50 protein-coding genes and 1 tRNA gene (2 of these 51 only partly in view) are annotated in these 56,856 nt (G+C 66.1%); 22 read left to right on the top strand and 29 right to left on the bottom strand.

The annotated features are described in order from the left end of the window. From ACFFJ6_RS08330 to aceK, 4 genes are all read right to left on the bottom strand, one after another. Positions 1–430: the start of a S10 family peptidase gene (locus tag ACFFJ6_RS08330; protein WP_378386381.1), read on the bottom strand. Its footprint begins 1,112 nt before the window's first position; only the first 430 of its 1,542 coding nucleotides appear in the window; the start codon lies at positions 428–430; the stop codon falls past the left edge of the window. A gap of 304 nt (positions 431–734) precedes the next feature. Then, positions 735–1,685, bottom strand: a complete 951-nt coding sequence (gene bchO, locus ACFFJ6_RS08325; RefSeq protein ID WP_378386379.1) for an alpha/beta fold hydrolase BchO — start codon at positions 1,683–1,685, stop codon at positions 735–737. 723 nt (positions 1,686–2,408) lie between these two features. After that, positions 2,409–3,155, bottom strand: coding sequence for a sulfate transporter family protein (locus tag ACFFJ6_RS08320; RefSeq protein WP_378386377.1), 747 nt, complete (start codon positions 3,153–3,155; stop codon positions 2,409–2,411). A gap of 328 nt (positions 3,156–3,483) precedes the next feature. Then, positions 3,484–5,304 carry a bifunctional isocitrate dehydrogenase kinase/phosphatase gene (gene aceK / locus ACFFJ6_RS08315; RefSeq protein ID WP_378386375.1) on the bottom strand — a complete coding sequence of 607 codons (1,821 nt, stop codon included), beginning with the start codon at positions 5,302–5,304 and terminating at the stop codon, positions 3,484–3,486. 318 nt (positions 5,305–5,622) lie between these two features. On the opposite strand from aceK, the gene ACFFJ6_RS08310 reads away from it, so the two are divergent. Beyond that, entirely contained in the window at positions 5,623–7,479 is a 1,857-nt protein-coding gene (locus tag ACFFJ6_RS08310) for a phospholipase D-like domain-containing protein (RefSeq protein ID WP_378386373.1), read from the top strand. A 227-nt stretch (positions 7,480–7,706) separates the two neighbouring features. Further along, entirely contained in the window at positions 7,707–7,985 is a 279-nt protein-coding gene (locus tag ACFFJ6_RS08305; RefSeq protein WP_378386371.1) for a DUF2442 domain-containing protein, read from the top strand. Positions 7,986–8,292: 307 nt separating this feature from the next. Here ACFFJ6_RS08305 and lepA read toward each other — a convergent pair whose 3' ends face one another. Continuing rightward, the gene (lepA, locus tag ACFFJ6_RS08300) at positions 8,293–10,104 is read right to left on the bottom strand and encodes a translation elongation factor 4 (RefSeq protein WP_378386368.1); all 1,812 of its coding nucleotides are present in this window, start codon (positions 10,102–10,104) and stop codon (positions 8,293–8,295) included. Between the two features lie 143 nt (positions 10,105–10,247). Between lepA and ACFFJ6_RS08295 the strand changes: the two genes are divergently transcribed. After that, positions 10,248–11,780 (top strand): glycosyltransferase family 39 protein, encoded by a 1,533-nt coding sequence (locus tag ACFFJ6_RS08295; protein WP_378386366.1) that lies wholly within the window; start codon positions 10,248–10,250, stop codon positions 11,778–11,780. Positions 11,781–11,921: 141 nt separating this feature from the next. Here ACFFJ6_RS08295 and ACFFJ6_RS08290 read toward each other — a convergent pair whose 3' ends face one another. The 5 genes from ACFFJ6_RS08290 to ACFFJ6_RS08270 all read right to left on the bottom strand — a co-directional run bounded on the left by ACFFJ6_RS08290 (position 11,922) and on the right by ACFFJ6_RS08270 (position 15,952). Then, a complete protein-coding gene (locus ACFFJ6_RS08290) occupies positions 11,922–12,248 on the bottom strand; it encodes an HPr family phosphocarrier protein (RefSeq protein WP_378386364.1) in 327 nt (108 codons plus the stop codon). Beyond that, a complete protein-coding gene (locus ACFFJ6_RS08285; RefSeq protein ID WP_011439367.1) occupies positions 12,245–12,646 on the bottom strand; it encodes a PTS sugar transporter subunit IIA in 402 nt (133 codons plus the stop codon). The genes ACFFJ6_RS08290 and ACFFJ6_RS08285 overlap by 4 nt, the downstream gene beginning before the upstream one ends. Positions 12,647–12,777: 131 nt before the next feature. Further along, positions 12,778–13,302: an HPr kinase/phosphorylase gene (locus tag ACFFJ6_RS08280; protein ID WP_378386361.1), complete on the bottom strand. Its 525-nt coding sequence runs from the start codon at positions 13,300–13,302 to the stop codon at positions 12,778–12,780. Next, complete coding sequence (locus ACFFJ6_RS08275; protein ID WP_378386359.1) at positions 13,299–15,098, bottom strand: sensor histidine kinase; 1,800 nt, start codon at positions 15,096–15,098, stop codon at positions 13,299–13,301. The genes ACFFJ6_RS08280 and ACFFJ6_RS08275 overlap by 4 nt, the downstream gene beginning before the upstream one ends. A gap of 152 nt (positions 15,099–15,250) precedes the next feature. After that, on the bottom strand, positions 15,251–15,952 hold the full coding sequence (locus tag ACFFJ6_RS08270; protein WP_054160910.1) for a response regulator transcription factor: 702 nt from the start codon (positions 15,950–15,952) through the stop codon (positions 15,251–15,253). A gap of 212 nt (positions 15,953–16,164) precedes the next feature. On the opposite strand from ACFFJ6_RS08270, the gene ACFFJ6_RS08265 reads away from it, so the two are divergent. The 3 genes from ACFFJ6_RS08265 (at position 16,165) to ACFFJ6_RS08255 (ending at position 19,327) form a co-directional block, all read left to right on the top strand. Beyond that, the gene (locus ACFFJ6_RS08265; RefSeq protein WP_378386356.1) at positions 16,165–16,899 is read left to right on the top strand and encodes a HugZ family pyridoxamine 5'-phosphate oxidase; all 735 of its coding nucleotides are present in this window, start codon (positions 16,165–16,167) and stop codon (positions 16,897–16,899) included. A 186-nt stretch (positions 16,900–17,085) separates the two neighbouring features. Then, positions 17,086–18,699, top strand: a complete 1,614-nt coding sequence (locus ACFFJ6_RS08260) for a phosphoenolpyruvate carboxykinase (RefSeq protein ID WP_378386354.1) — start codon at positions 17,086–17,088, stop codon at positions 18,697–18,699. A gap of 265 nt (positions 18,700–18,964) precedes the next feature. Further along, positions 18,965–19,327, top strand: a complete 363-nt coding sequence (locus ACFFJ6_RS08255; RefSeq protein ID WP_378386352.1) for a hypothetical protein — start codon at positions 18,965–18,967, stop codon at positions 19,325–19,327. Positions 19,328–19,666: 339 nt separating this feature from the next. Here ACFFJ6_RS08255 and rpoH read toward each other — a convergent pair whose 3' ends face one another. Both rpoH and ACFFJ6_RS08245 read right to left on the bottom strand, forming a co-directional pair. Continuing rightward, complete coding sequence (gene rpoH / locus ACFFJ6_RS08250; protein ID WP_054160903.1) at positions 19,667–20,566, bottom strand: RNA polymerase sigma factor RpoH; 900 nt, start codon at positions 20,564–20,566, stop codon at positions 19,667–19,669. Positions 20,567–20,786: 220 nt separating this feature from the next. Next, positions 20,787–21,761 carry an RluA family pseudouridine synthase gene (locus tag ACFFJ6_RS08245; protein ID WP_378387035.1) on the bottom strand — a complete coding sequence of 325 codons (975 nt, stop codon included), beginning with the start codon at positions 21,759–21,761 and terminating at the stop codon, positions 20,787–20,789. A gap of 71 nt (positions 21,762–21,832) precedes the next feature. Here ACFFJ6_RS08245 and ACFFJ6_RS08240 point away from each other — a divergent pair, with 71 nt between their 5' ends. The 3 genes from ACFFJ6_RS08240 to ACFFJ6_RS08230 all read left to right on the top strand — a co-directional run bounded on the left by ACFFJ6_RS08240 (position 21,833) and on the right by ACFFJ6_RS08230 (position 23,665). After that, positions 21,833–22,168 (top strand): hypothetical protein, encoded by a 336-nt coding sequence (locus ACFFJ6_RS08240; protein WP_378386349.1) that lies wholly within the window; start codon positions 21,833–21,835, stop codon positions 22,166–22,168. 346 nt (positions 22,169–22,514) lie between these two features. Further along, positions 22,515–22,589, top strand: a tRNA-Glu gene (locus ACFFJ6_RS08235). Between the two features lie 176 nt (positions 22,590–22,765). Then, the gene (locus ACFFJ6_RS08230; protein ID WP_378386347.1) at positions 22,766–23,665 is read left to right on the top strand and encodes an LAPAL motif-containing putative phage structural protein; all 900 of its coding nucleotides are present in this window, start codon (positions 22,766–22,768) and stop codon (positions 23,663–23,665) included. On the opposite strand, the gene ACFFJ6_RS08225 is transcribed toward ACFFJ6_RS08230, so the two are convergent. After that, the gene (locus ACFFJ6_RS08225) at positions 23,660–26,212 is read right to left on the bottom strand and encodes a sensor domain-containing protein (RefSeq protein WP_378386345.1); all 2,553 of its coding nucleotides are present in this window, start codon (positions 26,210–26,212) and stop codon (positions 23,660–23,662) included. The two genes, ACFFJ6_RS08230 and ACFFJ6_RS08225, sit on opposite strands and share 6 nt — an antisense overlap. 424 nt (positions 26,213–26,636) lie before the next feature. Next, on the bottom strand, positions 26,637–27,836 hold the full coding sequence (gene megL, locus ACFFJ6_RS08220; RefSeq protein ID WP_378386343.1) for a methionine gamma-lyase: 1,200 nt from the start codon (positions 27,834–27,836) through the stop codon (positions 26,637–26,639). Between the two features lie 110 nt (positions 27,837–27,946). On the opposite strand from megL, the gene ACFFJ6_RS08215 reads away from it, so the two are divergent. Continuing rightward, positions 27,947–28,429, top strand: a complete 483-nt coding sequence (locus ACFFJ6_RS08215) for an Lrp/AsnC family transcriptional regulator (RefSeq protein ID WP_378386341.1) — start codon at positions 27,947–27,949, stop codon at positions 28,427–28,429. On the opposite strand, the gene trxC is transcribed toward ACFFJ6_RS08215, so the two are convergent. Further along, a complete protein-coding gene (trxC, locus tag ACFFJ6_RS08210) occupies positions 28,430–28,867 on the bottom strand; it encodes a thioredoxin TrxC (protein ID WP_378386339.1) in 438 nt (145 codons plus the stop codon). It abuts the gene before it with no gap. A gap of 91 nt (positions 28,868–28,958) precedes the next feature. Further along, positions 28,959–29,180 (bottom strand): ChaB family protein, encoded by a 222-nt coding sequence (locus tag ACFFJ6_RS08205; RefSeq protein ID WP_378386337.1) that lies wholly within the window; start codon positions 29,178–29,180, stop codon positions 28,959–28,961. Between the two features lie 236 nt (positions 29,181–29,416). On the opposite strand from ACFFJ6_RS08205, the gene ACFFJ6_RS08200 reads away from it, so the two are divergent. The 6 genes from ACFFJ6_RS08200 to glgA all read left to right on the top strand — a co-directional run bounded on the left by ACFFJ6_RS08200 (position 29,417) and on the right by glgA (position 37,897). Further along, entirely contained in the window at positions 29,417–30,148 is a 732-nt protein-coding gene (locus ACFFJ6_RS08200; RefSeq protein ID WP_378386334.1) for a protein-L-isoaspartate(D-aspartate) O-methyltransferase, read from the top strand. 136 nt (positions 30,149–30,284) lie between these two features. After that, entirely contained in the window at positions 30,285–31,109 is an 825-nt protein-coding gene (locus ACFFJ6_RS08195) for a universal stress protein (protein ID WP_378386332.1), read from the top strand. 404 nt (positions 31,110–31,513) lie between these two features. After that, positions 31,514–32,452, top strand: a complete 939-nt coding sequence (locus ACFFJ6_RS08190; RefSeq protein ID WP_378386330.1) for a 1-phosphofructokinase family hexose kinase — start codon at positions 31,514–31,516, stop codon at positions 32,450–32,452. 124 nt (positions 32,453–32,576) lie between these two features. Next, entirely contained in the window at positions 32,577–34,892 is a 2,316-nt protein-coding gene (locus ACFFJ6_RS08185; RefSeq protein ID WP_378386328.1) for an FdhF/YdeP family oxidoreductase, read from the top strand. 297 nt (positions 34,893–35,189) lie between these two features. Then, positions 35,190–36,452: a glucose-1-phosphate adenylyltransferase gene (glgC, locus tag ACFFJ6_RS08180; protein ID WP_378386325.1), complete on the top strand. Its 1,263-nt coding sequence runs from the start codon at positions 35,190–35,192 to the stop codon at positions 36,450–36,452. Further along, positions 36,449–37,897, top strand: coding sequence for a glycogen synthase GlgA (glgA, locus tag ACFFJ6_RS08175; protein ID WP_378386323.1), 1,449 nt, complete (start codon positions 36,449–36,451; stop codon positions 37,895–37,897). The genes glgC and glgA overlap by 4 nt, the downstream gene beginning before the upstream one ends. A gap of 313 nt (positions 37,898–38,210) precedes the next feature. Here glgA and cysK read toward each other — a convergent pair whose 3' ends face one another. Next, positions 38,211–39,206, bottom strand: a complete 996-nt coding sequence (gene cysK / locus ACFFJ6_RS08170; protein WP_378386321.1) for a cysteine synthase A — start codon at positions 39,204–39,206, stop codon at positions 38,211–38,213. Between the two features lie 285 nt (positions 39,207–39,491). On the opposite strand from cysK, the gene ACFFJ6_RS08165 reads away from it, so the two are divergent. Then, on the top strand, positions 39,492–40,049 hold the full coding sequence (locus ACFFJ6_RS08165) for an HNH endonuclease (RefSeq protein WP_054163507.1): 558 nt from the start codon (positions 39,492–39,494) through the stop codon (positions 40,047–40,049). A gap of 73 nt (positions 40,050–40,122) precedes the next feature. On the opposite strand, the gene ACFFJ6_RS08160 is transcribed toward ACFFJ6_RS08165, so the two are convergent. From ACFFJ6_RS08160 to ACFFJ6_RS08120, 9 genes are all read right to left on the bottom strand, one after another. Continuing rightward, positions 40,123–41,031 (bottom strand): flagellin, encoded by a 909-nt coding sequence (locus ACFFJ6_RS08160; RefSeq protein WP_378386318.1) that lies wholly within the window; start codon positions 41,029–41,031, stop codon positions 40,123–40,125. Between the two features lie 10 nt (positions 41,032–41,041). Continuing rightward, complete coding sequence (gene flgK / locus ACFFJ6_RS08155) at positions 41,042–42,808, bottom strand: flagellar hook-associated protein FlgK (protein ID WP_378386316.1); 1,767 nt, start codon at positions 42,806–42,808, stop codon at positions 41,042–41,044. Positions 42,809–42,830: 22 nt separating this feature from the next. Continuing rightward, positions 42,831–43,310 carry a flagellar protein FlgN gene (locus ACFFJ6_RS08150; protein WP_378386314.1) on the bottom strand — a complete coding sequence of 160 codons (480 nt, stop codon included), beginning with the start codon at positions 43,308–43,310 and terminating at the stop codon, positions 42,831–42,833. A 6-nt stretch (positions 43,311–43,316) separates the two neighbouring features. After that, positions 43,317–43,580, bottom strand: a complete 264-nt coding sequence (locus ACFFJ6_RS08145; RefSeq protein WP_378386312.1) for a hypothetical protein — start codon at positions 43,578–43,580, stop codon at positions 43,317–43,319. After that, positions 43,577–44,842 (bottom strand): flagellar hook protein FlgE, encoded by a 1,266-nt coding sequence (flgE, locus tag ACFFJ6_RS08140; RefSeq protein ID WP_378386310.1) that lies wholly within the window; start codon positions 44,840–44,842, stop codon positions 43,577–43,579. Before flgE ends, ACFFJ6_RS08145 begins: the two co-directional genes overlap by 4 nt. Before the next feature lie 19 nt (positions 44,843–44,861). Then, positions 44,862–45,527, bottom strand: coding sequence for a flagellar hook assembly protein FlgD (locus ACFFJ6_RS08135; RefSeq protein WP_378386307.1), 666 nt, complete (start codon positions 45,525–45,527; stop codon positions 44,862–44,864). A 193-nt stretch (positions 45,528–45,720) separates the two neighbouring features. Continuing rightward, positions 45,721–46,230, bottom strand: a complete 510-nt coding sequence (locus tag ACFFJ6_RS08130) for a hypothetical protein (RefSeq protein ID WP_378386305.1) — start codon at positions 46,228–46,230, stop codon at positions 45,721–45,723. Between the two features lie 12 nt (positions 46,231–46,242). Beyond that, positions 46,243–47,592, bottom strand: a complete 1,350-nt coding sequence (locus tag ACFFJ6_RS08125; RefSeq protein ID WP_378386303.1) for a hypothetical protein — start codon at positions 47,590–47,592, stop codon at positions 46,243–46,245. 37 nt (positions 47,593–47,629) lie between these two features. Beyond that, complete coding sequence (locus ACFFJ6_RS08120; RefSeq protein WP_378386301.1) at positions 47,630–49,933, bottom strand: hypothetical protein; 2,304 nt, start codon at positions 49,931–49,933, stop codon at positions 47,630–47,632. A gap of 669 nt (positions 49,934–50,602) precedes the next feature. Here ACFFJ6_RS08120 and ACFFJ6_RS08115 point away from each other — a divergent pair. From ACFFJ6_RS08115 to ACFFJ6_RS08095, 5 genes are all read left to right on the top strand, one after another. Then, the gene (locus ACFFJ6_RS08115; RefSeq protein ID WP_378386299.1) at positions 50,603–51,298 is read left to right on the top strand and encodes an RNA polymerase sigma factor; all 696 of its coding nucleotides are present in this window, start codon (positions 50,603–50,605) and stop codon (positions 51,296–51,298) included. Between the two features lie 137 nt (positions 51,299–51,435). Then, on the top strand, positions 51,436–52,260 hold the full coding sequence (locus ACFFJ6_RS08110) for a flagellin (RefSeq protein ID WP_378386297.1): 825 nt from the start codon (positions 51,436–51,438) through the stop codon (positions 52,258–52,260). A 61-nt stretch (positions 52,261–52,321) separates the two neighbouring features. Then, the gene (gene fliD / locus ACFFJ6_RS08105) at positions 52,322–54,040 is read left to right on the top strand and encodes a flagellar filament capping protein FliD (protein ID WP_378386295.1); all 1,719 of its coding nucleotides are present in this window, start codon (positions 52,322–52,324) and stop codon (positions 54,038–54,040) included. Further along, complete coding sequence (locus ACFFJ6_RS08100) at positions 54,040–54,459, top strand: flagellar export chaperone FliS (protein ID WP_378386293.1); 420 nt, start codon at positions 54,040–54,042, stop codon at positions 54,457–54,459. The genes fliD and ACFFJ6_RS08100 overlap by 1 nt, the downstream gene beginning before the upstream one ends. A 184-nt stretch (positions 54,460–54,643) precedes the next feature. Then, positions 54,644–54,940: a hypothetical protein gene (locus tag ACFFJ6_RS08095; protein WP_378386291.1), complete on the top strand. Its 297-nt coding sequence runs from the start codon at positions 54,644–54,646 to the stop codon at positions 54,938–54,940. A gap of 58 nt (positions 54,941–54,998) precedes the next feature. On the opposite strand, the gene ACFFJ6_RS08090 is transcribed toward ACFFJ6_RS08095, so the two are convergent. The 3 genes in view from ACFFJ6_RS08090 to ACFFJ6_RS08080 are tightly spaced (at most 51 nt apart) and all read right to left on the bottom strand, a layout consistent with a single transcriptional unit that may run on beyond the window. Next, positions 54,999–55,517 (bottom strand): ureidoglycolate lyase, encoded by a 519-nt coding sequence (locus ACFFJ6_RS08090; RefSeq protein ID WP_378386288.1) that lies wholly within the window; start codon positions 55,515–55,517, stop codon positions 54,999–55,001. Continuing rightward, positions 55,514–56,353, bottom strand: a complete 840-nt coding sequence (locus tag ACFFJ6_RS08085) for a bifunctional allantoicase/(S)-ureidoglycine aminohydrolase (protein WP_378386286.1) — start codon at positions 56,351–56,353, stop codon at positions 55,514–55,516. Before ACFFJ6_RS08085 ends, ACFFJ6_RS08090 begins: the two co-directional genes overlap by 4 nt. A 51-nt stretch (positions 56,354–56,404) precedes the next feature. Continuing rightward, positions 56,405–56,856 carry the end of a dicarboxylate/amino acid:cation symporter gene (locus tag ACFFJ6_RS08080; protein WP_378386284.1) on the bottom strand. 856 nt of this gene lie beyond the right edge of the window, so the window shows 452 of its 1,308 coding nt (coding positions 857–1,308); its start codon lies beyond the right edge, outside the window; it ends in the stop codon at positions 56,405–56,407.

Here is a 56,856-nt window from a genome sequence, read left to right as displayed (position 1 = left end):
CCGCCAGCGGCAGCCGCCATGGGCCTGCGGCGCCGAGCTGCAGCCACGCGGAAGACGCGCCCGGGCCGCCGTTGAACAGGAACGTCACCGGCCGCGTCCGCGCGTCGGTGTTGTCCAGCTGATAGGCCGTCGTGGCGATGTCGGCCTGCGGCTCGTTCTTGTCGTTGAACAGCCGGATGGTGCCGGCGGTGGCGGTGAAGGAGAGGCTGCGGCCGGGCAGCGCCAGCGTGTGCTTGGTGATGGAGTCGGGCGGCAGCCGATGCTGATCGGGCTCCGACGCCGCGGCCTTGCCGGGCGACGCGCCGGACTTGCTGTGCGCGGCTGCCGGTTGCGACGACGCGGCATCCTGCGCATGCAGCGGCGCGAGCGTCGTTGTGGCCACAAGCATCGCCAGCAGCGCGACGCGGCAGGACCCGAGCGACATCACCATGTGGTCTCCTTGAGCACGCCGGCCGCGCGATGCGGACCCGGCGGATGTTTTCAAGGAGCAATGCCGCGCAACTGCGTCGGTTTAGCGACGATGCGGACTGCCATTGCGTCGGACGTCTTGCGCGGGCTTGACCCGCGCATCCATCGCACGTTGGCGATGTCTGTTTGCGAAGAGAATGGAGTGCCGGGTCGAGCCCGGCATGACGGGGGCGAGACAGCGGCCGCTCCTCACACCGGGCGATGACGACTTCGTTGCGGCGAGGGCATTGGTGCCTTTGCGTGGACGCCTGATCACGTCCTTCTGGTTACTCCGCCGCCGCGAGCATCCGGGGCAGCAGGCCGACCTCGCGTGCCAGTTCGGTCATCAGGCCGGCGACGTCGTGCGGGCGCTCCTCGTGGGCGAGGTGGCCGAGGCCCTGCATCACCTCGACGCGCGCGCCCGGCACCATGGCCTGCACCCGCGTCGAATCGCGGCTGGCGATGGTTTTGTCGTTGCTGCCGGCGATCAGCAGCAGGCGCGGGGCGAGTTGCGGCAGCTTTGCCGCCAGCTCGTCGAGGCGCCAGCTCGCCATCATCCGGATCGCCGCGGCGACATGGCCCGAATTGCCGACGAGGCGGCGATAGTAATCGACGCCGGCGGGCTCGAGCGTCGAGCCGGTGTCGGCGATCATCCGCTCGACCATGCCGGGATTGCGGGCGAAGCGCGCGACCAGGCGCGGCACCAGCGCGCTGGTCGCCAGCATGCGGGCCAGCGGCAGCATGTAGCGGCTCGCGGCACCGCCGATCGGCATCAGCGCGGCGTTGAGCCCGACCAGCGCGGCCGGCGTGATGCTGCCGTCGAAGCACATCCGTGCCGCCACCGCGGCGCCGGCCGAATGGCCCGCCACCATCATGGGGCGATGTCCGAGCCCGCGCAGCAGCGCGGCGAGATCCTGCGCCATCGCGGCCATCGACATTCGCGACGCGTGCGGCGTGGCGGTGAAGCCGTGGCCCGGCAGGTCCGGCGCCACCACGGTGAAGTGCTCGGCCAGCAGCGGCGCCAGCATGCGCCACGAATGCGTCGCCGCGCCGGTGCCGTGGATCAGCAGAACCACCGGGCCGCGGCCCATCTGCTGCACGTGCCAGCGCAGGCCGCCGGCGTGCACGAAGGAGCTCGCCGCGCGATGCGGCCAGTCGCGCCCCTCTTCGGTCCAGTTCGGCTTGGCGAGCGACGCGGCGAAGGACTGCGGTTGATTATCGTTGAGGGCGCGTCGCATGATCGTTCTCGTTGGTTGCGCCCATGGCAACATCGCCGGGCCGAACTGTCAAATGCGTAGCGTTCGCAGGGTTCCGTCTCGGTCTGCGATTCTCGTGTAGTTGGTACTTGATTACTGTAGTGGCGAATCGGGCTGCGCTGGCCGTGCGGGTTGCGCGTGCAGCGTGGTCGTCCTTGGCGCGCCGGCTTGACACTTGGCGTCAGACGGCCGCGACACTTCGGCGCCGACACCCGGCAGTGCTGACCGGCGACGTTGACGAAAACTGTCCGCGCGCCGTGACAAGCGTGAAATCGTCAGTGAAAAGGCCGATTTCGCGTTTGAGTCCCGCAAATGCGGTCCAATATCAATCGCAACGAGCGCCTGCTGCGAACTCATCGGCCATCGGCTTCGGTGGTCACTCACGCGATTCGCGAGGCGCTCGGCTCGAACGGAGAGCGTTGCGATGAAGATGTCCCATTTCGCCAGCTTCGTGCTGATGATCGTCGGCGGTGCCGCGCAGGAAGTCGCCCACGCGGTGAAGCGCCGCTTCGGTGGCGAGACGCCGGCTAAGTAAGCGCGGCCGCAGTAATCCACGAAGCGTCATGCGCGGGCTTGATCCGCGCATCCATCGCGCGCGGAGCGCGCTCATTGTAAGGTCGTTGCGAAGGGGATGGATGGCCGGGTCAAGCCCGGCCATGACGGCCTTTGTGGGGAGGCGTGCTTTGCGCGGATCGCCGGCGGCGATCAGCCCATCGTCACCCGCCGCCGATCCGGCGCGATCAGTTCGGGGCGGGAGCCGGACAGGCGCTTGTGCAGGTGGACCATGAAGGCCATGCCGAACAGCGGCGTCGCCAGATTGACGATCGGGATCGACACGAAGGCCGCAATGATCAGCCCGCCGATGAACACCGTGGTGGCGTTGTCGCGCCGCATCGCTTTCGCCTCGGCGGCGGGCCGGAAGCGCATTGCGGCGAGCTCGAAATATTCGCGGCCGAGCAGCCACGCCGTGGCGAGGAAGAACACGATCACGCCGGCGCCAGCGACGAACAGGAATGGCAGCGCGACCAGATAGACCAGGATGGTCAGCAGCGCGGTCTTGATGGTTTCGATCGCCGCGACGCCGACCGGCAGCGCGACGCCGGGCTCCTCGTTCGGATAGTATGCGCGCTCGACATGCTCGGCGGCTTCGTCGACGAAGATGCCGGCCACCAGCGACGTCACCGCCGGCATCAGCACCACCGCGCCGACCACGATGCCGAGCCCGGCCGCGATCGACACCACCCAGGACAGGATATGCAGCGGCGTCTGAAAGCCGCCGAGCGCCGCTTCGGCCCACAGCTCGCTGGAACTGGCGAGCCAGCTCAGCACCCGCTGCAGCCCGATCGCCGCCACGGCGATCAGCGCCAGCGCGAAGCCGATCGAGCGCCACAGAATGGAGCGCATCGGCGGCGACAGAATCTGGGTCAGCGCCTTGATGGCGGCGTCGAGCATGGGCTGCGGTCCTCGTCCGAAACAGAGCCTCGAACAGGTAGAGGCGGCGGGAGGGTTCGGCAAGGGCGGGGATGGCCGACGCATTGCCAGGCCATGGTTCGCTTACCGCACCCGCCACACACTCTGCCTCATCCTGAGGAGCCGCGCGCAGCGCGGCGTCTCGAAGGATGGGCCGCGCACGCCCTAGTGCGCGCGTTGCCCTGCAGCTCATCCTTCGAGACGCCCGGCGTCGCCGGGCTCCTCAGGATGAGGGCTGGTCGGTTTGGCCGGGTCCCGCTCGATGGAGCGCCGACGCGGGAGCCAAGAAACAAGACCGGGAGCTTGACCTTTACGCCCGCAGCCGCCGCTTCGCCGGGTAGTTCATTACGCGCGGGACCTTGCCGGCGCGCAGGGCCTGCTGCATCGTTTGCCAATATTCGGCCTGCATCAGCTCCGGATGCGCGTCGCGGAAGGCGCGGCGCAGCGCGGGGTCGTCGATGCGGAGGCCTTCGAGCATGTCGGACGGGCGGAACAGCACGCCGTCTTCGAATGTTCCGCGCGGCGCGTCGGCGCTGCGGATCTTGACGTCGGTCAACGGCTCGACGGCGTCGTAATCGAACAGATAGACCTTGCGGATGCGGCTGACGCCGTAATTGCGGCCGTCGAGGTCCTTGTTGAAGATGTCGGCGGCGGCGTTGTTCTTGATGCAGTCGCCGAGATTGACCACCGCGGCGCGGGCGTCGTCGGGTTTCGCGGTGCCGAGATAAAGTGGCAGCGGAGTCAGCTTGATCTGCACGATCAGATGCCGGAACACCAGCGCGCCGCGCTCCATCGTCACCGTGCCGATGCCGGCCTCGAGCAGCTCGTCGAGCAGATCGGGCGCGAACATGGTGCGGTCGAGCTTGACGTTGGAATAGATGATGTTGTCGAGCATCGAGCCGGCGCGGTCGATCTCGTGCACCAGATTGTATTTGCGCAGCACCGCGTCGAGGCCGTCGAAGTAATCGAACTTGTAGTCGTCGGTCGGATGGTCGCGGATGATCTTCAGCACATAGGCCGAGGACGGCATGGTGAAGGCGATCGCCACCGTGCCCTTGAAGCCCGGCGCGGTGGCGAGACGCTCCTTGCTGCGCTGATGCTCGGCGAGGATCTCGGTCATCACCGCGACCTTGCCGAGGTGATGGAAGCCGATGCACGAATATTGCGTGCCGAGCGGCCGCTTCGGCATCAGCTCGTACAGCAGCCGCGCCAGCTCGTGATAATGCGGGTTGGTGGCGTGATAGTTGGCGAGCGTCGACGAGAACGCGAATTGCAGCTCGTCACTGTCCGTCAGCACGGCGTCGACCACGAGGCCGTCGTCCTCGTTGAGCAGCGCGATCAGCAGCGGGATGCTGCGCATCGGCATGTCGCCACGGTCGCGCAGCTTGATGCGCCCGATCAGGCACGCGCCGCGATTGCGGAAAAAGCCGGACTGCGCGATCTCGATCCGCGTCGGCTCGCCGTCGCGCGGGCCGAGCGGTTCGAGCGCGGCCTCGATCGCCGCGGCGGCCAGCGCGGCGTCGCCGTCGAGATCGCGCCACGGCGCCTCCAGCCCGGCGCCGGCGAGGATCTCGCGGATCACCGCCGGGCGGATCGGCAGCGTCGTCACGGTGGCGTCGAGGATCGCGGCGGAAGACGCGGGCGGCCGCGCCGCCGGGCCGGAATCGTAGGACACCGGCCGCCATTCGTCGTCGACCAGCTTGCGCCGCAGCGAATGCCAGAACGCGAACGCAAAGTCGGCCTCGTAGCGGCCCGCGATCGCCGCCAGCAGCTCGGCCTCGGCGCGGGCCCAAAGCTGCTCGTCCTTGACCAGCTCGGGCATGCCGGCCTTCAGCGGCGGCACGAGCTGGTCGATGCAGGTAGTGTAGAGCCCGATGCGGGCCTTCGACAGCCGCACCGTGAGGGTCCAGTCGCGCGCCTCGAACGCCGCCTTGGCGAGCGACGGAATCCGCCGGGAGACCGCGTAGTAATTGTCGAACGCCGACAGCACCACCCGCGCCAGGATGCGCGCCTGATCGTCCGGATCGTCGCTGCGCACCAGCGCGTCGAGCAGGTCGACATCCGGCTCGGCGATCCGGGTGGCGGCCTCGAGGTCGGACGGAGCGAAGGGCAGCGTGGTGGATGTCGTCATGGGCGTGGTCCCGGCCCGCGCGATCGGTCTGCGGCGGGCGTCGTGATCGATCCCGTCAGGATGCGGCGGGCCGCGCCGGCCCGGCGTGATCTGCCGCAAACATCGGCGACGTAACTGCGCGGCAATTCGGCGCGGCCCACAGGCTGCGGCGCCGTAGCGTTGTGCGAATTTGGTCAGTTGCACGGCCGCGGCGCAGCAGAATCGTCACCGCGTTTTGCTACCATGCCACCTCCCGCGCCGATTGCGGGCTCGCGGCGGCGTGCAATAATGCGCCGATTGGCAGATTGATAGTTTCAGATCATTTTCAGGGAGGCCGAGATGGCCAAGGTCGTAACGACGAAGGGCAGCCTGACGCTGATTGCCTATCGGGGCGATGCCAAGACGCTGCTGGCGTTCAATCTCGCCAGCAAGGCGGACGCGAAAAATCTCGCCGGCTTCACCATCCAGTGCCAGCCGCAGGGCGGCGACGCGTACTACATCTACAACGAGCTGCAGTTCAAGACGCCGGCCAGCCACGCGCAGGACCCGAAGGAGCCGGCGCGCTCCAGCATCAACGCGCCGATCCACAAATTCCGCTGGCTGCATGTGCCCGGCGTCAATCACCAGGGGCTGACGCCGTTTCTCGGCCCCTACACCTACACGGTGACGCCCCGCTATTTCGACGACGGCGCGCTGCTGCCGCTCGATCCCGAGCTCAGCGCCTCTGTGAAGGTCGAGGTCAATCACTTCGCCAAGGCCGGGCTCGAACTCGGCTTCACCCGCGGCTACACCCAGTCGCAGGCCTTCGTGAATCACTTCGGCCTGAGAGCGAAGATCCAGCCGGCCGGGCACGAGCTGCTGTTCGACACCTCGGAAGTCTCCGGCACCAATGCGTGCGGCGAGACCTTCACCTACGCGGACGAATACCAGTGGCTCGGCTTCACCGCGCGCGAGAAGATATTCGCGATCCTCGACGAGGTGCTGGCCGACAAGACTCTGACGCTCGACGTGTTCGCCTACGACCTCAACGAGCCGGACCTGATCCAGCGCCTGCTCAAGCTCGCCAAGCAGGGCCGCATCCGCATCATCCTCGACAACGCGGCGCTGCATCACAGCACGAGCGATCCCAAGCCCGAGGACGAATTCACCGAACTATTCGAAAAGGCCGCGGGAAAACGCGAGCTGATCAAGCGCGGCCATTTCGGCCGCTACGCCCACGACAAGGTGTTTGTCGTCTCCCGCGTCGGTGCCCGCAAGACCAGCCCGGTCAAGGTAATGACCGGCTCGACCAATTTCTCGGTGACCGGCCTCTACGTCAATTCCAACCACGTGGTGATCTACACCGACGCCCAGGTCGCAGGCCTCTATGCGGGCGTGTTCGAAGAGGTCTGGGCCACCGACGTCAAGAAGGCGGCGTTCATCGCCTCCGAGTGGTCGCAGCAGACGTTCTCGACGGCGTCGAAGACCACCCCGGCGACCGACTTCACCTTCGCGCCGCACGACGAGGACGGCGCGGCCCGCGCGCTCGATCCGATCGTGGGTCGCATCGCCAAGGAAGCCAAGCTGCGCAAACGCAAGGGCAGCGTGCTGTTCGCCGTGATGGAGATGGCCAACGGCAACAGCCCGGTCTACGAGGCGCTGAAGACGCTGCACAAGAACACCGACATCTTCAGCTTCGGCATCTCGGACAATCCGGACGGCATCTATCTGTACCCGCTCGGCAAGACCACCGGCGTGCTGGTCACCGGCAAGCCGGTCGATACCCAACTGCCGCCGCCGTTCAACCAGGTGCCGAACATCGGCGGCGTCAAACACCAGATCCACCACAAATTCGTGGTCTGCGGCTTCAACGGCGACGACCCCGTGGTGTTCTGCGGCTCGTCCAACCTCGCCACCGGCGGCGAGATGAACAACGGCGACAACCTGCTGGCGATCCGTGACGGCGACGTCGCCACCGTGTTCGCCATCGAGGCGCTGGCGCTGGTCGATCACTTCAACTTCCTCGACAGCGTCGCCCGCAACGACAAGAGCAAGACCGCCAAGCAGAAAGCCATGGCCAAATCAGCCGCGCCCCAGGCCTCCAAAGCCCAGGCCGCCGTCGACGCCGGCTGGTTCCTCGGCACGACCGATGCGTGGGTGAAGAAGTACTTCGACCCGAAGGATCTGCATGCGGTGGATCGGGTGTTGTTTGGGTGAGGGACGAAATCAGTCCCGTAGCCCGGATGAGCGAAGCGACATCCGGGGAGTGCAGCGCACCGTCAAAGATCCGGATGTCGCTTCGCTCATCCGGGCTACGAGTGCTCCCACGCCTCACGAGCGGTGACCTGCACGACGATGGGTAACGTTGCGGCAGACGGCGCTGCTTGCGAATTGGGAGCGGGCGCGACGACACGAAACGCTCGAGCGAATTGCGGGTCCGGACGATGATGCTGATTAAGGTGCGACGCGCGACAGCGCTCGATGGTGACCGGCTGAAACTCGAGTTTTCCGACGACACCGTCGGCGAGCACGATCTCGGCTTCATTCTCGGCGAACATGGCCCGTTGCTCGAGCCGCTCAAGGACCCCGCTTACTTCAGGCGCGTCTTCGTCGAGAACGGCGTGCCGACCTGGCCGAACGGCTACGATTGGGACCCGATCGCGCTGCATGATGTGATGCAGGCCGCCGGCGAGTTACGGCCGGTCGGGGATGCGGCGGAGTAGCTGCGGTTTTTCATGAGTCCCGTAGCCCGGATGCAGCGAAGCGAAATCCGGGACAGCCTCAACGACAAGCAGCAGGCCGCCTCTCCCGCGTCATGCCGCGCATCCACGTCTTGAGGCGCAAGCTGCGGGAAAGAACGTGGATGGCCGGGACGAGCCCGGCCATGACGGAATCAGTGCGGAAGTGTTCGCGCTCAGCCCAGGAGCCTGGCTTTACGAAGCGACATGCAGGTCGGTTGCTGCGGGACCGAACCCGGATTGCGCTTCGCTGCATCCGGGCTACCAACTCGGCGACGACGGTCGCGAGAAATCAGCTATCCACCTTCAACGCCGCGATGAACGCCTCCTGCGGGATGTCCACCTTGCCGAACTGGCGCATCTTCTTTTTGCCCTCCTTCTGCTTCTCCAGAAGTTTGCGCTTTCGAGTGATGTCGCCGCCGTAGCATTTGGCGGTGACGTCCTTGCGCAGGGCGCGGACGGTTTCGCGGGCGATCACCTTGCCGCCAATCGCCGCCTGGATCGGGATCTGGAACATGTGCGGCGGGATCAGTTCTTTCATCTTCTCGACCATGGCGCGGCCGCGGCCTTCGGCGCGGGTGCGGTGCACCAGCATCGAGAGAGCATCCACCGGCTCGGCGTTGACGAGGATCTGCATCTTCACCAGGTCGGCCGGCTTGTAGTCGGTGAGGTGATAGTCGAACGAGGCGTAGCCTTTCGACACGCTCTTCAGGCGATCGTAGAAGTCGAACACCACCTCGTTGAGCGGCAGGTCGTACTTCACCATCGCGCGGGCGCCGACGTAGGTCAGCTCCTTCTGATTGCCGCGGCGGTCCTGGCACAGCTTCAGCACCGAGCCCAAGTACTCGTCGGGCGTCAGGATCGTCGCCTCGATCCACGGCTCCTGGATCTCGGCGATCTTGACCACGTCCGGCATGTCGACCGGGTTGTGGATCTCCATCTCGCTGCCGTCGGTGAGCTTCATGTGATAGATCACGCTCGGCGCGGTCGCGATCAGGTTGAGATCGAACTCGCGGGATAGTCGCTCCTGGATGATCTCCAGATGCAGCAGGCCGAGGAAGCCGCAGCGGAAGCCGAAGCCGAGCGCGGCGCTGGTCTCCATCTCGAACGAGAACGACGCGTCGTTGAGCCGCAGCTTGCCCATCGCGGCGCGCAGCGTTTCGAAATCGTCGGCGTCGACCGGGAACAGGCCGCAGAACACCACCGGGATCGCCGGCTTGAAGCCCGGCAGCATCTCGGTGATCGGCTTCTTGTCGTCGGTGATGGTGTCGCCGACGCGGGTGTCGGCGACTTCCTTGATGGCCGCGGTGATGAAGCCGACTTCGCCGGGGCCGAGCTCCTCGACATTGACCATCTTGGGCGTGAAGAAGCCGACGCGCTCGACGTCGTAGGCGGCGCCGGTGCCCATCATGCGGATGCGCTGGCCCTTCTTCAGCACGCCATCGACGATGCGCACCAGAACGACGACGCCGAGGTAGACGTCGTACCAGCTATCGACCAGCAGCGCCTTCAGCGTCGCCTCGCGGTCGCCCTTGGGCGGCGGCAGACGGGTGACGATGGCTTCCAGCACGTCGGGCACGCCGAGGCCGGTCTTGGCCGAGATCATCACCGCGTCGGACGCATCGAGCCCGATCACGTCCTCGATCTGCTGCTTGATCTTCTCCGGCTCGGCGGCCGGCAGGTCGACCTTGTTGAGCACCGGGACGATTTCGTGATTGGCGTCGAGCGCGTGATAGACGTTGGCGAGCGTCTGCGCCTCGACGCCCTGCGAGGCGTCGACCACCAGCAGCGAGCCTTCGCAGGCCGCCAGCGACCGCGACACTTCGTAGGCGAAGTCGACGTGGCCGGGCGTGTCCATCAGGTTGAAGATGTAGTCCTTGCCGTCCTTGGCATGGTATTTCAGGCGCACGGTCTGCGCCTTGATGGTGATGCCGCGCTCGCGCTCGATATCCATCGAATCGAGCACCTGCTCCTTGCCGGCCATTTCACGGTCGGACATGCCGCCGGTGATCTGGATCAGGCGGTCGGCGAGCGTCGACTTTCCATGGTCGATATGGGCGACGATGGAGAAGTTGCGGATGTTGTCGATGGGGACGGTGGTCATGGCCGGCAGATAGCACCCGGACTCCGGCCCGGCAAGGCGAACGGACGGCGCAACCGCCCGAAAAACCGCCGCTTTTGGCGTGCTTGACGGAGCCGGCGGAAGCGGATCATGTCCGCTGCGCCTGCCTCCAGCCCAGGGTCCGGATGACCTCGCTCGCCACTTCCCGCGCCCCGTCGCTGCTCGACCGCTGGATCGACGCGCTGCTCGATCCGAAGCAACAGGACCGCACCGTCGTGCTGTCGCTGGCGGTCTATGCGGCGATCTGGACCGCCTACCGCACCATCGCCACCTGGCCGCGCGACGTCCATGCCGACGTCTCCGAGCTGTACGCTTGGTCGCGGCATCTGGCGTTCGGCTACGACAAGCACCCGCCGTTCTCGGCGCTGGTTACGCGCGCCTGGTTCACCGTGGTGCCGGTGTCGGACGTCACGTTCCATCTGCTGGCCACCGTCAACATCGCGCTGACACTCTACATCGCCTGGCGGACGATGCGGCGGTATCTCGCGCCCGAGAAGGCGCTGTTCGGGCTGGCGCTGCTGACCTTCATTCCGTTCTTCAATTTCATCGCGCTGAAATACAACGCCAATGCGGTGCTGCTGCCGCTGTGGGCGCTGACGATTTACGCCTTCCTGCGGGCGTTCGAGGCGCGGGGATGGCTGTGGCCGGCGCTGGCGGGGCTGTTCGCCGGCTGCGCCATGCTGGGCAAATATTGGTCGATCGTGCTGGTCGGCGCGCTCGGGCTCGGCGCGCTGCTGGATCCGCGGCGCGGGCGGTTCTTTGGCTCGCCGGCGCCATGGCTGATGATCGTGGTCGGAGGGCTGGTGCTGGCGCCGCATCTGGCGTGGCTGGTCGAGCACCGGTTTCCGTCCTTCGCCTATGCGGCGGCGCATGAATCCGACGGCTTCGTGCATAACGCACGCGATACGCTCAGCTATCTGGCCGGCTGCGTCGGCTATGCGGCGCTGGCGCTGATCGTCTGGGCGGTGCTGCTGCGGCCGTCGCGGGCGGCGCTGGTCGAGAGCGCCTGGCCGGCCGATCCGCAGCGGCGGCTGATCGTCACGATCCAGGTGCTGATGCTGGTGCTGCCGGCGCCGGTGGCGCTGGTCAGCGGCATCCGCATCGTGCCGCTGTGGACGATGCCGGCCTGGACGCTGCTGCCGGTCGTGCTGCTGTCGTCGCCGCTGATCGCGGTGGGGCGCGACGCGCTGCGCAAGGTGCTGATCGGCGCGGCGGCGCTGGCGCTGACGATCCTGGCGGCGGCGCCGGGCGTCGCGGTGGTGATCCACACCACCAGCCATCCGGAGCCGTTCGAATACGCCTCGCTGCTCGCCGACGACATCGCGCGCGAATGGCAGCGGCACAGTTCGCTGCCGATCAGGCTGGTGGCGGGCGAAACCGTGCTGGCCGAAAACACCGCGTATTATCTGCGCACCGACACACGGTCGTTCGCGACCTCGGACATCGCGGCGCTGAAGGCCGAGGCGACCGCGCGCGGCGCCGCGCTGGTGTGTTCCGCGGCGGATCAGCCGTGTCTTGCGACCGCCGAGCAGATCGCGGCGGGGCAGAAACAGATTCTGCGCAGCAAAGTCTGGCTCAACCGGACGCTGTTCGGCCTCGCCGGCGGCACCGTGCAGGACGTGTTCTTCCTGGTGCTGCCGGAAGGGACCGCGAAGTAGGCGTCATCCTGAGGCGCGAGCGCAGCGAGCCTCGAAGGATGGGCCGCGCGCACCAGCGTTCGTGGACGCATCCTTCGAGGCTCACCCTGCGGGCGAGCGCCTCAGGATGACGGCGCAGGATTTTTGTCTGACTTCGAAGATTTACTCTTCTTCGCCGAACTTGCTGGCCATCAGCTCGGCCAGCGCCGCGACGGCCTCCTGGGCCTGCGGGCCGGTCGCCGAGACGGTCACGCTGGTGCCGATGCCGGCGGCGAGCATCATCAGCCCCATGATCGAGGTGCCGCCGACGGTTTCGCCGTTGCGTGTCACCGTGACGTCGGCGTCGAACTTCTCGGCCATCTGGACGAACTTGGCCGAGGCCCGGGCGTGCAGGCCGCGCTTATTGGTGACGGGAATCTCGCGGGAGACTTTTCCGGCGGGCGTGCCCGCCTGTGCGTCCGGCGCAGTCTGGGGCACGTCTGCGGTCATTTGCCGGCCAACACCCGGCTGGCGATGGTGACGTATTTGCGGCCGGCCTCCTGGGCCAGCGCGATCGCATCCGGGAGGGCGCGTTCCTCGCGGACCTTGGCGAGCTTCACCAGCATCGGCAGGTTGATGCCTGCCAGCACCTCGACCTTCGGCCGGCTCATGCAGGAGATCGCAAGGTTCGAAGGGGTTCCGCCGAACATGTCGGTCAGAATTGCCACACCGTCGCCGCTGTCGACGCGATTCACCGCCTCGATGATGTCGCTGCGACACAAGTCGGCGTCATCCTCGGCGCCGATCGTGACGGCTTCGATTTGCTTTTGCGGCCCCATCACGTGTTCCAGCGCTGCCTTGAACTCGTCGGCAAGGCGCCCGTGGGTCACAAGTACCAGACCAATCATCGGAAACTCCTCGCGGGCGCTTCTTGGGTGCACCGCGCGAACGGGTCACTTTGACCATCCAGAGCCCCTATGCAAGGGGGTCTTCGCGATTCTCCTTCCGACTGAAGGACAAATCGGGAACCGGGGCGGGTCTAATCAGTGACGATAGTGTGGCTCATATGGTTACCAAAATCCTTCCGACAATCGTCCAACTGTGTCGCAGGCGCCAGAGCGTCCGCTGTCGTCAGGGCCGCCACCACCAAAGGTAGCGGATCGTAGTCTGCGCCCACCGGGATCCGCGGCAATTGGACGCCGTCCAGCCCCACACCGAGCGCCGAGGCCTCCGGCAGGCGACCGGCATCGGCTGCCGCGAGGTCCACGACAAGACCGACGGCGGCCTCGGGCGCGAATAAGCACCGCCGAATGCCGAGACCCCGGACCTCGATCAGTCCGGCGAGTTCCGGCACCGGGCGAACCCAGAGTTCGCCGGCCCGCTGTTCCAGCATGACACGGTCGTCGCCGATCAGTTCCGCCGAAGGGATCTGGCGGCTGCGTCCCGCGACGATCAGCCCGAAGGCGAGACGGGATTTGCCGGAGCCGCTGGGGCCGCGGATCAGCACCGCGCGGTCGCCGACCTTGACGGCGGTGGCGTGGACGCTGGGCGCCGCCGCGCTCATGTCGAGGGCAGCCGGACCACGAAGCGCGCGCCCGCCACGGTCGGCTCGCCATCGGCGTCACGCGGGCCGGGGCGGTTCTCGGCGCGGATCTTGCCGCCATGGGCCTCCACGATCTGCTTGGAGATCGACAGGCCGAGGCCGGAGTTCTGGCCGAAGCCCTGGTGCGGCCGGTCGGTGTAGAAGCGCTCGAAGATCTTGTCGAAGGCGTCGTCGCGGATGCCCGGCCCCTCGTCGTCCACCACGATCTCGATCTCGGTCTTGCGGCGCCGGCAGACGATCTGGACCTTGCCGCCCTCGCGCGAGAACGACTGCGCGTTGGACAGCAGGTTGGAGATCACCTGGCCGAGCCGCGAATCGTGCCCCGGCACCGAGAAGGTGTCGGTCGGCGGTCCCTCGAACCGCACCTCGACCGCCGCATGGGTGCCGAGCCGGGTTTCGTTGGCCACCAGCGTCAGCGTGGTCAGCAGCCGGCGCAGGTCGACCGGGGCGGCGTCCTGGCGCTGCAGCTCGGCGTCGAGCCGGCTGGCGTCGGAAATATCGGAGATCAGCCGGTCGAGCCGTTTGACGTCGTGCTCGATCACCGCCAGCAGGCGGGCGCGGCTGTTGGCATTCTTGGCCAGCGGCAGGGTTTCGACGGCGGAGCGCAGCGAGGTCAGCGGGTTCTTCAGCTCGTGCGAGACGTCGGCCGCGAACGCCTCGATCGCCTCGATGCGGTTGTACAGCGAATCGGTCATGTCGCGCAGCGCGCCCGACAGATGGCCGATCTCGTCGCGCCGCGTGGTGAAGTCGGGGATCTCGACGCGGGCGCGGATGCGGCGGCGGACCCGTTCGGCGGCGTCGGCGAGCCGGCGCACCGGGCCCGCGATGGTCGAGGCCAGCAGCACCGACAGCACGAACATCACCACGGCGGCGAGGCCGAAGATCTTGAGGATCGCCAGCCGCTCGGCGGTGACCATCTGGTCGATATCGTCGCCCTGCGTCGACAGCATCAGCGCGCCGTGGATGGCGCGGAAGCGCTGCACCGGCACCGCGACAGAGACGATCACCTCGCCGCGGTCGTTGATCCGGACCATCGAGTTCTTCTGGCCCTTCAGCGAGTCGGCGACTTCCTGATAGCCGTTGCCGTTCTCGGGCCCGAGCTCGCGATACAGCGGCAGGTCGCCGCGATTGAGCCAGGTGCGGATCGCGATCATGGCGCGCTCGACGATGCCGGGCTTCTCGGCGGCGGGCGGCGGCAGTTCGAACCGCATCACGTCGCCTCGGCCGTAAAGGCTGCGGCTGTCGAGGATCAGCACGCCGTCGCGGTCGTAGATGCGGGCGCGCGTCTTGGTCGGTGAGATCAGCCGCCGCAGCACCGGCGCGACGCGCTCCGGATTGATCGGGAAATCCAGCACCGCGTATTCGTCCGGCGGCCCGTAGGTTTCGCCGGGTTTGAGATCGAGCAGGCGGTCCGGATCGATCGTGATGGTGTTGGTTTCGACGGTGGCCGAGGCGGCGATCGCGCCGGCGATGATTTCGGCCTGCACCAGCAGGCTCTGGGCGCGGGCGTCGATCAGGCCGGCACGGAATTGCGACAGGTAGAGGATGCTGGTGGAGAGCGCGAGCAGGCCGGCGAGATTGAGCGACAGGATCCGCCGCGTCAGGCTGGAGAAGCTCAGCGTGAAGAAGAACTGCCCGGCGCGCCGCAGCCAGGCAATCGGCCGCCGCCATGGCGGCGCGCTCGCCACGACGTCGTCGGGCTCGGGACCGTCGTCCCCGACGCGGTTGTCTTGATCAGGCGCGGTGCGATCCAGCAATGGCCAAGCCTGCCCGGATGTTGGCGATCAGCGAAGCGTGTTGACGACTTGTCTGGTCCGAAAACCGTCTCCGCTCTTCGGGACCATGCGCCAGCATATCGCAGTGCGGCGGCGGCGTCAGGCGTTGCGAGACGCCCGCCGCCGCGACGCGTTCAGGTTTCCTTGAAGCGATAACCGACGCCGTACAGCGTCTCGATCATCTCGAAGTCGTCGTCGACCATCTTGAACTTCTTGCGCAGCCGCTTGATGTGGCTGTCGATGGTGCGGTCGTCGACATAGACCTGATCGTCATAGGCGGCGTCCATCAGTGCGTTGCGGCTCTTCACCACGCCGGGCCGGGTCGCGAGCGCCTGCAGGATCAGGAATTCGGTGACGGTCAGCGTCACCGGCTCGTTCTTCCAGGTGCAGGTATGCCGCTCCGGGTCCATCCGCAGCAGGCCGCGGTCGAGCGCCTTGGCGTCATTCTCCTTCGGCACCGCAGCCGGATCCTTCGGCGCCGAGCGCCGCAGCACCGCCTTGACGCGCTCGACCAGCAGGCGCTGCGAGAACGGTTTGCGGATGAAATCGTCGGCGCCCATCTTGAGGCCGAACAATTCGTCGATCTCCTCGTCCTTCGAGGTGAGGAAGATCACCGGCAGATCGGACTTCTGCCGCAGCCGCCGCAGCGTTTCCATGCCGTCCATCCGGGGCATCTTGATATCCAGGATGGCGAGGTCGGGCGGCGAGGTGCGGAAGCCGTCGAGGGCCGACGCGCCATCCGTGTAGGTCATGATCCGGTAGCCTTCGGCTTCCAGAGCGATCGAAACGGATGTGAGAATGTTGCGGTCGTCGTCGACCAAGGCGATTGTCGGCATGAAGCTCTTTCCGAAAGGCGTGGCTAGACCGCGAAGCGATTCGGCGATCTCGGGTTGGCGGTTGCCCAAAAAGCACAGTCAACGAGCAATGCAAGCTGGGCTGAAATGTGGCCGGTTCCCAAAACCCGCGAGCGGGAGGCGTGCAGGCATTGATATAGGCCCGTATTCTGGGCATCAACACCCCCTCGGTCACGATTGGCGGAATAAACCCGATGCAGCCGACAGACGATTTTGACCCCGTCCGGGTCGCCAAATCGCTCCTACGCCGCCGGCGGGAGGGGGCGCTGGCGACGCTGATGCGGGACGGTGGTGCGCCGTATTGCTCACTGGTGAACCTGGCGAGCGCTCCGGATGGCGCCCCGGTGCTGCTGATATCCCGCCTGGCGGTGCATACGCGAAACCTGCTGGCGGACCCGCGGGTGTCGCTGATGCTGGACGAGCGCGCGGAGGGTGACCCGCTGGAAGGCGCCCGCATCATGCTGATGGGCGAGGCGGTCGCGGCCGGGTCCGACGAACTGCCGACGCTGCGCATGCGGTATCTGGCAGCGCATCCGGGCGCCGAGGCCTATATCGATTTTACCGATTTTTCCTTGTACCGGATTATTACCAGCGGCGCGCATCTGGTGGCCGGCTTCGGCCGCATCGTCGACCTGGCGGCGTCGGACTATCTCACCGACCTCACCGATGCCGACGATCTGCTCGCTGCCGAACCATCCGCCGTTGCTCACATGAATGCAGATCATTTGATCGCGCTGAATTTGTATGCGACGCGGCTGCTCGCCGCCGCCGCGGCAGATTGGCGCTGCACCGGTCTCGATCCGGAAGGGCTCGATCTGCAGGCCGATACACGCGTGCTGCGGCTCGATTTCCCCGAACGTGTCACCACGGCTGCACAGCTTCGCGACATGCTGAAACGCATGGCAGACATCGCCCGCTCTGCGCCATGACTTGAGCCAGCGCAATGTCTTCCGGCGGTAAACGAAATACTGCCGCCCGGCTTGGCAACGCCATCGTTCGCCACTATTTAGTCGCGCCACTGGACCCAGCCGGTATATATTGGCGTCACCGCGGGCTGAAGCGCATTGGCGGCAATCGCGCGACCGGGACAACGCGGACTCGAGGAGGATCTATTCGTGCAAGAGACGGGCGTGCATAACGGTGCTCATGGCGCCGACAAATTCGGGCTTAAAAATCTCAAGGGCGTGTACTGGAATTTCGGCGCGCCGCAGCTCTATGAGCATGCGCTGAAGAACGGCGAAGCCGTGCTGTCCGCCGATGGTGCGCTGTGCGCCGACACCGGCGTGTTCACCGGCCGCAGCCCGAAGGACAAGTTCACCGTCCGCGACGCAACCACCGAAAACACCATGTGGTGGGGTGGTAATCAGTCGATCACGGCCGATCAGTTCGAGACGTTGTATCAGGACTTCCTGAAGCACGCCGAAGGCATGACGCTGTTCGCGCAGGACCTCTACGGCGGCGCCGATCCGTCGTTCCAGATCAAGACCCGCGTTTTCACCGAACTCGCCTGGCACTCGCTGTTCATCCGCACCCTGCTGCGCCGTCCCGATCGCGCCGATCTGTCCTCCTTCGTCCCCGAACTCACCATCATCGACCTGCCGAGCTTCCGCGCCGATCCGAAGCGCCACGGCTGCCGCTCCGAGAACGTCGTCGCGATCGACTTCGCCCGCAAGATCGTGCTGATCGGTGGTACGCAGTACGCCGGCGAAATGAAGAAGAGCGTGTTCACCACGCTGAACTACTACCTGCCCGAGAAGGGCGTGATGCCGATGCACTGCTCGGCCAACGTCGGCCCGAACGGCGACACCGCGATCTTCTTCGGCCTGTCCGGCACCGGCAAGACCACGCTGTCGGCCGATCCGAACCGCACCCTGATCGGCGACGACGAGCACGGCTGGGGCAAGGACGGCGTCTTCAACTTCGAAGGCGGCTGCTACGCCAAGTGCATCAAGCTGTCGCCGGAAGCCGAGCCCGAGATCTTCGCGGCCTCCAACATGTTCGGCGCGGTGCTCGAGAACGTCGTGCTCGACGAAGTTACCCGCAAGCCGGACTTCGACGACGGCTCCAAGACCGAGAACACCCGCTCGGCCTATCCGCTGGAATCGATCCCGAACGCCTCGCGCACCGGCCGCGCCGGCCAGCCGAAGAACGTGGTGATGCTCGCCGCCGACGCGTTCGGCGTGATGCCGCCGATCGCCAAGCTGACCCCGGCGCAGGCGATGTATCACTTCCTGTCGGGCTACACCGCCAAGGTCGCCGGCACCGAGCGCGGTGTCACCGAGCCGACCCCGGAATTCTCGACCTGCTTCGGCTCGCCGTTCCTGCCGCGCGATCCGTCGGTGTACGGCAACATGCTGCGCGAGCTGATCGCCAAGCACGGCGTCGACTGCTGGCTGGTCAACACCGGCTGGACCGGCGGCATCTACGGCACCGGCCACCGCATGCCGATCAAGGTCACCCGCGCACTGCTGACCGCGGCGCTGGACGGCTCGCTGCGCAACGTCGAATTCCGCACCGATCCGTATTTCGGCTTCGCGGTCCCGACCGCGCTGCCGGGCGTGCCGAGCGAGATCCTCGACCCGATCAAGACCTGGGCCGACAAGGCGGCGTTCGACACCACCGCCCGCAAGCTGGTCGGCATGTTCCAGAAGAACTTCGCCAAGTTCGAAGCGCAGGTCGACGCCGAAGTCCGCGCCGCCGCGCCGGACGTCAAGCTGGCCGCCGAGTAAGCGCTTCGGCACTGAGCAGATTTGAATGAGGGCGGCCGCGAGGCCGCCCTTTTCGTTTGGACTCATCTCACAAGGTCGTCATGCCCGGGCTTGACCCGGGCATCCATCGTCCGCGCAAGCGGGCCAAAGGGGGCCGCGCTTTTCCGAAGTGATGGATTGCCGGGTCAAGCCCGGCAATGACGGCCAACAGCCAAACCTTAACGCCATCTTAACTGCCGCGGGTGTCGAGTACGCCCAGCTGTAGCTGGGAGACTGGAGGCAGGCGATGGCTGATATCATGAGCGCGCTCTCGTCCGGCTACACCTCCGCGGCGCTGCAGACGCCGTCGAAGACCAAATACGTCAATGTCGATCCGACGCTCTATCAGGGCACCTGGACCGGCACCTATTCGAACACCAAGAAGTTCGCGATCACCGTCAACGACGTGGAAGGCTTCCGCGCGCAGGTGAAGTATCAGAGCGAAGGCACGGTCAAGTATCAGAGCGTGCTGATCAAGGACGGCGCGTTCCGGATCGGCGACACCAAGTTCACGCTCGGCAAAGGCGACAACGCCTCGATCCGCACCGTCGTCACCGACCCGGCCACCGGCCAGACCCAGCTGGTCACCGGCAACGCCAAGCGAAGCTGAGGCGCGGCGAGCAGCTCAGGCGGCCAGCGCCGGCGCTTTGCCGCAGACCGATAGCAACACAGCCTCTCCACAATGCATTGACTCCTCATCCTGAGGAGCCTGGCGAAGCCAGGCGTCTCGAAGGATGAGGCCACGCAATGCTAACGTAAGGGCCTGGGGCCCATGGTTCGAGACGGCGCTGCGCGCCTCCTCACCATGAGGTCGTGGGCGCGACGAGCGTTCGCTTCTCACGCGGATCACGAGCGGGCAAGCTGAGCGTCCCGATCGCCCAAACAAAAACCCCGCCGGTGAGGGCGGGGTTCGTCGTCTGTCGGCCGGCGTGATGTCGGGATGCCGTTGTTAGTGCGCGGCTTCGAGCGCGGCCTGTTCCTGGCGGGCGATCGTGCCCTTCACGGCGCTCTGCACCTTCTCGAAGGCTCGCACCTCGATCTGGCGCACGCGCTCGCGCGACACGCCGAACTCGGCGGCGAGGTCTTCCAGCGTCATCGGCTCGTCGGCGAGGCGACGGGCCTCGAAGATCCGCCGTTCGCGCGGATTGAGCACACCGATCGCGCCGGTCAGGGCACGGCGGCGATGATCGAGCTCTTCGTGCTCGGCCATCACGGCTTCCTGGTTGGGCGACTGATCGACCAGCCAGTCCTGCCATTCGCCGGGCTCGCCGTCGTCGCGGATCGGAGCGTTGAGCGACGCGTCGCCGCCGAGGCGGCGGTTCATATCGATCACGTCCTGCTCGGCGACGCCGAGGCGGGTGGCGATCAGCTTGACCTGGTCGGGGTGCATATCACCCTCGTCCAGCGCCGAGATCTTGCTCTTCGCCTTGCGCAGATTGAAGAACAGCTTCTTCTGGTTCGCGGTGGTGCCCATCTTCACGAGCGACCACGAACGCAGAATGTACTCTTGAATCGACGCCTTGATCCACCACATCGCGTAGGTGGCGAGGCGGAAGCCCTTATCGGGCTCGAACCGCTTCACCGCCTGCATCAGGCCGACATTGCCTTCCGAAACGACTTCGGAGATCGGCAGGCCGTAGCCGCGATAGCCCATGGCGATCTTCGCCACGAGCCGAAGGTGGCTGGTCACGAGCTGATGCGCGGCATCGCGATCATCGTGTTCGCGCCAGCGCTTGGCGAACATGTATTCCTGCTCGGGCTCGAGCATCGGGAACTTGCGGATTTCCGCGAGGTACCGAGCGAGACCGGATTCACCGTTGAGAACGGGTAACGTAGCTGCACGGGCCATTCAGCGCCCTCCAGTGGTTTCAAGCCCCCGATCCGCGGGCGGCTTGGCAGACGGGTCGCTCTCCTAAAGCCGGCCGGCCTGCGATGTTCCGCGTTGAGCCATCCCAACGCACCTGCAATATACACGAGATTAGTCGTGCGAGTTTAGTTACGGTCTTGTCACTTGACTGTGACGTATAAACAACGCTCTGAAATGCTTACCGTTTTCTGACAAAACTGCGTCATTCCGTCGCCGACAGGCCGGCTTTCAGGCGGCTCAAATCGGCCGGGAGGGCAGATTGCCATTCCATCACCTCGCCGGTGGATGGGTGCTCCAGCACCAGTAGATAGGCGTGCAGCGCCTGCCGCCCAAGATCGGTCAGGGCGGCGCGGCCCTCCTGGCTGAGCTGGCTGGCCTTGGTCTTGAAATGCGGGCCATAGACCTCGTCGCCGAGCAGCGGATGGCCGAGATGCGCCAGATGCACGCGGATCTGGTGGGTGCGGCCGGTCTCGAGCTGGCAGGCGATCATCGACACCACCTCGCCGCCGCTGCGGCCCGTATAGGTCTCCAGCACCTCCCAGTGGGTGATCGCCTCGCGGCCGCCGTCGCGCACCGCCATCTTCTCGCGGGCGTAGGGGTGGCGGTCGATCGGCGCCTCGATGGTGCCGCGGGCGCGGCTCGGCACGCCCCAGATGAAGGCGTAATAGCCGCGGCGGAGTTCCCCGGTGCGGCCATGGTCGGCGAACTGGGCGCTGAGCGACTGGTGCGCCTTGTCATTCTTGGCCACCACCATCAGCCCGGTGGTGTCCTTGTCGAGCCGGTGGACGATGCCGGGCCGCCGCACCCCGCCGATCCCGGACAGCGACGCGCCGCAATGCGCGATCAGCGCGTTGACCAGGGTTCCGGTCTCGTGGCCGGCGGCCGGGTGCACCACCAGGCCGCGCGGCTTGTCGATGACGATCAGGTCGTCGTCCTCATAGACGATATCGAGCGCGATCGCCTCGCCGGCCGGCTCCGGCGCCACCGGCGGCGGCACGTCGATTGTGATCGTCTCGCCAGGGCTTGCGTGATAAGCGGGGTCGCGGACGGGGCTGCCCGCGATCGCGACCCGGCCGTCGAGGATCAGGGCTTTCAGCCGCGACCGGGACAGCGCCGGGCAGCGCGTGGCCAGCACCCGGTCGAGCCGCGGCGAGCCTTCGTCGCCGGCCACGACCACTTCGAGCAGATGTTCGGACGACAGATTCACAATCGCGCTTTCTTCAACCGCCTGAAAAATCAGAGCTTTGCATGACCGACACCGCCTTGCCCGAACCCTCCCCCGAACAGGCCGCGCTGTTTGCGCGGGTGCGGCGGATGATGCTGATCGCGGGCCTGACCACGACTGTGGCCGTAGCGGCGGTCCTGATCGCCATCGGCTATAAGCTTTTCCGCGCCGAGGGAAGCGCCCCGGTGGCGGCCGAGACCACGTTGCGGCTGCCCAAGGGCGCCCGCGTCGTCTCCACCGCGGTCGCCGGCGACCGCGTCGTCGTCACCCTGGACATCGCCGGCGCCACCGAAATCCGCACCTTCGACGCCAAGACCATGAAGCCGGCCGGCCGGCTGACGTTCGCGAACGAGCCGTAAGGGCTGGCGCACCGCCGCCTCTGGGCCGGTCCTACAGGCGCCGACCTCGTCCGGCGGCAAGAGCTTTGGCCGTGAGCAGACACAGGCCGATCCAGAAGCACACCTCGTCCTGAGGAGCCCAGGCGAAGCCGGGGCGTCTCGAAGGACGAGCACCCCGCTTTTGACCGCTGCGCCGCCCTCCCCAAAGTCGTCATGGCCGGGCTTGACCCGGCCATCCACGGCCACACGAACGGCTGTTGTTGTGAGAGATGGATGCCCGGGTCGAGCCCGGGCATGACCGGGTTCGGAAAACGCAGTCCGCGATCTTGCAGCCGCGCCGTTTCGCGGCTATTGGTCTGCCCCTCACGCTCCCTTCGTCTAGCGGTTAGGACGCGGCCCTCTCAAGGCTGAAACAGGGGTTCGATTCCCCTAGGGAGCGCCAGATTTTCTCACCAACGAAGGCAGCCTCAATTTTTTCCAGAGGGTCGGTTGGCTTTCGCGGATTTTCCGCAAACGTTTAGATCTTAGCGCATCTGCCCTGACTAATGTCGCGATAGATGCATTGGCGCGTTTCGAGTTCTTATCCCAGCGCTAATTCATTAGATATTCGGATATTCAATGACATTAGAAATTTCGTACGAAAGTAGCGGCGAAGAAATCCTTCTATACTTTGACACCAAGGGCGCGGGTCTGAACTCTCAGACCTTTGGCAATGCGCTTATTCATTTCGATGAGCTCTGCCGCGCAATAGATGCTGTCGTCAATCCAAATCGCGAAATTGAAGTTGATTTCGTTCGCTCGGATCAAGGCAGCATTCGAGCGATATTCCGTGTGGTCGCGAAGGATACAAGGTCGCTTCTATCTGCACCTGTGACGATGTTGATCATGCCATTCCTACTCGGCATCCTTGTAAATCGAGTAACATCTGACTCCGTAAATATTGTGGTGAATGACAGTTCTTACATCGTGGAATACGGCAATGAGCGTGTGGTTCTGCCCAAATCGTCCGAGATCGTCAGTAAGCGGGCCGAGCGAGATCCTTCGGTAAGTCAAACTCTTCGTAATTTCTTTGTCAGCGTCGACAGTGATCCTGACGTCAAGGCGGTCGATTTTCGATCGCCTCGCGCTCCGGATAAGCCCGTCATTCCGATAACGCGCGACAAGTTTGCTGTCCTGCGAGACGCCCCTGATATCGAGCTTATCGATCATCCCCAAGATCGAGAAGTCTCACACCATAAAGTGCCGATGACGGTGCTAACTGCGGTCCTTGAGAAGTCCAAGCGAAAATGGCAATTCTTGTGGGCCGGACAGAAAGTCTATGCGGATATTCGCGATGACGAGTTCTTTGAAAAGCTCGCTAACCATGAATACGAATTTGGACAAGGCGATGTGCTGACTGTCGACCTGGTGGTGTCTCAGCGATTGAACGAAATAGTGGGTGCCTACGAAAATGTTTCGTTTCACGTGACGAAAGTTCACGATCACGCGCGCGGTCCTAAGCAAGGCACGCTCTTATAAATCTACGCCTGTCTGCGCCAGCCCGCTCAATGCGCTCTCTTTCAAATTCTTCTCTTCCTCGGGCGAAGCTAAAGTCTTGATCCGTTGTCGATCGATCCGTGCCGCGCGTATTGGACGAGATCGTGGGTCTCGTTTCGGCTCAATCCCCGCCGCCACCCCCGGCGCCTCATCCGCCGCGACAGGCTTCGAGAACACGTAGCCCTGCACGAAGTCGCAATCGAACTCCGTGAGCAGGTCGACCTCTTCGGCCAGTTCGGCGCCTTCCGCCACGACGCTCATGCCGAGGCCGTGGGACAGCGCGATGATGCCGCCGAGCAGTTTGCGTTTTTCGGGCACGGTGGCAATGCCGTCGACGAAGGTGCGGTCGATCTTCAGGCAGTTGAACGGCAGGCGCGTCAGATAGCCGAGCGACGAATAGCCAGAGCCGAAATCGTCGAGGGCGAGCTGGATACCCAGCTTCGACAACGCCGCAAGCGTATGACTGACCTTCTGCTTGGTGTGATCGACGAACAGGCTTTCGGTCAGCTCCAGGCAGAGCAGCTCCGGCGGCAGGCCGGTTTCGGCGAGGACGGTCGACACGACCTTCTCGAAATCGCCGTTCCAGATCTGCGCCGGGGAGACGTTCACCGAGATGGTCCGCGCCGGCAATCCGGCATCCATCCACGCGCGCATCTGCCGGCAGGCATCGCGCAGCACCCAATGGCCGAGATCGACGATCAGGCCGGTGCTTTCCGCGATCGGAATGAACTCCGACGGCGGGATCGGCCCGCGCTCGGGATGGCTCCAGCGTAGCAGCGCCTCGAAGCCGATGACACGGCCGGTCTTGAGATCGATCTGCGGCTGGTAGTGCGTGGTGAGGTCGCCGCTCTCGACGGCGCGGCGCAGGCGCCGGCCGAGGTCCAGCTTCTGATCGACCGCCTCGGCGTAGATCGGCTCGAACAGCTGCGCCCGGCCGCGTCCGGCCTCTTTGGCCATGTAGAGCGCAAGGTCGGCGTTGCGCGAGGCCTTCTCCGCGGTTGCGCCATGCTCGGGCAGGATGGCGATGCCGATGGTGGCGCCGATACACGCCTCGCCCTCGGCGAGATCGACCGGGACCGACAGCTTGGCGATCAACTGATCGGCAAGCGCGATCGCCGCCTCGGCGGACGTGCCTGGGCTGTTGGTCAGCACCGCGAATTCGTCGCCGCCGATCCGGGCGATGAAGGCTTGCGGATCGAGCTGTTGCCGCAGCACGCGCGCAACATGAATCAGCAAGTTGTCGCCGGTGGAGTGCCCCAGCGAATCGTTGACCTCCTTGAAGCGATCGAGATCGATCAGGAACAGCGCGTTGCGGTCGTCGGGCGACAGCGGAGTCTCGAACAGGCTGGCGAGCCGGCGCTTGAACAGCGCGCGATTGGCGAGGCCCGTCAGCGGATCCGTATAGGCGAGCTGCTCGAGCCTGCGCTCGGCCTCCTTGCGATCGGTGACGTCCTGGGCGGTGCCGATCAGGCCGACGATCTTGCCGTTGACGACCTCCGCCTTGCAGATAATCGCCAGATCGCGCGGCGTGCCGTCGGCGTGACGGATGCGGATGTCGGTGGCTTCCGTGTTGCCGCCGCGAAGCACGCGGCCCTGCAGCTTCAGAAGACGTTTGGCGTCGTCGTCGAGAAAATAGGACGTCGTGTTATCATAGGTCGGCGCGAACGCGTCGCGCTCCAGGCCGAGCAGCTGATACAGCTCGGGCGACCAGACGGTTCGCCCGATCTCCACCCGGTGATGCCAGGTCCCGATCTTGCCGAGCTGATGCGCTTCTTCCAGCGCGCGCGTGCGCTGGTCGAGCAAGGCGCGTGCGGCCTCGAGCTGGGTGATGTCGCTCGCCGTGCCGCGATAGCCCAGGAATGTCCCGTCGTCGGCGAAGATCGGCTTGCCGCTGGTGTTGATGCAGATCCGCGAGCCATCATTGCCGATCGAGGTGTAGATGAAATCACGGAACGGGCGATGGGCTTCCATGTCGGCCCGGTGCAGCGCCATGGCGTCCGCGTCCTCGGGCGCATAGGACAGCTCCCAGCGCGCCTTTCCGCCGGACGCCACGGTTTGCAGGGCGTCATTGCCATCGAGTGATTTGGGATAGGGCAGCAGCCGATGGTCGGGGCCGCTCTCCCAGCACCAGTCCGACGCGGTGCTGACGAAGTCCGCCAGACGCTGTTCGCTCTCGGCTAACAGGCGTAGCGCGGACGTCTCCGGCGTGATGTCCCGGATGATACCGAAGACCCGCTGAACCTGACCGTTCGAGTCGAACTCCGGCTCCCCGTGCACGACGCAATCGAGCTGACTGCCATCGGCCTTGAGAAGCTTGGCCTCGACCGCAAAGGGCCGCCCCTCGGTCCAGCACGCCAAGTACTGCGCCAGCAGAACATCGCGGCCCTCGGCCAGCTGACGGTCGCGCACCGCGGCGATCGGAATCGCCCCGTCGACCGTTTCGAAATCGTAGAGCGACGCGAACTCGGGCGACATCCAGAACTCGGTCGCGGCGGCGCTGTACGTCTCCCAATAGGCGATGCGCGCCATCCGCATCGCTCGGCGGAGCGACCACTCCTGATGCCATCCCCGCGCTTCTCGCGGGTATGACTGCCGTAACGATGCTCCACGAACGGCCATCTTCCCCCGACCAAGACGAGCGCACACTCTGGTATGATCGTAACATGAGCCGGTGGGGCGGCAGAGCAGCAACTTTCAATGCGGCAAAAGCGCTCTGCATCGTGGTATAATTTGAGTGAACCTCACTGGGACGAACGGCGTGGAACCGCGCGCCTCGGCAGCGTGTCACGCCCTCGATGAGCGCGTGACAGGTCGTCGGGTGAGCCTTGTAAGGTGTGCCCTTTTGCACTCTCCGGACGACAGCGAACATCGACGCGGCGATCACGCCGCTGATCACCTGCGCGACGGCCGGTTTTCTTGCAGTGTGCGGCGCCGATCGCCTAAGCCGATGCTGTTACTTCGCGGCGGCGCCCAGCGCTCCGAGCAAATCCTGGCGCAGATCCTCATAGTCTTCCAGCCCCACCGAAAGCCGGATCAGCCCGTCGGTGAATCCGTGCCGGGCGCGTTCGGCTGGATCGTAGGTGGCGTGGGTCATGCTGGCGGGATGTTGGATCAGCGTCTCGGCGTCGCCGAGGCTGACGGCGCGGGTGGCGAGCTTGACGTTGTCCATGAAGCTGCGGCCGGCCGCGAGGCCGCCCTTGAGTTCGAGCGCGATCATGCCGCCGGGCTGGCGCATCTGCTGCTGCGCGAGCTTACGCTGCGGGTGGCTGTCGAGGCCGGGGTAGTACACGGCAGCGACGGCGGGGTGGGCCTGCAGATCGTGCGCGAGCCTTGTGGCGGTGGCGCTGTGGCGGTCCATGCGCAGGTTCAGCGTCTTCAGCCCGCGCAGAATCAGGAAGGCGTCGAACGCCGAGATGCAGGCGCCGTTCAGCTCCTTGACGCCGACGAAGCGGAGCTGATCGATGACCTCCTTCGGCCCCACCACCGCGCCGGCCAGCAGATCGCCGTGGCCGCCGAGATATTTGGTGGCCGAATGGGTGACGAGATCGGCGCCGAGCGCCAGCGGCTGCTGCAGGTACGGCGTGCAATACGTGTTGTCGACGACGAGGCGCACGTCGGCGCGGCGGCAGATCTCGGCGCAGGTCGCGATGTCGACCAGCCGCATGTTCGGATTGGTCGGGGTCTCGGTGAACACCAGCCTGGTGTTGGGCCGTAGCGCGGCCTGCAGATTGGCCGGATCGGTGAGGTCCGCAAAGGTCACCTCGATGCCGAACCGCGGCAGATGGTGCTCGAACAGCCCGAAGGTGCAGCCGTACAGCATCTGGTCGGCGACGAGGTGGTCGCCGGCTTTCAGCAGCGTCCAGATCAGCGCCGTCAGGGCACCGACGCCCGACGCGGTGGCGAGCGCGGCCTCGCCGCCCTCCAGCGCCGCCAGCCGACTCTCCAGCACCGCCACGGTCGGATTGCCGACCCGCGAATAGACGAAGCCCTCGGCCTCGCCGGCGAACCGCGCCGCGCCCTCGGCGGCGCTGGCGAACGCGTAGGTCGAGGTCAGGAACACCGGCGGGTTCAACGCGCCGTGATGCGCCAGCGGGTCGTAGCCGTGGTGGATCGCGATGGTGGCAAAGCCGGGCGAGCGGGCGGATTCGGTCATGGCGGGGGCTCCTGTGAGGCCAGTATGGCCCGAAACCCACCGCCAAACTTGCCAATCATGCTATCAGTGACGTACGAATTAGCAATCTTCATCACTTTGCTGCGCAGCAAATGCTCGATCCTGCCAAAATCGCCCTCGATGCGATCGATATGAGAATCTTGGCCGAACTGCAGGCCGACGCTCGGATTCCCAATATTGTGCTGGCCGAGAAGGTCGGGCTGTCGCCGTCGCCGTGTTCGCGACGGGTCAAGCTGCTGGAGCAGGCCGGCGTGCTGGCGAGCTACCGGGCGCTGATCGACCGCGCCGCGGTCGGGCTGGCGGTGACGGCATTCGCGTTCATCCGGGTCGAGCGGCATTCCCGCGACAATGCCGAGAGCTTCATCGCCGCAGTGCAGACCATGCCGGAGGTGATCGCCTGCCATCTGGTGTCGGGCGACAGCGACTTCCTGCTCGAAGTGGTGGTGCCGGATATCGCCAGCTACGAGGCGACCGTGCTGCGCGGCCTGCTGGCGCTGCCGACGGTGCGCGACATCCGCACCTCGTTCGCGATGCGCAGCTACAAGCTCAGCGGGCCGTTGCCGCTGCCGGCGTGATCACGCCGGCAGGTGCTGCCGCACCCAGCGCACGATCTCGCCCGCCGGCATCGCGCCGGAGGTGCGGGCGCGCTCGCGGCCGTTCTCGAACAGGATCATGGTCGGGATGCCGCTGATGCCGAGCCGGGCGGCGATCGGCTGATTGGCGTCGGAATTCAGCTTGATCAGGCGAACGTTCGGTTCCAGCTCGCGCGCGGCTGACTCGTAGGCCGGCGCCATCGCCTGGCACGGCCCGCACCACGGTGCCCAGACGTCGACCAGCACCGGCACGCTGCTACGCGACACCTGCTTGTCGAACTGATCGCCGCCGACATCGGCCGGATGGCCTTCGAACAGCTTGTTTCCACACTTGCCGCATTTCCCGCTCAGCGCCGAGCGCTGCTCCGGCAGCCGGTTGACGCCGCCGCAATGCGTGCACACCACGAGATGGTCGGACATGATCGGGGCCTCCTCGCTCAGTTATCTAGGCGTTCGCCGCGTCATTGCGAGCCGGCTGATGCTGGGGCACGACGCCGATAAAGCCGCATGATCACTTCGGCGGCTTGGCCACCCAGTTTTCGCCCTGCTTGCGATACTGCTTCTTCACCGCCGCCCAGGCGACGCGGTGGGCGGTGGTCTCCTGCTCGTCGGGAGCGCGATTCTGGTACTCGGCGAAGGCGTTGTTGAACGCCGCGACGTAAATCTCCTGCGCGTGCAGCGGCAGGCGCACCTGCAGCGGCGGCGGCAGATCGTCGGTCGAACTGTACGGCATGTCGCTCCCTTTGTTGCCTCGAACGCATGCCGGCGCCGCTGACGTTCGCGGCGGCCGGCGCGTTGGCGGACCAATGTGGCCGAAAGCTCGCTCCCGAATGCGGCAGCGGCGCGTCGCCGGAGTGGCCGTCGCAGCGCCGTCCTTGATGCGGATCAAATCCACCGCGCGCCTCGGTTCTAGGATCATGGCCAGTTCGAGCGGGGTGGGACAGTGGCCGGCGATCAGGGAGGGTGCGGATGGCATCTCCGGAGTCTCGGCATTCAACGGGCCGCGCCCCGAACGATTTCGCTGCGCAGCGCGCCCGCATGGTCGACGAGCAGATCCGTGCCCGTGGCGTGCGCGACCCCCTCGTGCTGGCATCGATCGCCAAGGTGCCGCGCGAAGTCTTCGTGCCGGATCTGACACGTGCGCATGCCTATGACGATTCGCCTCTGCCGATCGGCAGCGACCAGACCATCTCACAGCCCTACATCGTCGCGGTCATGATCGCGGCCCTGACTCTCAAGGGCGGCGAGCGCGTCCTGGATGTCGGCACCGGCTCCGGCTATGCGGCGGCGGTGCTGGCCGGAATCGCCAGCGAAGTGATCAGCATCGAGCGCCTGGCGCCCCTGGCCGAGCGTGCCCGCGCGACCCTCGCGTCACTCGGCATTCGCAACGTCGAGGTGCGGCAGGGGGACGGCAGTCGTGGCTGTCCCGAGCATGCGCCCTACGACGCGATCGTGGTGGCGGCCGGCGGGCCGCAGGTGCCGGAGTCGCTGAAGGCGCAGCTCGCGGTCGGCGGCCGGCTGGTGATGCCTGTCGGTACCGATCAGCTGGCCCAGAAACTGCTGCGCGTCACGCGCGCGTCCGAAACCGAGCTCTCCGTCGAGACCCTCACCGACGTTCGCTTCGTGCCGCTGATCGGCGCCGAAGGCTGGGGCGCGGCGGATCGCAACGACGCCGCGCCGATCCGCACGAGGCGCACATGAGCGCTGCACCGGCGCGACATCGCGAGCCGGCCGGAGCCGCGCTGCCAGTGCTATACGGTCCCGGCGCGCCGTGCCGGGCAGACTTCTTTCCCACGGCGGCCGCGCCGCCCATCGATCACCTTCAAGGGGACGTACCATGATCAAGGATCTCATCGTCAATCTCGAACAGAGCGCGTCGCGGGATCGGGTCGTCGATGTCGCACTGGCGATCGCGCGGACCTTCGATGCGCACGTCTCGGGCGTCTGCTTCGCTTATGATTCGATGCCGAGCTTCACGATGCCGGACTTTCCGTCCGAGGTGCTGACCAAGATGCTGGCCGCCAACGAGGCGGCGGCACGCGGCGCGGTCGAGCGCTTCGAGGCCGCCTGCAAGCGCGAGGGCGTATCGGCCGAGCATCATCTGCTGGAGACGCCCTACGGCACGTCCGGCCGCTTCCCCAAGATGGCGCGCCGGTTCGATCTGTCGGTGGTCATGCAGTCGGATCCGGAGAACGGCGACAACGAGGTGCTGATCGAGCAGGTGCTGTTCGATTCCGGCCGCCCGGTGCTGATCGTGCCCTACATCCAGAAAGATGCGGTCAAGCTCGACCGGGTGGTGTGCTGCTGGGACGGCAGCCGCGCCGCCACCCGTGCCATCAACGACGCGCGGCCGTTCCTGCGCCGCGCCGCCGCCGTCGAATTGCTGATCGTGCGCGACCACAAGGTGCGCGACGAGAACGAGCTGCGCGGCATCGAGATGGCCAATCACCTCGCCCGCCATGGCATCAAGCTCGACATCAAGGTGATCACCGCGCCGGACGTCAGCGTCTCCGGCACCATCCTGTCGCACGTCGCCGACACGGCCGCCGACCTGCTGGTGATGGGCGGCTACGGCCATTCGCGCCTGCGCGAATTCGTGCTCGGCGGCGTCACGCGCGAGATGCTGGCGTCGATGACCGTGCCGGTGGTGATGTCGCACTGAGGCGGGGAACGTTCGGCAGCGCATAAGCACGTCACGTTGCGGTAGTCGCAGATCGCATCGCTGCCACCGCAACGCCTCCGCCGTCATCCTGAGGCGCCGCCGCGCAGCGGCGGCCTCGAAGGATGAGTCGCACGCACTTTCGCCGCATCCTTCGAGGCTCGCTGCGCTCGCGCCTCAGGATGACGACTCAGTCGTGCAGCACGAGAAATAGTTAGCAGGGCCTGCTGCGACATTGCGGCACGTAGCCGGTTGACGCGCGTCAACGGCAGAACGGCGGTCACCCGCCAGACTCGGATCTGGTGCCGAGCCGGCACCCCGCGTTTGCCTGCCTTCACGTCCTTCGTCGGTCCCGACGTCCCACCCTGAACTCCCCCCACGCACGCCAGACTTGGAGACTGCCCGCGATGGTCGACATCGTCACCCTCACGCCCAATCCTGCGATCGACCTGTCGACCTCGGTCGAGCGCATGGTGCCCAGCCGCAAGCTGCGCTGTGCCGCGCAGCAGCGCGATCCGGGCGGCGGGGGCATCAATGTGGCGCGGGTGGTGAAGCGGTTCGGCGGCGACGTCGAGGCGATCTATCCGGCCGGCGGCTTCACCGGCCGGCTGCTGCGCTCGCTGCTCGACCGCGAGCAGATTCCGAGCCGCGTCGTCGAATCCGAGGCCGAGACCCGCGAGGATTTCTCCGTCACCGAGGCCGCGACCGGCCAGCAGTTCCGCTTCGTGCTGCCCGGCCTGCCGCTTGCCGAGGGCGAATGGCGAGGCCTGCTGGAAATCCTCGGCGGCACCGATCCGGCGCCGAGGATCGTGGTCGGCAGCGGCAGCCTGCCTCCCGGCGTGCCGACGGACTTCTATGCGCAGGCCGCCGCGGTGGCGAAGCGGATCGGCGCCAAATTCTTTCTCGACACCTCCGGCGCGCCGCTGGTCGCTGCGCTGGCGCATGGTGTCACGCTGATCAAGCCGAACCTGCGCGAGATGCAGGAACTGGCGGGCCGGCCGCTCGAAAGCGATCAGGACTACGTGGCCGCCGCGCGGCAGCAGATCGAGGCCGGCAAGGTCGAGATCGTGGCGCTGTCGCTCGGTCATCTCGGAGCCCTGCTGGTGACCCGCGACGAGGCGCTGCGCTCGCCGGCGCTGCCGGTCGCCCAGGTCTCGACCGTCGGGGCCGGCGACAGCTTCCTCGGCGCGATCGCCTTCAGCCTGGCGCAGGGCCTGCCGGTCGAAGACGGCTTCCGCCGCGCGCTGGCGTCCGGCTCGGCCTCGCTCACCATGCACGGCACCGAATTGTGTCGCCCGGCGGACGTCGAGCGGCTGTGCCGGGAGGTGGTGATCCAGCGGCTCTGAGGTGACGGCCGCGTGACGTGGTTGCGCTCACAATGCGCGGAGCGGGGGGCGGTCATTTCGGAACTGTTGCCGGAACGGCCTGTTGTGGGTGGGACGGCGCTGACTGCGCCCACAGGAGCGCAGCATGGCCCAGGACGACACCCGGATTCGCGAAGCCGATCTTCCCGACACCGCCGACCAGACGGTCGAATATGACGGCCCGGCCGGCGGCTGGGGCTCGCTGCAGGGCATCGCGCAGATCTTCGGCAAGGAGTGGAGCACGCCGACCGCGATCGAGACCCTGATGCGGCAGAACAAGCCGAAAGGCTTCATGTGCGTATCGTGCTCCTGGGCCAAGCCGGCCGATCATCACACCGTCGAGTTCTGCGAGAACGGCGCCAAGGCGACGCTGTGGGAGCTCACCACCGCGCGCTGCACGCCGGAGTTCTTCGCCGAGCACACCGTCACCGAGCTGAGCGGCTGGGCCGATTACGACCTCGAAATGCAGGGCCGGCTGACCGAGCCGATGCGCTACGACGCGGCGACTGATCACTACGTGCGCTGCACTTGGGACGAGGCGTTTCAGGCGATCGGCGAGCACCTGCAGGCGATCGATCCGAAATCGGCGATCTTCTACGCCTCCGGTCGCGCCAGCCTGGAGACGTCGTATCTCTACGCGCTGTTCGCGCGGCTGTACGGCCACAACAATCTGCCCGACAGCTCCAACATGTGCCACGAGACCACTTCGGTGGCGCTCAAGAAGCTGATCGGCGTCGGCGTCGGCACGGTGGTGTTCGACGATCTCGCGAAATGCGACGCGCTGTTCTTCTTCGGCCAGAACCCCGGCACCAACAGCCCGCGTTTCCTGCATCCGCTGCAGGAGGCCGTGCAGCGCGGCGCCAAGATCGTGACGTTCAACCCGGTCCGCGAGCGGGCGCTGGAAAGCTTCGTCAATCCGCAGAGCCCGACCCAGATGCTGACCGGCAAGGAAACGGCGATCAGCAGCCAGTATCACCAGCTCAAGGTCGGCGGCGACATCGCCGCGCTGCTGGGCATGTGCAAGCACGTGTTCGCCGCGGATGATGCCGCCAAGGCGAGCGGCGGCAAGCGCGTGCTCGATGTCGATTTCATCGCCGCGCATACGCATGGGCTCGATGCGTTCGAAGCCAAGGTCCGCGCCACTTCCTGGGAGCAGATCGAAACGGAGTCGGGACTGACCCGGGCGGCGATCGAAGCCGCGGCTGATGTGTACATCCAGGCCGAACGCGTGATCGGCGTTTACGGCATGGGGCTGACCCAGCACGTCCACGGCTTCGACAACATCTCGATGCTGCTCAACTTGCTGCTGCTCCGCGGGAATATCGGCCGCGAGGGCGCCGGCATCTCGCCGGTGCGCGGCCATTCCAACGTGCAGGGCCAGCGCACCGTCGGCATTTCGGAAAAGCCCGAGCTGGTGCCGCTCGACAAGATGGCGCAGCAATTCGGCTTCGAGCCGCCGCGCGACAAGGGCATGAACACCGTCGAGGCCTGCCACGGCCTGCTGGAAGGCAAGGTCAAGGCGTTCATCGGGCTCGGCGGCAATTTCATCCGCGCGATCCCGGATCAGCCGGTGCTGGAGAAGGCGTGGACGCGGATGCAGCTCACCGTGCAGATCGCTACCAAGCTCAATCGCAGCCATCTGGTGAACGGCCAGGCCGCCTATCTGCTGCCGTGCCTCGGCCGCACCGAACAGGACATCCAGGCGAGCGGCCCACAGGCCGTGACGATGGAAGATACCTTCAGCTGCATTCAGGGCTCGATCGGGCTGCGTCAGCCGGCCAGCGAGCATCTGCGCTCGGAGCTGGCGATCATCGCCGGCATCGCCAAGGCGACGCTCCCGGCCAATCCGAAGGTGAAGTGGGACGAATGGGTCGGCGATTACGGCAAGGTGCGCGACCTGATCGAAGAGAGCTATCCGGAGATGTTCCACGATTTCAACGCGCGGATGTTCACGCCCGGCGGCTTCTACAAGGGCAATGACGCGCGCGAGCGGATCTGGAAGACGCCAAGCGGCAAGGCCGAGTTCAACACGCCCAAGATGGTCAATTCGATCGGCTTCGACGATGCGCCGGGTCGCTTCCGGCTGCTGACGATGCGCTCAAACGATCAGTTCAACACCACGATCTACGGCATGAGCGACCGGCTGCGCGGCATCGAAGGCCGGCGCGACGTGCTGCTGATCAATCCGGACGATATCGCCCGCGCCGGCCTCAGCGACGGTCAGATGGTCTGGCTCGAAGCCGACGCCGCCGACGGGCTGCACCGCGAGGTCGGGCCGCTCAAGGTGACGCCGTTCCGGCTGCCCGACGGCTGTCTCGGCGGTTATTACCCGGAGATGAACCCGCTGATCGCGCTGACGCATCACGACCAGGAATCGAAAACGCCGGCCAACAAATCCGTGCCGGTACGGATTCGGCCCTGAGCTCCACGCGACAGCAATGCCGTCATCGGAAGTTCACTTGCCTCGATCGATCGTCTGAGATGATTCGGCGCAAACGGTTGCTCGTCGAATCATGCCATGCCGGTCTTCAATGAAATCCTTTGAAGGGGTGTCGGCGGAAATGTCATTTCGCCGCGCTCTCCCGCATCGCGCGGCATTGCCACGCTTCCCGGTGTCCGCCAAACTGTGGCATTGCCGAGGGTGCGCCCTGGCGGGCAACCGGATGCGGGTCACGCCTGAACCGGAACGCCCGCTCTGGGCGGCATAATGAGAGGCTTCATGAGTCAAGGTGTCACTGCTCCGTTCGCCCGCCACGCCATGGCCTATGTGCTGGCAGGAGGGCGCGGCAGCCGGCTGATGGAGCTGACCGACTGGCGCGCCAAGCCGGCGGTGTATTTCGGCGGCAAGTCCCGAATCATCGATTTCGCGCTGTCGAACGCGTTGAATTCCGGCATCCGCCGTATCGCGGTGGCGACGCAGTACAAGGCGCACAGCCTGATCCGGCATCTGCAGCGTGGCTGGAACTTCTTCCGCCCGGAGCGTAACGAGAGCTTCGACATCCTGCCGGCGAGCCAGCGCGTCTCGGACGACATGTGGTATCGAGGCACGGCTGACGCTGTCTATCAGAACATCGACATCATCGAGAGCTACGATCCGAAGTTCATCGTGCTGCTGGCCGGCGACCACGTCTACAAGATGGACTACGAGAAGATGCTGCAGCAGCACGTCGAGCAGGGCGCCGACGTGACGGTGGGCTGCCTCGAGGTCGATCGCAGCGAGGCCCACGCCTTCGGCGTGATGCATGTCGACACCGCCGACGTCATCAAATCGTTCCTGGAGAAGCCGTCCGATCCGCCGGCGATGCCCGGCAAGCCGGACAAGTCGCTCGCCAGCATGGGCATCTACGTCTTCGACACCAAGTTCCTGCTCGACGAACTGCGCCGCGACGCCGCCGATCCGAATTCGTCGCACGATTTCGGCAAGGACATCATCCCCTACATCGTCAAGCACGGCAAAGCGGTCGCCCATCATTTCGACAAGTCCTGCCGCCGCTCCAGCTCGGAAGCCACCAGCTACTGGCGCGACGTCGGCACCGTGGATGCGTATTGGTCCGCCAATATCGACCTTACCGACATCGTGCCGCAGCTCGATCTGTACGATCGCGAGTGGCCGATCTGGACCTATGGCGAGATCACGCCGCCGGCGAAATTCGTTCACGACAAGGATGGGCGCCGCGGCGAAGCGGTGTCGTCGCTGGTGTCGGGCGGCTGCATCATCTCGGGCGCGTCGCTGCGCCACACGCTGCTGTTCACCGGCGTTCGGGTGCACTCCTACTCACATGTCGAAGGCGCGGTGATCCTGCCCTATGCCGACATCGCCCGGTCGTGCAGGCTGAAGAACGTGGTGGTCGATGCGGAGGTCAAGCTGCCGCCCGGCCTGGTGGTCGGCGAAGATCCCGAGCTCGACGCCAAGCGGTTCAGGCGCACCGATAACGGCATCTGTCTGATTACCCGCGCCATGATCGAGAAGCTCGACCAATGACATCCCTGACGGCGCTGTCGATCGCGTCGGAAATCTTTCCGCTGATCAAGACCGGCGGTCTCGCCGACGTCACCGGTGCATTGCCCACGGCGCTGAAGCCGCACGGCATCGCGATGCGCACGCTGATTCCGGGCTATCCGGCGGTGCTCGGCGGCATCGAGAATCCGCAGCCGGTGCACAGCTTCACCGATCTGTTCGGCAGCAGTGCGCGGCTGCTGTCGGCGCGCTGCGAGGAGCTGGAGCTGCTAGTGCTCGACGCGCCGCATCTCTATGTGCGTCCCGGCAATCCCTATGTGGGGCCGGACGCCAAGGACTGGCCCGACAACGCATTCCGCTTCGCCGCGCTGGCGCAGGTCGGCGCGCGGATCGGACAGGGGCTGCTGCCGGGCTTCGTGCCGGATGTGCTGCACGCCCATGACTGGCAGGCCGGATTGCTGCCGGCCTATCTGCGCTACAGCGACCGGCCGGGGCCGAAGAGCGTCTTCACCATCCATAATCTCGCGTATCAGGGCCGGTTCGAGCGCGACCTGCTCGCCCCGCTCGGGCTGCCGGAGCGCGCCTTCAGCCTCGACGGCGTCGAATATTGGGGCGGCATCGGCTTCCTCAAGGCGGGGCTGCAACTCGCCGACCGGATCACCACGGTGTCGCCGACCTACGCGCAGGAAATCCAAAACAGCGAAGCCGGCATGGGGCTGGAAGGCCTGCTGCGGCTGCGGGCCGACTGCCTCAGCGGGATCCTCAACGGGGTCGACACCAAGGTCTGGGACCCGGCCGCCGACGAGCTGATTACCGCGACCTACGACCTGGAAACGATCGGTGCCCGTGCCCGTAACAAGCAGGCGCTGCAGACGCGGTTCGGGCTGAAGACCGACCCGGGCGCGCTGCTGCTCGGCGTCGTCAGCCGGCTGTCGTGGCAGAAGGGCCTCGACATCCTGCTCGAGGTGCTGCCGGGCCTGCTGGCCGAGGGCACCCAGCTGGCGCTGCTCGGCTCCGGCGACGCGCCGCTCGAAGAGGGATTCCGCGCCGCCGCGCTGGCGCATCCGGGGCAGGTCGGTGCGGTGATCGGCTACGACGAAGCGCTGGCGCATCAGATCCAGGCCGGCGCCGACGTGCTGCTGGTGCCGTCACGTTTCGAGCCCTGCGGCCTGACCCAGCTGTGCGCGCTGCGCTACGGCGCGGTGCCGGTGGTGGCGCGGGTCGGCGGCCTGGCCGATACGGTGGTGGACGCCAACCAGATGGCGATCGCCACCGGTGTGGCGACCGGCGTTCAGTTCTCACCGGTGACGGCGGAAATGCTGGCCGCCGCGCTGACCAAAACCCGCGCGCTCTACGCCGACCACACCACCTGGCGCAATCTGCAGATCAACGGCATGACCACGGATGTGTCGTGGAAGAATCCGGCGCAGCACTACGCGAAACTGTATCGCGAGCTGGTGGACACGTGACACCAAGTACGTCATTCCGGGGCGCCGCGTAGCGGCGAACCCGGAATCCATAACCACCGACGACAGTGGCCTTCCACGAAGCATGCAACACCGTGCCCGAACGCGGACACAGGGCTTGTGGATTCCGGGTTCGCGCTACGCGCGCCCCGGAATGACGAGTGGAAGGCCCATGTGTCGCTCCGCCGCTGACGTGCCGGCCGAGCTAGGAAGCGGCGCTCTGGAATACTGGGTCGCCCGGTCAAGCCGGACGATGCCCGTCTTTTGTGGGCGGCGCCCGGGCTCACCTCCGACGCATCGGTGGGGTGAGTCTGCCTCACACGCCTTCGAACAGCGCGGTCGACAGGTAGCGTTCCGAGAACGACGGCACGATCGCCACGATGGTCTTGCCGGCGTTTTCCGGGCGCTTGCCAAGTTCGATCGCCGCAGCGATCGCGGCGCCGGACGAGATACCGCCCGGGATGCCTTCGTGCCGCGCCAGCGCCCGCGATGTCTCGATCGCGGTCGGGCCCGCGATCTTGACGATTTCGTCGATTACCGAGCGGTCGAGAATGTCCGGCACGAAGCCGGCGCCGATGCCCTGGATCTTGTGCGGGCCGGGCGCGCCGCCGGACAGCACCGGGCTTTCCTCCGGCTCGACCGCGACGATCTTGATCGACGGCTTGCGCGGCTTCAGCACCTGGCCGACGCCCGTGATGGTGCCGCCGGTGCCAACACCGGCGACGAAGATGTCGATGTTGCCGTCGGTGTCGTTCCAGATCTCCTCGGCGGTGGTGCGGCGATGCACCTCGGGGTTGGCGAGGTTCTTGAACTGCTGCGGCATCACCGCGTTCGGGGTCGATGCGATGAGTTCCTCGGCCTTGGCGATCGCGCCCTTCATGCCCTTGGCAGCTTCGGTCAGCACCAGTTCGGCGCCGAGGAAGGCCAGCATCTTGCGGCGTTCGATCGACATCGATTCCGGCATCACCAGCTTCAGCCGGTAGCCCTTGGCGGCCGCCACGAAGGCCAGCGCGATGCCGGTGTTACCCGAGGTCGGCTCGATCAGGATGGTGTCCGGCTTGATGATGCCTTCGCGCTCCATCGCGGCGATCATCGCGGCGCCGATGCGGTCCTTCACGCTGGAGGCCGGGTTGAAATATTCGAGCTTGGCGAGAATCGTCGCTTTCACGCCGTTCAGCCCCGGCAGCCGGTTCAAGCGCACCAGCGGCGTATCGCCATAGGCGTCGGCGATCGAATCATACACGCGGCCGCGGCCAGGCTGATGAGCAGGGGCTGCGGCGGGCTTGAGCGAAGCGGTTGCTGCGGTGGACATGGACGTCTCCTGGCTGGATCAGGGTCGAAGGGAGAGCTGTTTGCTACTCATCTGATATGCGGATCACGCGGTCGTCAACGCGGCCGGTAAATATGGAACAATCGCCTCCCGTCGCATGGGTTCTGGAACGTCCGTTCTCTCCCAAACCCGGAATTTGGACGGAAATCCCGCGCCGGAATGGCTGCCAATTCGTCGGTTGCCCTTCACAACGGCGTCACGCTGGCTGTAGTATCCCTTGTGCATGCTGCTTCGCAGCGTCGATCGGACGGGAGTCAGGAGCGTTTCTTGAACGCGCATGTCTCGCAAGGCGGTTGGCCGGTGCTGGTGTTGAACGCGGACTTCCGGCCGCTCAGCTATTACCCGCTATCGCTATGGTCGTGGCAAGACGCGATCAAGGCGGTGTTCCTCGATCGCGTCAACATCGTCGAACATTACGACCGCGCGGTTCACAGTCCCAATCTGGACATCCGGCTTCCAAGCGTCGTTTCGCTGAAATCCTTCGTGAAGCCGTCGACCCATCCGGCCTTCACCCGGTTCAACGTCTTCCTGCGTGACAAGTTCTCCTGCCAGTATTGCGGCGCACCGGACGATCTGACCTTCGATCACATCATCCCGCGCTCGAAGGGCGGCCAGACGACCTGGGAAAACGTCGTCGCGGCCTGTTCGCCCTGCAATCTGCGCAAGGGCAATCTGACGCCGGCTCAGGCCAAGATGTTCCCGCGCCAGACCGCCTTCGCCCCCACGGTCCACCAGCTCCACCGCAACGGCCGTCTGTTCCCGCCCAACTATCTGCACGAAAGCTGGCTCGACTACTTGTACTGGGACACCGAGCTGGACCCGTAGCCAGCGGCGCTGCGACCTGGGACGAAGCAGCCGGACCGCGTTCGGGCGGGTTTTTGGTTGCCGTGGCCGTCGATTATTTCAGGTAGTTGGCCAGGTTGAGGTTCAGGATCTTGCCGATCGCCGAATAGGAGGCGGTGAGCTGGGACTGGTAGGTCGAGAGCTGCGCCGTCACCGCGGCGACGTCGACGGAGGTCAGGTCGCTCGCCAGCGTCTCGGTAAAACTCTTGTAGTCGCTCTGGCTCGTGCTGGCGTCCTGGATCGCCGAGGCGTTGTTCGACAGCTTTTCCTGAACCGCCGCGATCGAATCCAGAGCCGTTCCGGCGAGATCGAGCGCGCTCGATAGGTCGTTCGCCGACAGCGAAGTGCTGTTGGCGACGAATCGCAAAGCGCGCATCGCTTGTTCGAACGCCGAATTGTCGGCGGTGACGCCATACGACACCGAGCGGTCGGTGCTGACGCGGACCGCGGCGATCTGATCGTCGCCCGCATAGTAACTGGTGTCCGAAACGGTGGTCGAGCCGGAGCCGGACGCATAGCCCGACAGATCGACCGGCGCGGTATCGGTCTTGCCGCCGGCGAAGACGTACTGTCCGTCATATTGGGTGTTGAGCAGCGAGGCCATCGACTTCAGCATGTCCTGCGCCGAGCTGATCACCGACGTCGTTTCGGTGGCGCTGCCGGTCGAGGCGGCGCTGAGCTGCGAGCGGAGCTGCGTCATCACGTCGGTCATCGATCCCACGGCCGAATACATCGCCTGGACCTTGCCGCCGGCGAGCGTCGCCGCGTCGATATAGGACTGCGCCCGGGTGATGCCGACCTGCAGGTTGATGACGTGCTGCGCGTCCGCGCCGTAGCCGGCCAGGGTCTGCGATTTGACGCCGGCGGATTCCTGCAGTTGCAGATCGGCCGTCTTGGCCTGGATGCGCAGCGCGTCGGAGATCATCTGGCCCGACAGCGCGAAGGTGGCGATCCGCATGGCCATGGCGCCGCGCTCAGCCCGCCGATTGAACGGCCGTGAGCAGCGCCGAGAACATCGTATTGATGATCTGGATCAGCTCCGAGGCCGCGGAGTACTTGTTCTGCAGCTCGCTCATATTCGCCGTCTCCTCGTCGAGATTGACGCCGGATTGCGACGACAGCGAGTTGGCATAGGTGGATTGCGCCGCTTCCTTGGCCGTGTAGGTGCTCGATGCCTGCGACGCACGGATGGCGACGTTCGACACGATCGCGGCGGCGAAATCCGCGAAGGAGCCGGTGGTGGCGGACAGGCCGCCCACGGCGGCGAAGCTCGTCGAGCCGGTCAGCTTCTGACCGAGCGCATCCACCACGGTCGCCGCGTTCGACGTCACCACGGTGGAGCCGGTGGTGAGCGTCGCCGCCGAATCCAGCGTTGCCAGCGGCAGCGACGTCGCCCCCGACAAGATGTCGCTGCGCACCGCGAAATCCGATGCGCCGGTCGCGGTGACCAGATCGTTGAGGCCGAAATAGGTGGAGAAGCCCGCGCCGGCGCTGCCGACCGAGCTGGTCATCTGGTTGATGGCGACGCCGTTGCCGCTGCCGGTCGCCTTGATCACCAAATGACCGTCGGCATTGATCGACGCCGAAAGTCCCGAGATGCCATTGATGGCGCCGACGAGATCTCCGACAGTCGAATAGGACGACAGGTCGAAATCGGCCGAGGACACCAGCTTGCCGCTGGAATCCGTCACGGCGAGCCGCACCGTGCCGGTCGCCGACAGCGCGTCGGTGCTGGATACGGAAGCGGAGCCGGTGAGGCTGGCGGGCGGTGGAAGCGAGGTCTGCGCGTTCGACACGGCGTTGAGGCTGGCGGCGAGCTGCGTCGCGAGCGTGTCGAGTTGCGATTGCACCGCCGGCAGGGTGGTGTCTCGCAGCGTCACCAGCGCGCTGATCTTGCCGGAGCTGATCTGCGACGTGATGTCGACGCCGTTGACGACGATCCCGCTGAAGCCGCCGCTGCTGGAGGAGGTCGAGGCGCTGACGCTCGACGCCGGCGTGTAGCTTAGCGTATGCGCCGAGCTGTCGACCAGCGCCTGTCCGGACGTCGTCGAGATCTGCAGATCGCCGTTCGCGGCCGTGTAGTAGGAGATGTTCATCTGCGAGGAGACGTCCTGCAGCGCGGTGTTGCGCTCGTCCTCGAGATCGGCGGTAGACTGGCCGGCGGCCGCGGCCTGACGGATCGCCGTGTTCAGATCGGCGATGCGGGTCAGATCGTCGTTGACGCTGCTGACCGCCGAGGCGATGTCCTGATCGGCGTTGCCGCGCAGCTTCTGGATGCCGCTCGACGTTTCGCGCAGCTGCGACGCCACCACATCGAGTGCACTGACCGCATTCGATTGCAGCGAGCTGCTGGACGGCGTCGTCGCCAGCGACGACAACGCCGATTCCAGAGAGGCGAGCGTGTTGGCCAGCGAGGTGCCGGTCGACGTGCTGCCGGAGCTGCTGGTCGAGCCATAGAGTTGCTGCAGCGAACTCATATAGCTGTTGAACGTGTCGGCGGAGCCGAGCTCGGAGTTCGACGCGATCAGCGATTTCAGCAACAGCCGATCGACTGTGCTGGTGATTCCGGTGACGGTCACACCGGTGCCGACACCGGCGGTGACGCTGCTGGCCTGGTTGGCGGTCTTTTTGGTGTAGCCCGCGGTGTCGGCGTTGGAGATGTTGGCCGACGCCACCGAGATCTGCACCTGCGTCGCCGACAATCCGCTGAAGGCGATGCTGCGCGCGACGTTGAGCGACATGGTGGCCCCTCCGGCGAGGTTGTCAGGCGCGAATGCTGGTCCCGACGGATGTGGCGCGCACGGCGCGGGCGCCGCCCGCCCCATAGGGCGAGGCGCTGGCGAGCTGCTCGCGGATCGCCTGCATCACCGCGTCGATGCGGCGATGGCTCGCTTCGATCGCGGCGCGCAGCCGCACCAGGTTCTCGTCCATCGCGCCGCGCAATTGCAGGATCCGGTCGACCAGCCGGTCACGCAATTGCGGGTTCTGCACGTGGATCGCGTTCGATCCGCCGGTGCAGTCCGCGACCCAGCGTTCGAACAGCTCCGCCAGCCGCGCCTTCTCGTCGACCTGCTTGAGCCGCGAGGCCGGCAGACCCTTGGCGAGCTCGGCGTTCTCATCGTCGATCACCAGGATCAGTTCGTCGATCAGTTGGATCATCGCCAGCGCGCGCTCGTCGCTGATGCCCGTTCGGGTGGGATTGCCATGGCCTGCCTGCTTCATCGTCGCCGTTCCCGTCTTCATCAGATATCAATGCCGGCCGGATCGTCCGGCCGCGTTGGCGCCGCGCGCATAGGCGGTGATCGCCGTCGTCCGCTGTGTGGCCCGTCCCAGTTCGGCGATGACGCGCTCGCGCCCGCGGACCAACTCGCGGCGGATCCGCTCGATCTCGTCGATCAGCGCGACCAGGTCGGCTTCCGCACCGCCGCCGGCGCGCTCGGCCCGCAGCTTCAGCCGAGCCAGGCTGGGCAGCAGACCTTGCAGATGCTCGTCCTGGTCGGTGCGGCGCGTCATCGCATCGCCGAGATCAGGGTATCGAACATCTTGTTCACCGTGGTGATTACTTGCGACGCCGCCGAATAGGCCTGCTGCGCCGAGATCATGCTGCTGAACTGGCTCGACGTATCGGTCGTGCTCGATTCCAGCTCTGAGCCGTAGATCGTGCCGGCGCCGTTGGCGCCCGAGGTCTGCACCGACGCGCTGCCGGAATCCGCCGTCGCCGAATACATCCCGTAGCTGTTGCCGGAGAGGCCGCTCGGATCCTTGAAGGTCGCGACCGCGATCTTGTAGATCGCGATGGTCTGGCCGTTGGAGTAGGTGGCGTTGACGACGCCGTTGCTGCCGACCTTGACGCTGGAGAGCTTGCCGTAGGCGAGGCCGTCCGACGAGATGCTGGTGACGTTGATGGCCGGCGTGGTCAGGCCGGACGCGTACTGGGTGAGACCGTTGGTGCCGCCGACGGTGCCGAGATCGAGCGAGACGGTGGAGTCCGACGCGCCGTCGGTCCACCCGCTCACCGAAATCGTCGCCGGGCTCGGGCTGGTCGATGCGAGCGAGCCGTCGCTGTTGAAGGTGATGGCGACCGAGCCGGAGGTGGTGCCGGTGGTCTTGCTGGTGTCGGACGACAGCGTCGGATTGCCGAAGCTCGCGGTCCACGCATTGGACGCGGTCTTGGTCCAGGTCACGGCGACCGAGTTGGCGGTGCCGAGCGAATCGTACACCGTCATCGAGCTCGAATAGGTCGCCCCGGTGGCGGCGTCCGCCGGCAGATTGGCCGCGAAGGTGGTCTTGGTGGTGGCGCTGCCGCTGGTCGAGGCCACCTGGGTGTTGATCGGCGCGAGGCTCGACGAGGACGCGTCGCCGACCACGTTGCCGTCCGCATCGGTGCGCCAGCCCTCGAGATAGTAGCCGTTGTTGACCAGATAGCCCGAATTGTCGATCGAGAACGCGCCGTTCCGCGTGTAGTACGTCGTACCGCCGGAGGCGGAGTCCGACGTGACGAAGAAGCCGCTGCCCTGGATGGCGACGTCGGTGGCGTTGCTGGTCGCCGCCAGCAGGCCTTGCTGGCTGATATTGGCGCGGCCCGACACGGTGACGCCGCCCGACGCGTAGGACGACGAACTGCTCGACGCCGTCACCAGATTTTCGAACATCGCCGACGTGGTCTTGTAGCCGGTGGTATCCGAATTGGCGATGTTGTCGGAGATCATCGACAGCGACTGGCTTTGCGCGTTGAGCGCCGAGATCGCCGAGGAAAGTGCGCCGGTGAGACTCATGATCCTACTCCGGCCCCGATCACGACGACACGCCGATGACGTTGCTGGCGCTGACGGCGACGCCGTTGACCAGCAGCGATGGCGTGCTGGTGGACGCGTCGATGCCGGTGACCGTGCCGGTCACGGTCGAATACTGGTAGACCGAATTGCCGGCGGAATCGGTCGCGGTCACCGCGATGCTGTACTGACCACCGTCGGAGAGCTGCGTACCGCTGGAATTCTTGCCGTCCCAGGTGAAGCTGTTGGAGCCGGCATTGCCGCTGCCGGTTCCGGTCCAGACGGTGTTGCCGGACGAGTCCTTGATGCTGATCGAAACATCCGACGCGGCGGACGACAGCGTGTAGCCGAACGTCGCGGAGCCGCCGGACAGCGTGGCCGTGTCGGTCTTGGCCTCCACGGTGTGGCCGATGTAGTTGACCGAATTCAGCGTCACCAGGCTCGAGAACGAGCTGGCGAGCGAGCTCATGCTGGAATTGATCTGCTGCTGCTCGGTGAAATTGGCGTAGGACGTCACCTGATTGATGAAATCGGTGGTGCTGGTGGCGTTGAGCGGGTCCTGGTTCTGCAGTTCGCTGACCAGCAGACTGAGGAAATCGCTGGAGCTGATCGAGGTCGCGGACGAGGACGAACTCGTTGTGCTCGTTGTGGTGGCGGCCGACGCGGTCGTCGCGGCAACGCTGGTCATGTCGCAAGCCTCCAGGCTTCGCCGCACGGTGCTGCGCGGTGATGGCGTGGTGAGAAATGAAGGTCGTGAGGCGGGGCCGGTGAGGTCGCCTGCTGATCAAACGCGGCGGCGGCCGAATCCAGGCGCGAAATTTGAGGGGCTAAAGAATTGATTAGTCGGCAGAATTTGCCTAGCCGGAGTTTGCAGGCGACGATTAGTTCAGGCGCGTGCGCTCGACGTCCGCCAGCGTCGTGTCGCAGGCGAGCGCGTGCGACATCCGCCAGAACATGTGCGCGAGGCGAGTGAAGGCGATCCGCTCGCGGGCGGAGGCTTCGACGCTGGGCGGCAGCGTGAAGGTCTCGATGCCGATGATGTGGTCGAAGGTGGGATGCGGGCCGATCGCCTGGGCGATCACCGACACGCAGGGCGCATCGTCGCCGGCCTCGGCGGCGGTCTGCGGCGGCAGGCCGGGATGCTGCAGCGGCGCGGCGTAGAACTGATAGGCGCCGTGACCGAGTTGCTTCACCACATCCTCGGTGAGTGGCGGCGTCTCGCCGAAGCCGACCAGCCGCGAGTCCTTCAACACCTCGGGCTCGAGCAGGTCGAGATCCGACGGCAAGACGTCGGTCCAGATCGACAGGCCGGGATTGTGCTCGCGGAGCAGCAGTGAGAGGGCGTGCTGATAGTCGGTGCGGCCGCTGAACAGAATGATGGTCTTGAGCATCGGGTGAATCCTTCAGATGCGTGGCACCGGGACGACGGCAGCGCCGTGTCCTTTGGCGAGCGAGGAGAAGACGTTGGGCGGGATCGGCTGGCCGGGCACGATTTCGAGAACGCTGGCGCGGCCGGCGCGCGCTGCCCGCCGCGCGGCGTCGGCTTCGTCGCGCCAGGCGCACAGGGTCAGTTCAAGCCGGCCGAAGCCGCCGCATTCGGTGGCGAATGCGCTGGTCGCGGCGTCGATGGTGGCCGCAACGGCGCGGGCATCCGCTGCGCCGACGTCGTGCAGGATCACCGCCACGCTGTCGGTCGAGAGCGCCGGCGATTGCATCACCACCAGCGCGTCGCTCGGCCCGGTCCGGCCGGCCCGCCGCGCCGCGCGCGCGATCGCCGCAAAGCTCGGGTCGGGTCCGAGGTCTGCCGTGGTGCTGCGAAGATCGTGCACGACGGTGGCTTTGCTTTCGGACAGATCGCCGACCAGCGCGTGGTAGGAGCGCGGCAGCCACACCGTGTCGAGCGATCGCTGGGACGTCGCCAGGCACCAGGCCTGATCGAGCAGCGCGCCCTCCCACACCGTCGGGCACAGCTCGGCAAGTTGCCGCCAGACACCGAGGAAGGCCTCGGCGGCTGCGGTCCGCCCGAGATAGATCGTCCGCGCCGACATCTCCCAGCGATTCCATTTGTGAACCGCGAGATCGCAGCCGAGCCGGACCGGCACCAACGGCGCATCGTTCAGGTCGGCGCCGGCTTCGAGAAACAACAGCGGTTCGGCGAAGCGACCCCACATCCGCGCGATGAAATCGGCCTTCTCGGCGCAGTGCAGGCGATCGTCGCATGCGCTGTCGATCGGTTCGATATGCGCCGTCAATTGCTGGCGCTCGACGGCCTGCTGCAGCCGCAGCGCGCCCTGATCGTCGCCCCTGCGCGGATAGCAGCTCACCACGCGCAGCCGTTCGGTCGCCGCGGGGCACGGGAGAAGTGTTTCGATCGAGCTGATGCCGCCCCACCACAGCTCGTGCGGGCCATCGGCGCCATGCGTGCCGACGGTGCCGTATTCGCTCAGCTTCGATTTCAGGAAGTCGAAGACCGGATTTTCGCCGAACGGCACGACGACGACGCAGCCGGGCCGAAGGCTGCGATAGAACAGCTCGGCACCGGCGCTGTTGAGCGGATTGGTGACGATGATCAGCCGGTCCTCGGGGCCGAGCTTGTCGCCGCGGCGATAGAGCCGGGCTGCGCCGAACTGTGCGACGAGCCAGCCGAGCCGGCGGCGCTGCGCGTCGTTGAGCCGAAGGTCTGCTGACCGCAGCAGGGCATCGAGGTCGGAAGCGCAAGCGTGCTGGAAGTCGTGCAAGGTGATGGACCGCAAAAGGGAAACTGACCCTTGAACGGCCGAGCGGCTGCGATCAGGCGCTGGCCGCAACGCCTCCTGCGATTACTCCCGCCTCGGTCCCCAGCGGGCGGCTGGCGCCGAGCGGGGTGACGGCCAGCGTGTAGATGGCGAATGGCGAACATAGCGGGTCGAGCTGAACCAGCAGACAGGCCTCGTCGTGATCGGCCAGATAGTGACGGCCGTTGCGGCGCAGCCTGGCATCGATCAGCTGCGTGGCGGCAATGCTCGTGATCTCCTGCGTATGCGCGGCTTCGGTGATCGTCTTGCCGTGCTGGCGCACGACGCCATCGAGCAGTCCCTCGCGGGCCAATTTGCCCAGCGGCAGCGCGATCATCGCGAGCCCCATCTGACGCGATACCGGTACCCGGACGCGCAGGTCGCCGAGGCCGGTGAGAAACACCGTGACGGTCTCCAGCGTTGCGCCGCCGTCGGTTCTGAACAGGCCGACCTGCAGGGCGCCGCAGGGCGTTTCGCCGACTACATCGGCCGCCAGCCGATTGGCGCCGAACAGCGCGTAGGAATAAGCCAGCGACGGCGATAGCGCCGCGAAGCTGCCGGCGATCCACATCGGCGGCGGCGCCGTGGTGCAGGCGGCGGTGAGGCCACGGGCGACGATCTGGTTACGGATGAAGCCGCCGTCGATCATCGGCGCGAGCGTGGCGGTGCCGAGATTGACGTCGTGCTGGAAGTCGCCGAACAGCGCGAGCTCCTCGTCGTCCGGCAGCAGCAGCAGTCGTCCGATCGTGGCGGCACTCCACGCGGCGGACAGCGCCAGGTTGTCATAGGGCGTCAGCCTGTAGTCCGCGGCGACTCCCTCGGCCGCGGCCGCGTAGGCGAGCGCGCCGGACTGAATCTCGGCGCATCGCGCGATCTGAGGGATCGGTCGCGGATTGGGTTCGCGCACCACGCTGCCGTCCTGATAGTCGCGGACCGACCCCTCGGGCGAGCAGCAGATCTGTTCGAGGATCAGGGCGTTGCGCACCAGCATCCGGTTGGCGTGCGGCGTCACGGTCCGATCGCAGATGAAGCCCTCTGCGCTGTCGCCTTCCGGCACGTCCTCGAGCGCATCGTCGAGCGCGAACAGATACAGCCCGTGCAGGCGGAGCGGCCGGCCCTCGAGCCGCAGCGCGCGGCTCAACGCTTTCTGCACGTTGCCCGAATAGCCGATATCGACCAGCACGAGATCGGTCAGCGCGTCGAACTCGCCGACCGTCTCGCGCAGATAGCTCATCAGCCGCGTCCGGAGCCCGGTAGCCAGCTTGGCGATGTCGTCCGGCCGCATCAGCGCCGGCAAAGCGTCCGCGAGATCGGCTCCGGTGGCGATGCCGCCGGGGCGGTCCGCGAAGAACCCGGCGACCGCCGGCGGCAGCACCTTCAGCATGTCGGCGAACGTTGCCGCGTCGATCTTCGGGATCTTGCGAAACAGTTCGCTGAGCGGCTCCAGCGTATCCGCCGAGGCGATCAGGCTGACGCGGCGATTGACTTCGAGATAGCAGGCGAGCGTGGCGTGCGATTGTTGCCAGATCCGATACGACAGGAAGCCGTCGCGGCCGAGAAAGGCGAAACCGACACGGCGGCCGTCCTGCGCCAGCTCCGCCAGACGGTTTGCCACGAACGCATCGAACGCGCGCATCACAGGCCCGACCACGGTGATGCCGAGATGATGCGCCGGCGACTTCTCCGCGCTGCGCGCAGCCACCAACCGCCGCAACGTGCGTGCGCCATGATCGAGCTGCCGCGGATGATCGTCGCACAGCAACTCGAACAGCGAGGCCTCGCGTTGCAGTCGCGACGCCAGGCGCGCGCCGGCCTGCGGATAGTGGCGCGCGCGGATGCCGAAGCGCCGCGCGCCCTCGATGTCGGCCTGCGGGTTGTCGCCGACATGCAGGGCATTCGTCGGCTCGACTTCCTGCTCGGCGATATAGGCGGCGAACAGCGACTCGCTCTTGCTGCTGTGATGATCGCAGGAGGCGTAAAGGAAATCCCAGGTCAGCTCAGGACAGCAGGCCCGCAGCAGCCGTCCCAGCCGTGCCAAATCCCAATAAGTATCCGAGATGAATCCGACGCGGTGGCCGGAACGTTTGTTGTCGAAATATTGCGACAGGATTTCCGGATTTGTCCGGCACAGGTCGAGTTCGGCGTCGAACTCCGCGTCGACCAGACGCTCCACCGCGCCGGCGTCGAGCCCGAACAGTTTGAACGGGAAGCAGGAATAGATGTCGGCAATGTGCACCTCGGATGAGCCGCGCGTCTGCCTGGCCTTCAGCCGTGCCCGCGCCTCCGCAAGAATGCGATGCTGACAGAAACTATCAGACATGTTCCGATCATCTTCGGAAATGCCGGAAAGCTGATAAGTCCTTTCAAATACGCCAGTCGGCGTGGTGCAGGCGCGTACCAGAAATGTATCGAAAACATCGAACGAGCACGCGCGCCGTGCTTGCGCCCGACGAAGACCGCCGATCGATAGTGCCGTCATGCGTCCTGATCCGCTTATTTGTCGTCGGTTCAACGTGTGGTAATCGATAAGCAGGCGCTGACCCGCGCGAAAAGTTAGTTCGCGATCGAAATGATGCTGATCGCCGACTGACAGCGCGGCGAATTGCGCTAGTGTCGAGTGCATGATTCGGAAGTCACCACTCACTGCACAATTGCGACGACGGACATGCGCGCATGCCGCCGGCAGGCTTTCGTTTCAACGCCGCGTGCTCTTGCCGGCCGCTTGCGTGTTGGTAGCGCCTGCCCGCACGTCCGCCTCCGTCGCGGCGTCAACCCGCTGCGTCTCTCCCGCTGCGTGGTTCGGGCTCCGCTTTGGCGTGCATGCGTACATCCGCCACCGGCAAAAAATGCCGCGCGGTCGGCAAAACATTCCTACTAACTATTTGAAAAATAATCAAAATACCGCGCCTGATCGGGCGGCGACGGCCGTTCAACACGACGAGGCCAGACTGGTTCGGCGCCAGCGGCGTTGCGGGTTGGAGGATCTGGGATGAGTTACGCGGTCGAAATCTCGGCGCCTGCCGAGGCCAGCGTCGCAGCGCTCGCGCGAGACCACGATGCGTCGCCCGAGATGGCGCCGACCCTGGTGCCCGATGCGCCGACGGCGACGCCGGATGTGGTGTTCGATGAAGACGCGCCATTGCTCGATCGGCTCGCGACGGGAGACGAAGCGGCTTTCCGGGCGCTTGTCGAGCGTCATATCGATCGCGGCTACGCCATCGCGCTGCGCATTCTCGGTAACGCCGCCGACGCCGAAGACGTCGTGCAGGACACCATGCTGAAGGTCTGGACGCATCGTGGCCGCTGGCAGCACGGCCGCGCCAAATTCTCGACCTGGCTGTATCGGGTGATCAGCAATCGCTGCATCGATCTGCGTCGTAAGCCGCGCACCGAAAACGTCGATGCCGTCCCCGAGGTCGCCGACTCGCAGCTCGACGCCAGCCGCGTGATCGAGCGCAACGAACTCAGCGGCATGCTGGAAACGGCGATGCGGCGGCTGCCGGACCAGCAGCGGCTCGCGCTGATCCTGTCGTATCACGAGAACATGAGTAACGGCGAAATCGCCGAAGTGATGGAAAGCACCGTGTATGCGGTGGAGTCGCTGCTGAAGCGCGGGCGCCAGCAGCTCCGCGCCATGTTGCGGGGTCACGAACGCGACCTGCGCGGCGCGTTTACCGACTGTTGACCATAATTCCGCCGCTGCCCTCATTCGCCGCCTGATCCGGGCGGCTCCCTCCGTTCGAGCATCAGACGGGGACGATCCGCGTCCGGTGTCATCGCCGCCACGCGGCTGGTCACGCCGATCAGCACAGGAGCCTTGCTATGCCCGCGATTTCGACCAACACGGCGGCCAATTCGGCAGTCCGCTATCTGAATATCAACTCCGCGCAGGAAACCAGCTCGCTGTCCAAGCTGGCGAGCGGCTCGCGTATCACCTCGGCGTCGGACGACGCCGCCGGCCTGGCAATCTCGACCCGGATCTCGTCCGACGTGACCACGCTGCAGCAGGCTGCCACCAATGCGTCGCAGGCCGTCGCGATCCTGCAGACCGCCGACGGCGGCGCGTCGAATATCAGCGACATTCTGGCCCGCATGAAGTCCCTGGCTTCGGAATCGGCGTCCGGTACCACGACCGATTCGAGCCGCGCCTACATCAACTCGGAATTCTCGCAGCTCTCGAGCCAGATCGACTCGATCGCCAGCGGCACCCGCTATTCCAGCCAGAGCCTGCTCGACGGCACCAGCGTGTTCGCCTCCGGCGTCTCGGTGCTGGTCGGTACTCAGGGCAGCGACACCATCACCATCACGCTGTCCAACCTCAAATCGGCGACGCTCGGCGTCTCGACGCTCGACGTCAGCACGCAGTCCGGCGCCACGTCGGCGCTGAGTTCGCTGGACACCGCGATCAACACGGTTTCGGCCGCGCGCGCCAGCATCGGCGCGCAGGAGTCGCGGTTCAACTTCAGCGCCGACTCGATCTCGACCCAGACCCAGAACCTGCAGTCGGCCAATTCGGCCATCAAGGACGTCGACATCGCGTCCGAGCAGGCCAAGCTGTCGTCCGCCGAGGTGAAGACCCAGGCGGCGGTCTCGGCCGAAGCCGCGGCGAACCAGATGCCGCAATATCTGCTGAAGCTGCTCAGCTGATGACGCCCTCGCCGGGCCGGACACAGCCGGCCCGGCATCACCGTGAGATCGACCCGACGTCATGACCTCGGTCAGCAGCGCGACCTCCAGCACCACCGGCACGGCCACGACGAGCAGCACCGCGTCGTCGTCGTCCGGCACGTCGGTGACGACCTCCGGGACCTCGACCACCACCAGCGTCGACTGGGATTCGCTGATCGCGTCGGCCGTCAACGCCAAGCTCGCGGCGGCGACGACGATCTCCACCAAGATCACCGCCAACGAAGCCAAGATCGCAGCCTACCAGACGCTGCAGACCAACCTCAGCACGTTGTCGTCCGGGCTGTCGTCGCTGGCGACCGCGGTGGTCAACTCGCTCGCGACCAACGTCTTCGCCACCCGAGCCGCCACGCTGAGTTCGACCGGCGACGTCAGCGCGTCGTCGGCGCTGTCGATGTCGGTGAAGAACGGCGCCGCGACCGGCGACCACACCCTGACGATCAGCCAGATCGCGACCGCCCACAAGGTGATGAGCGCAACGCAGTCGAGCGCCACCGATGCGCTCGGCACCAGCGGCACGATCTCGCTCGGTCTCGCCGGGGGCAGCAGCGCGGCGATATCGATCACCAGTTCGATGTCGCTCCAGGACGTCGTCGATGCCGTCAACGCCCAGAGCGCGACCACCAATGTCGAGGCCTCGATCGTGCAGGTGTCGAGCGGATCGTACCGGATGGTGCTGACGGCGACGCAGGACGCCGCCGACATCCAATATTCGAGCACGTCCGGCGACGATGTTCTCAACAAGCTCGGCTTCACCGACAGCTCGGGCAGTTTCGCCAACGTGCTGCAGACCTCACAGCCCGCCGAGTTCACGCTCGACGGCATTGCGATGACGCGCGACACCAACGACATTTCCGACGTGCTGACCGGCGTGACCTTCAATCTGCTGCAGGCGACGCCGAGCGGCTCCGCCATCAACATCAGCATCGGCACCGACACCAGCCAGATCACCTCCGCGCTGCAGACCTTCGTCACCAACTACAACGCCTATCGTGACGCGGTGATCGCCCAGCAGGCCACCAACTCGGACGGCACGGCCTCCGATGGCGCGGTGCTGTTCGGCGACAGTACGATGCGGGACATCACCAGCCGGCTGGAAGCCGCTCTGAACACCACGGTCGGCGGCCTGTCGATGAGTGCGATCGGCCTGTCCTTCAACGAGAAGAACGAGCTCGAGCTGGACACCAGCACGCTGTCGAGCATTCTGTCGACCAATCTGAGCGGGGTTACCAAGCTGCTGTCGGCCCAGACGACGACCTCGTCGAGTCAGCTGTCGGTGGTCAACACCGGCACGTCGCCGCAATCCTTCACGCTGGATCTGGCGGTCGATTCCAGCGGCAATCTCACCGGCGCGTCGGTCAATGGTGACGCGTCGCTGTTCACGGTGAGCGGCACCACCATCATCGGTGCGTCCGGCACGGCCTATGCGGGCATGGCCTTCACCTATAGCGGCACGACCTCGCAGTCGATCTCCGTGACCTCGACCACTGGCATCGCCTCGCAGATCTACCAGATCGCGAACAGCACCTCGTCGACCAGCGGCTCGCTGCAGACGATGATCAGCGGCCTGCAGAGCCGCGATTCCGATCTGCAGCAGAAGGTCGACGACATCACGGCGGCGGCCGCCACCTACAAGAGTCAACTTCAGACGCAATACGCCAACTATCAGGCGGCGATCGCGAGCGCCGACAACACGCTGACCTATCTGAAAGCCCTCCTCAACGCCAGTTCGAGTAATTGATGACCCAGCATTCGATGGCCCAGCGGGCCAACCAAGCCTATCGCGGCGCCGCTGTGGCGGTGCCGCCGCTGAAGGCGGTGGTGATGCTCCACGCCGGCGCGATCACGCAGCTTCGGCGCGCGATCGAGGCGCAGGAGGCGCGGCGGTTCGAGGAGGGGCACGATTGCGTGGTGCGGGCCACCGCGATCCTGCGGGGCCTCAGCCACTATCTGGATTCGGGCCGCAGCGGCGCGCTGGCCGAGCGGCTGTTCAACACTTACAACGCGCTGGTGCTGGCGGCGCTGCGCGCCTCCGGCCGACCGCATGCCGGCGCCAATCTGCAGCGCGTCATCGACAGCATTGCCGAACTGCGCGAGGCGTGGGAATTCGTCGAGACCACGGCGCGCACCGGTGGCGCCGACCGACCGCCGCCGCGCTGAGTAATGCCCCGAGGCCGGCACGGGCGGAAAGCGATTTCCGGCAGCCCCCAAATGCTTTAAGACGAACGTCGTGCTCAGTGCCGATCGAATCGGAACCGATGCACAGGACGATCCGAAATCGCTTCTGTACCTGGGTGAGTGATCCCCAGGTGCGGGACGTGCCAGCCCTTTCGTCGAGCGTGCGATGGACATTGCGGAGTTCGAGGACCTGATCGATCGGCTGGGGGATGATCCGTCCCGCTGGCCCGATGATCAGCGCCGCGACGCCGAGCGCCTGCTCGCCACCTCGGCCGCCGCGCAGAGCCTGCTGGCCGAAGCCAAGGCCGTGCGCGAAGCGCTGGCTGCGCCGCCCGTCCGGGCTCCCGCCGGCCTTGCCGACCGCATCGTCGCGGCGGCGACGCAGCAAGCTCCTGTCGAGCCGCCGGCGCCGCCCGCGAGCGCCGCCGACCAGCCTCTCACCGCCAAAGTCTTCGCGCGCTAGGCGCGTCGCACGAGCCGTCCCTGGTCTGCTGCGGTGATTTGTTCGACGCGATCGGGCGTCAGTCGCGCGCTGGCAGAGTCACGGTCCACGGCTGCTCGAACACATACTCTTCCAGATTGACGCCCGGTCCGCCGCGATCGATCACCACGAAATCCTGCGCGGCGCCGAATGGTGTCAGCACGCTGTGCCAGGTATTCCGGGCGTAGCAGACGCCCTGATGCGGTGAGGTGACGAAGGCCTGCGGCCTACCCGGCCTGCCGCCGTCATCCGGGCAAACCACCACCAGAAACGGCGCGGCGTTCAGAGGCACGAAAGCCTGGGCGCCGAGCGGATGGCGTTCGACCAGCGTCAGCCGTAGCGGCAGCGGATAGGGCTGCGCCTCGACCAGCCCGACGACGACGCGGCCGCCGTCGCCGGTCACCTCGATCGCCGCGAGATCGTGGAAGCGTTGCGCCATGCCGGCATTCATCGGCCGCGGCGCGACCTGCGCCGTGTCGATCAGCGTGCCGAATGGCGCGAAGGCTGTGGCGGTCAGCGGCTGCGCGACCAGCGTCCGCGCGGTGCCCGGGACCGTCATCGGCCGAACCCGCGCCGGCCGAGCGCCGGATGCCGGTTGACGTCCTTGTACAGCAGATAACGGAAGCGGCCGGGCCCGCCGGCGTAGCAGGCCTGCGGGCAGAACGCGCGCAGCCACATGAAGTCGCCGGCCTCGACCTCGACCCAGTCGCGATTGAGCCGGTACACCGCCTTGCCTTCGAGCACGAACAGCCCGTGCTCCATCACATGCGTCTCTTCGAACGGGATTGAGGCGCCCGCCTGCAGCGTGACGATGTTGACGTGCATGTCGTGGCGCAGATCGTCGGGCGCGACGAAGCGTGTGGTGGCCCAGGCTCCGTTGGTGCCGCTCATGCCGGACGGCTCGACCTCGGAGTCGTGCGTCACGAAGGCGTCCGGCACGTCGAAGCCGCGCGCGAATTCGTAGGCCTTGCGAATCCAGTGGACGCGCGCCGCCTCGCCGCCGCGGTTGCGCAGCTTCCAGCCGGCGCCGGGTGGCAGATATGCGTAGCTGCCGGGGCGCAGCGCATGATCCTGGCCGTCGAGGGCGAGCGTCGGGGTGCCGCCGACCACGAACAGCACGCCTTCGGCCTGCGGGTCCGGCTCGGGGCTGTCGCTCCCGCCGCCGGGGGCGATTTCCATCAGGTACTGCGTGAAGGTTTCGGCGAAGCCGGACAGCGGCCGCGCCAGAATCCAGGCGCGCGTGCCGGTCCAGCCCGGCAGCAGGCTGGTGACGATGTCGCTCATCACGCCATGCGGAATCACCGCATAGGCCTCGGTGAACACGGCGCGGCCGGTGTGCAGTGCTGTCTGGGGCGGCAGGCCGCCGCAGGCCGGGTTGTAGATCGGAGCGTTCATCGGGCCTCTCCCAGTGGTTTCTTGCGTTGTCGGTTCCGGCAGGCAGCGCCGTCAGGCGGGTACTTTCGCCACCGGCGCGCCGAGGATCTCCGCCGTGTCGGTGGAGACGTCGCCGTTGAGCACGCGCCGCGCCTGGGCGCGATCGATATCGCCTTCCCAGGCGGCGATCACCACGGTGGCCACGCAGTTGCCGACCAGATTGCCGAGCGCGCGGGCGATGCCGACGAACCAGTCGACCGACAGCACCAGCACCAGACCGATCAGCGGAATGTCCGGTACCGCCGACAGCGTCGCGGCCAGCACCACGATCGCCGAGCCGGGCACGCCGTGCGCGCCCTTCGAGGTGAGCAGCGCGATGCCGAGGATGATCAGCAGGTGGCCGAACGACAGCGGCGTGTTGGTGGCCTGGGCGATGAACACGGTCGCCAGCGTCAGATACAGCGAGAAGGCGTCGAGGTTGAACGAGTAGCCGGTCGGAATCACCAGGCCGACGGTGGAGTCTT

Source organism: Rhodopseudomonas telluris, from assembly GCF_042432815.1.
Classification (GTDB): Bacteria; Pseudomonadota; Alphaproteobacteria; order Rhizobiales; family Xanthobacteraceae; genus Rhodopseudomonas; species Rhodopseudomonas telluris.
The sequence above is the reverse complement of the archived record's forward strand: the minus strand, read 5'-3'. Positions and strand labels throughout refer to the sequence as shown.

Excerpts from the sequence above, each read along its gene's own strand:
- ACFFJ6_RS08085 (WP_378386286.1), bottom strand. The coding sequence starts at position 56,353 with ATGAACGCTCCGATCTACAACCCGGCCTGCGGCGGCCTGCCGCCCCAG.
- ACFFJ6_RS08280 (WP_378386361.1), bottom strand. The coding sequence starts at position 13,302 with ATGAGCGCGGCGGCGCCCAGCGTCCACGCCACCGCCGTCAAGGTCGGC.
- bchO (WP_378386379.1), bottom strand. The coding sequence starts at position 1,685 with ATGCGACGCGCCCTCAACGATAATCAACCGCAGTCCTTCGCCGCGTCG.
- ACFFJ6_RS08130 (WP_378386305.1), bottom strand. The coding sequence starts at position 46,230 with ATGCTCAAGACCATCATTCTGTTCAGCGGCCGCACCGACTATCAGCAC.
- ACFFJ6_RS08225 (WP_378386345.1), bottom strand. The coding sequence starts at position 26,212 with ATGGCGCGCATCGCCTATTGGGAGACGTACAGCGCCGCCGCGACCGAG.
- ACFFJ6_RS08190 (WP_378386330.1), top strand. The coding sequence starts at position 31,514 with ATGGTCGACATCGTCACCCTCACGCCCAATCCTGCGATCGACCTGTCG.
- ACFFJ6_RS08145 (WP_378386312.1), bottom strand. The coding sequence starts at position 43,580 with ATGACGCGCCGCACCGACCAGGACGAGCATCTGCAAGGTCTGCTGCCC.
- ACFFJ6_RS08095 (WP_378386291.1), top strand. The coding sequence starts at position 54,644 with ATGGACATTGCGGAGTTCGAGGACCTGATCGATCGGCTGGGGGATGAT.
- ACFFJ6_RS08135 (WP_378386307.1), bottom strand. The coding sequence starts at position 45,527 with ATGACCAGCGTTGCCGCGACGACCGCGTCGGCCGCCACCACAACGAGC.
- ACFFJ6_RS08285 (WP_011439367.1), bottom strand. The coding sequence starts at position 12,646 with ATGATTGGTCTGGTACTTGTGACCCACGGGCGCCTTGCCGACGAGTTC.
- glgC (WP_378386325.1), top strand. The coding sequence starts at position 35,190 with ATGAGTCAAGGTGTCACTGCTCCGTTCGCCCGCCACGCCATGGCCTAT.
- ACFFJ6_RS08240 (WP_378386349.1), top strand. The coding sequence starts at position 21,833 with ATGACCGACACCGCCTTGCCCGAACCCTCCCCCGAACAGGCCGCGCTG.
- megL (WP_378386343.1), bottom strand. The coding sequence starts at position 27,836 with ATGACCGAATCCGCCCGCTCGCCCGGCTTTGCCACCATCGCGATCCAC.
- ACFFJ6_RS08265 (WP_378386356.1), top strand. The coding sequence starts at position 16,165 with ATGCAGCCGACAGACGATTTTGACCCCGTCCGGGTCGCCAAATCGCTC.
- ACFFJ6_RS08185 (WP_378386328.1), top strand. The coding sequence starts at position 32,577 with ATGGCCCAGGACGACACCCGGATTCGCGAAGCCGATCTTCCCGACACC.
- ACFFJ6_RS08205 (WP_378386337.1), bottom strand. The coding sequence starts at position 29,180 with ATGCCGTACAGTTCGACCGACGATCTGCCGCCGCCGCTGCAGGTGCGC.
- aceK (WP_378386375.1), bottom strand. The coding sequence starts at position 5,304 with ATGACGACATCCACCACGCTGCCCTTCGCTCCGTCCGACCTCGAGGCC.
- ACFFJ6_RS08230 (WP_378386347.1), top strand. The coding sequence starts at position 22,766 with ATGACATTAGAAATTTCGTACGAAAGTAGCGGCGAAGAAATCCTTCTA.
- ACFFJ6_RS08115 (WP_378386299.1), top strand. The coding sequence starts at position 50,603 with ATGAGTTACGCGGTCGAAATCTCGGCGCCTGCCGAGGCCAGCGTCGCA.
- ACFFJ6_RS08200 (WP_378386334.1), top strand. The coding sequence starts at position 29,417 with ATGGCATCTCCGGAGTCTCGGCATTCAACGGGCCGCGCCCCGAACGAT.
- fliD (WP_378386295.1), top strand. The coding sequence starts at position 52,322 with ATGACCTCGGTCAGCAGCGCGACCTCCAGCACCACCGGCACGGCCACG.
- ACFFJ6_RS08310 (WP_378386373.1), top strand. The coding sequence starts at position 5,623 with ATGGCCAAGGTCGTAACGACGAAGGGCAGCCTGACGCTGATTGCCTAT.
- ACFFJ6_RS08150 (WP_378386314.1), bottom strand. The coding sequence starts at position 43,310 with ATGAAGACGGGAACGGCGACGATGAAGCAGGCAGGCCATGGCAATCCC.
- ACFFJ6_RS08160 (WP_378386318.1), bottom strand. The coding sequence starts at position 41,031 with ATGGCCATGCGGATCGCCACCTTCGCGCTGTCGGGCCAGATGATCTCC.
- ACFFJ6_RS08270 (WP_054160910.1), bottom strand. The coding sequence starts at position 15,952 with ATGCCGACAATCGCCTTGGTCGACGACGACCGCAACATTCTCACATCC.
- ACFFJ6_RS08100 (WP_378386293.1), top strand. The coding sequence starts at position 54,040 with ATGACCCAGCATTCGATGGCCCAGCGGGCCAACCAAGCCTATCGCGGC.
- ACFFJ6_RS08120 (WP_378386301.1), bottom strand. The coding sequence starts at position 49,933 with ATGTCTGATAGTTTCTGTCAGCATCGCATTCTTGCGGAGGCGCGGGCA.
- trxC (WP_378386339.1), bottom strand. The coding sequence starts at position 28,867 with ATGTCCGACCATCTCGTGGTGTGCACGCATTGCGGCGGCGTCAACCGG.
- ACFFJ6_RS08295 (WP_378386366.1), top strand. The coding sequence starts at position 10,248 with ATGACCTCGCTCGCCACTTCCCGCGCCCCGTCGCTGCTCGACCGCTGG.
- ACFFJ6_RS08110 (WP_378386297.1), top strand. The coding sequence starts at position 51,436 with ATGCCCGCGATTTCGACCAACACGGCGGCCAATTCGGCAGTCCGCTAT.
- flgK (WP_378386316.1), bottom strand. The coding sequence starts at position 42,808 with ATGTCGCTCAACGTCGCGCGCAGCATCGCCTTCAGCGGATTGTCGGCG.
- ACFFJ6_RS08290 (WP_378386364.1), bottom strand. The coding sequence starts at position 12,248 with ATGACCGCAGACGTGCCCCAGACTGCGCCGGACGCACAGGCGGGCACG.
- ACFFJ6_RS08090 (WP_378386288.1), bottom strand. The coding sequence starts at position 55,517 with ATGACGGTCCCGGGCACCGCGCGGACGCTGGTCGCGCAGCCGCTGACC.
- ACFFJ6_RS08305 (WP_378386371.1), top strand. The coding sequence starts at position 7,707 with ATGATGCTGATTAAGGTGCGACGCGCGACAGCGCTCGATGGTGACCGG.
- ACFFJ6_RS08320 (WP_378386377.1), bottom strand. The coding sequence starts at position 3,155 with ATGCTCGACGCCGCCATCAAGGCGCTGACCCAGATTCTGTCGCCGCCG.
- glgA (WP_378386323.1), top strand. The coding sequence starts at position 36,449 with ATGACATCCCTGACGGCGCTGTCGATCGCGTCGGAAATCTTTCCGCTG.
- lepA (WP_378386368.1), bottom strand. The coding sequence starts at position 10,104 with ATGACCACCGTCCCCATCGACAACATCCGCAACTTCTCCATCGTCGCC.
- cysK (WP_378386321.1), bottom strand. The coding sequence starts at position 39,206 with ATGTCCACCGCAGCAACCGCTTCGCTCAAGCCCGCCGCAGCCCCTGCT.
- ACFFJ6_RS08195 (WP_378386332.1), top strand. The coding sequence starts at position 30,285 with ATGATCAAGGATCTCATCGTCAATCTCGAACAGAGCGCGTCGCGGGAT.
- ACFFJ6_RS08255 (WP_378386352.1), top strand. The coding sequence starts at position 18,965 with ATGGCTGATATCATGAGCGCGCTCTCGTCCGGCTACACCTCCGCGGCG.
- flgE (WP_378386310.1), bottom strand. The coding sequence starts at position 44,842 with ATGAGTCTCACCGGCGCACTTTCCTCGGCGATCTCGGCGCTCAACGCG.
- rpoH (WP_054160903.1), bottom strand. The coding sequence starts at position 20,566 with ATGGCCCGTGCAGCTACGTTACCCGTTCTCAACGGTGAATCCGGTCTC.
- ACFFJ6_RS08215 (WP_378386341.1), top strand. The coding sequence starts at position 27,947 with ATGCTCGATCCTGCCAAAATCGCCCTCGATGCGATCGATATGAGAATC.